The following is a 57404-nucleotide window of genomic DNA, read 5'->3' on the forward strand; positions in this document are numbered from 1 at the left end:
CGCCGACGTGCGCGGCAGCGCCTGCACGGTGCCGGGCGTGTGGGACTGCCTCGCACCGGAGACCGTCCCGGCCCTGCTCCGCCTGGCCAGGGATCCGTATGCCCGGGTGCGGGCCGCGGCGGCGGTGGCGCCGGCGGCGTCCCGGGACCGCTCGGTCCCGGCTTCGAGCACGACCACCGGGTCAGTGGGCTCTGGCGGTGGGCATGGCGGCAGGAGGACTCGGCGGCCGTCCCTCATCGGCCCATGGGGGCCGGCGCCGCCCAGGGCGACGTCTGATTCCCGCCGGGGCGGGGGCGCCGAGCCCGGCCCGTACGACGAGTGCGGCCCGGTGTTCATCCACGCCGAGGAGTGCGACGGGCCGGGCCCTGGCCCCGGCTACCCGGTCGAACTGCACGGTGCCCGCCGGGTACTGCGCGCCTACGGTGCCCGGGGGAACATCCTCGGCGGGAAGCTGATCGAGATCCCCAAGGAACGGGCCGCCGAGGTGGACCACGCGCTGCGCGAGGTCTTCGCCGATCCGGACGTGGCACTGGTGCACGTCCGCGCGGTGGAGTTCGGCTGCTTCATGGTCGAGGTCCGCCGCCGGTAGGCGAGGCGGAGCGCCGGGAGGTCGGGCGATGGGCACCGGGCGGGACCACCGGGACCGGATGTCCGTCGCGGCACTCGCGGCCGGTACCGACGACGGCAGCACGGGCGAACAGCCGGAATCATGCGCCTGCACCGCCGACAGTGCAGGCACATGGTTCCGGCGCCGCTGGGGACCGGGAGCACTCGGGCCTGCCGCAGCCGCGTCCACGATGCTGCGCAGATACTCCACGTTCCCAGCGGCACGCCCAGCCTGCCGCACGACACCGCCCCCCGGCGGACGTTGAATCGCAGGTCGGTACACGTATCTGTGCTCTCGGCCCCGGTCACCCTCCTGGCGTCGGCATACGTACCGGGGGCGGGGTGGGCATACGTACGACCGAGCCGGTGCCTTCCGCTCGGGGCGGTGCCGCGGGACGGGGTCTCGCTGAGGGCGTCGCTGCCGGTACCGGATCCGGTGCCTAGGCGTTCAGTGCCGACGCGATCTCGGTACGGGAAATGATGTCGAGCTTGGTGAGAATGCGCTCGACGTGTGTGTCCGCGGTCCGCTTGGAGATCACCAGGTGCTCGGCGACCTCCCGGTTGGACAGTCCTCGCGCGACCAGCGTGGCAACTTCGCGTTCCCGTGGGGTGAGCAGCTCGGTCGCCCCGGGCTCCGGCCGGCTGCGGGGCAGGCGCCGGGCAGCCGACGGCCTGTCGGCGTCCGCCCGCACCGCGTCCAGGATCTCGGTCCCGGAAAGCCGCGCTCCCGCATCGTGCCAGCGTTCGTACTCCGCGTCCCCCAGCGCTTCCCGCACGGCGTTCCGGGTCGCCTCCTGCTGTTCCAGCACGGACATCAGCATGGCCACCGGGTCACCGCTCAGCCGCCGCGCGCCTTCCGCGTACCCCAGCAACCAGGCGGCCCTGACGTAGCGTTCCTGCTGTGCGGCATGCCAGGCAAGGCCCAGGCAGCAGAGCGCGGCGACCAGCACGTCACCGATCTCGCTCATGGCGTCCAAGGCCTGCCGCAGCGCGTCGGCACCCTCCTCGTGGCGTCCGGCGAGCCAGCGGATGAGGCCCTGTGCCATGAGCGTGGAGCCGTAGAACTGACGGTCGCCCGTACCGTGCAGATGAGCCAGTCCCATCTCGCACAGCTCCAGGGCCCCGTCGGTGTCCCCGAGTACGGCACGCAGCAGGGCGCCTTCGTAATGGACCAGGCTGATGCCCAGTGAGTCGCCCACGGCGACGATCCGCCGACGCCCCTGCTCCAGGTCGGCCAGTCCCTCGTCGATCTCGCCGCACAGCGCCCGCATCGCTCCGATGTACGGCTCGGTGAACAGTGCCACGCGCTGTTCGTCGCAGTTCAGTGCGGCTTCCCGCGCTTGCTGGAAGAAGGTCGGCGCCTCGTCGAGATCGGCGGTCCAGGTGGCGATCACTCCGGTCATGAACAGGCCCCAGGCCCGTTCCTCGCAGTCCTCGGGCACCAGCTGGAGCCCCTTCTCGATCCAGTAGCGCCCCTCCGACAGCGTGCCGGTCGCCCTCCAGTGCGGGGCGAGCTGCACGGCGAGGCTCAGCCCTTCCGGCGCGCTGCCCGTGGCCGTGAACGCGTACTTCATCGCCGCCCGGATGTCGGCGATCTGGCTGCGCACCGCCTGGTGCAGTTCGGCCTGGGCAGGGGTGATCAGCTCGTCCCACAGACGCCGGGCCGTGTCGCGGTGGTGCGCGAAGTGCCGCCCGCGCACGGAGGCCGCGCTGCTGTCCTCGTCCAGGCGCTCGGCGCCGTATTCACGGATCGTGTCCAGCAGCCGGTAGCGCGCCCCGTCCTCGCCGACGCGCTGCACGACCGACTTGTCCACCAGGCCGAACAGTGCCTCCAGCACGGAGTCGGACGGGAGTCCGTCGCCTGCGCCCACCCGTTCCGCGGCCGACAGTTCGAAGGGGCCGGCGAAGACGGACAGGCGTGCCCACAGCAGGCGCTCCGCCGGGGTGCAGTGCTCGTAGGACCAGCCGATGGTCGTACGCAGCGTCTGATGCCGGGCGCAGGCGGCGCGCTGGCCGCCGGTGAAGACCTCGAACCGGCGGTCCAGCCTGGCCACCAGCTCCCCCAGCGGGGCGACCCGCAGGCGTACGGCGGCCAGTTCGAGGGCGAGCGGGATCCGGTCGAGCCGTTCCACGAGCGCCAGCGTCTGCGTCCGGTTGGATGCGGTGACGGTCCAGCCCGGCAGCACGCGGGCGGCTCTCTGCGTGAACAGCTCCAGGGCGTCGTCCACTCCGAGCGGGGCGATCGCCATCGTCTGTTCGTCGGCCACGTCGAGGGGCTGCCGACTGGTGGCCAGGACGCACACCTCGGGGGCCTCGCGCAGGAGGACGTCGCACAGTACGGCGCATGCGTCGACCATGTGCTCGCAGGTGTCGAGCACGATGAGCAGTTGTTGTTCCTTGACGTGGGCGACGACCGCGTCCAGTGGTTCCATCCCGGCGTGTTCCGGGACTCCCAGCACGGTGGCCAGCGTCGCGGGTACCAGTTCGGGGTCGGACAGGGCCGACAGTTCGGCCAGCCACACCCCGTCCGGGAACTGTTCCCGCAGGCCCTCCGTCGCGCGCAGGGCGGTGCGGCTCTTCCCGACGCCGCCGGGCCCCACCAGGGTGACGAGCCGCGCCTCGCGGAAGGCCTCCTGGATCAGCGCGATCTCCTCGGCACGTCCGACGAAACTGGTCCGCTCGGCGGGAGGTTGCCCGCTGCGCCGCTGCCCGAAGCCGAATCCCATGGGGCCCCCGTGATGCTCAGGTACCTCGCCTCTTCGCGAGATATCAGCACAGTGTAGATGCGTGACTCCGGAGCGTTGCCGGGGTACGGGGGATGTACGGATGCCGTGAGGGTGTGGGGTATCGGGTGTGCGGAGGTGCCGCGGGGAGGTGTGGACGCGGGGCGACCCGCGCCCGCCCCGCATCCGTACGAGGCGTCCGCGCAGAGCACCTCCGCGACCCGCCAGTGGGCATGGGAACGGCTGGACGAGCCGCTGGTCCTGGCCGACCTCGCCGCCCACGCCCGGATGAGCCGGCGCACCTTCGCGCGCCGCTTCCAGAACGAGGCGGGAATCAGCCCCGGTCGCTGGCTCGCCCAGCAGCGCATCGCCAGGGCACGGCACCTCCTGGAGACCACCGACCTGCCCGTAAACGAGGTCGCCGCACGGGCCGGCTTCGGCACCGACACATCGCTGCGCCAGCATCCGCACGCGGCCATCGGTGTTCCCCGCTCACCTACCGGCGGACGTTCCGCGGGACGGCCGACGCCGCCGGGTGAGCGCGGCAGGACCAGCACCTTGCTCCCCAGCGGCCGGTACGGCCACTGCACACCACACCCCCTCAGAGGGCGAAGCTCTCGGTATGGATGCGCTTCTGCGGTACCCCGGCCTGGACGAGCGCGGCGGTCGCCGCGACGGTCATGCCGTGTGGCCCGCACAGATAGACGTCGCGTCTGGCGAGGTCGGGGACCAGACCCCGCAGTGTCTGCGGGGCGAGTGGATTGAACGAGGCGTCGGACGGACCGAGCAGGTAGTGGAGCCCCGCCTGGCGGAACGCGGCGATGGCCTCCAGTTCCTCCCGCAGGACCAACTGGTCCTCGCTGCCGGCCCGGTAGAGCAGAGTGATGTCACCGGGCCCTCCCGGCAGTGTCTCGAAGAGAGCCCGCATCGGCGTGATCCCCACGCCGCCCGCGAGCAGCAGCACCTTCCGCCGCTTGCGTCGGTGCGCCGTCATGGCGCCGAAGGGCCCCGTGGCCAGCACGCGCGTGCCCGGCTTGAGTCGACGGATCCGCCGGGTGTGGTTCCCGACCGCCTTCACCGTGATTCTGAGTTTGTCGTCCCGCACGGGTGCGGAGACTGCTCGGCCACGCTGTTGGCCTCGGGTCCGTCGGCCGCGCCCGCGGCGGAGCCGCCCGCCGGGGTCGCGGCGTGGTGGCCCTGGTGCTGCACGGAGGACTTCGCGGCGCCCTCCGCGATCTTCTGGTCGGTCGGAGCGGACGCGGTGGGTGCCGGAGCATCGGAACCACCGGCCCCGCCTCCCTTGTCTCCCTCGCCGTTCCCGCCGCCCTTGCTGTCCTTGCTGTCCTTGCCGAAAACGACGTCCGAGCAGGTGTAGAACGCTTCTGGAGAGTCGGAGCGCTGCCAGATCGAGTAGATGAGGTGGCGTCCCGACCTCGCGGGCACCTTCCCCTGGAACACGTAGTCGCCGCTCTCCATCCGGGGGTCGGCGGTCTTCACGAAGGGCTGTGCCTCCAGGTCCGACCACTTGAGCGGCCGCGTCGGGTCGTACGAGTCCTTCGTGATGTACAACTCGAAGGAACCCTTGTGCGGAGCAGTGCCCTTGTAGCGGAAGGTGTGGCTGCCGGCGGTCATCCTCGTGGACGGCCAGTCGGCCCGCGGCAGGTCGAGGCCGCGGTACTTGTCGTTGGCCGCGCTGCACAGCTTGCCGTCGGGGATGATCTGCTTCGACTTCCCCGCCGCGTTCGCGATGTTGACCGCGTTCCAGTCGTAGAAGGCCTGCTTGCCGCTCGCCGCGACGGCGGCCTTGCACGCCGCGGACCGCGGCGACTCCACACCCTCCGCGTAGCAGGCCGCCACACGGCTGACCGGATCCGTCATCGACCCATGAGCCGACGCCGGAGCACTCGACGAAACGGCCATGACGAGCGATACGGCACCCGTGGCGGTACACACGGCGGCCTTGCGACGAACGGTCATGGAAAGAACTCCTCACCAATGATGATGTCCGGGGGAACAGGCCTACGGGGCGACCGTATTCGGCACGCCGTCTCCGTGGCCCGGCGATCAGCAACCTAACCCCGGACAACCCGCCGACCCTGCGGTGAGAACGCCGGCGGGCCATTCTTATGGATGCCTTAAGGAGTACCTCAGGTTGTGATCACCCAATACCGGAATGGTCTGGACCGGGTGCGACGAACATGGCCCGCACACCCGGCTTCACCGCCCCTTCCATCCGCGCTCGTAACGCTGTCGGGCGCGGCCGGTAACCATTGCGACTCGCCAGCCTTATCAGAGCCATAGGGGCGGGAGGCAGAGGGATTCTCGTACCTAGGATCCCCGTGTACTCGGACGGAGCGTCAGCTCCCGCACGAGCGCGTACGTCTGCCGCAGGCACCTTCCTCCGCGTCCACCGACCGACCACGCGGAGCGGCCTGCTTTCGAGGGGAATCCCATGCCTTCCTTCTTCAGGCGCGGCCTTGCCCGCCTGGCCGTCGTGTCCCTGGCCTCGGGACTCGTCGCAACGGGGGCGACAGTCCTCGCCGGCCCCGCCGCGGCCGACGGAGGTGATCAGAGCGCGGGAGGTGCGACCGCGCGGTACTGCGGCATGACCGACTTCGGGCGGGTGACCATCGAGGAGAAGGGCGGAAGCAGATGGCCCGTCGGAAGCGTGGGCCTGTTCGAGATGCGGACCGGGCAGGGCGGCACACTCTCGACCTACTGCATCGACCTGCGGACCGGGGCCAGGCGGGACTTCCACCACGAGGAAGTCGGCTGGGACCGGTCCTCCCTCCACAACAACACGGACGCCGGGAAGATCCTCTGGGTCCTGGGGCACTCCTGCCCGAAGGTCGCGGTGGCGGAGCCGGCCGAGAAGGCTGGTGCCAAGGAGCTCGACCAAAATGACGCCGCCGCGGCGACGCAGGCAGCGATCCGGCACTACTCGGACAAGGTCACGGCCACCCCGGCCCATGCCGATGCCAAGCTGCCGACCGCTTACCTCCTCAGCAGGGCGGAGGGCCTCCTGGAACCGAAGGCGTCCCTCGCCCTCGCGCCGCCGTCCGTCGCGGGCAGGTCCGACGGCCGGCTCGGTCCGGTCACCGTCAGCACGAACGCGTCGGCCGCCGCGCTGTCACTCGCCCCCGGCGCTCCGGACGGCGCCCGGATCCCCGACAGGGACGGCACACCCGTCTAGGACGCCAAGAACGGCGACCAGGTCTTCCTGGACGTCCCCGTCGGCGCCCCGGACGGCTCGACGGAACTGACCGCCCTGGCCACTACGGGTGTTCCGCTCGGCCGCGCGTTCATCAGCACGACGGACCCAGCCAGACGCTGATCCTGGCCGGATCCAGCAGCTCCGCCGTCTCCGCCAAGGCCTCCGCCTCCTGGGCCGGGAAGGGCCCCCTGCCCGCCGTCACCGAAGAGGACCGCCCGCGGGTGAGCCGCCCGCGCGGCCGACGCCCGGCCCCGGAGCAACGGGCTGCTCCGGGGCCGTACGCATGGTCCCGGCAGCGGGCCGGGGTCACCACGGCATCCCCGACGCGATCCGTCGGAGGAGCCGGTGTCATGGACCGGACATGGTGAAGAGCGCGCCGTCGGGGTCACGGACGATGTAGGCGTCCATCGCAGGGCCGTCGCACGCGGGGACACATGACGATTCACCGCCGCCTTGGACGGCGGCGGCCGCGGCCCGTGCGCTGTCCTCGACGCGGAAGTCGACGATCCACCGGGGCCGGATCCTGGGGTCAGCGGCGGTTTCGACGCCGCCCCCGCGCAGGGTGGCGACCGTACGCCCTTCCAGTTCGACGCGGACGTGGTTCTGCGCGTAGTCGACCGTGCAGCCGCCGGGCGGTTCGGCCCAGCCGAAGACCTCCGCGTAGAAGATGGCCGCCTCGAAGGCGTGCCGAGTCTGCAGGTCCAGCCGTGCGGGGGCGCTGCCCTGCCCCACCGACCAGGCCAGGGCCATGCCTTCCCAGAAGCCGAAGACGGCCCCGTCGCGGTCGGCGGCGATCGCCGCCCGGCCCTCGCCCAGCTTCACGGGGCCGACGGCGAGCGTGGCACCGCGCTCCCTGACCCGGTCCGCTGTCTCGTCCGCGTCGTCCACCGCGAAGTACGGGGTCCACACGGCGGAGAGGCTGGTGGCGGGAGAGCAGCTTCCGATCCCGGCGACGGGCCGGCCGTGCGCCATGGCCACGGAGAAGTTGCGGCCGAGGGTGCTGGCGACGAATTCCCAGCCCATGACGTCGCTGTAGAAGCCCTGGGCCGCGCGCAGATCGCGTGCCAGCAGGCTGACCCAGCAGGGAGCTCCGTCCACGGGCCTGATCCTTCCGAGGGCCGTCATCAGATGCTCCTTCGCGTCTCCCGCCGCCGCGGGCGGCCCACGGGCCGCCCTTCGATCCGCACGAACGATTCCTCCATGTCGCGGTCGGCCGCCACGAGTTCCGCGATCATCTGGCCGCCGTGGCCCGCGGCCGCCGGTTTCCCGGGCTCGATGTCTCGCGGTGCGGGTGCGTCCACCCGGCCCGCAGGCCGTCGGTCACCTCCGGTTCGTCGAGGCCGGCCCGTTCCATGAAGAGCAGCACATCGGGGTCGGAACGGGCCGCACCCACGATCTCGTCCCTGTCCCCGTCCGGTCTCCGTGACTGGTTGTCGCACGGTGTACACCGGTCGGTGACGGGCCTGTGTGACCGTCGGCAGGGCCGAGTTCGTGATCCAACCGTGTACCCCGGGCCGCTCCCCCGCACCTCAGCGCGCCGCCTCCCGCGCCCGATCCCGCGCCGGGACCGGCCGAGGCGCCCTCCACCAGCGACGGAGGGTCTTGAGGACGCCCGCAAGCGGGGCTGTCGCGGTCAGTTCGTGCCGGTGCGCGGCCGGTGCTCGGGCAGCCAGCCCTCGGCGTAGGAGACGGCGTCGGACAGGTCGAACAGCCGGGCCTCCGCACCACCCACCGTGCCCCGCACCACCGGCCGTTCCCGCTCGAAGGCCGCGCCCAGGTCGTCGAAGCGGTCCGAGGTGATCGAGGTGTCGCGCACCGTTGCCCATCGACGGCCCTGCGGAGTCATGACAGCGAAGGAGTTGTCCACCTGCGGCGAGGGAACCCGGTACTCGGCCAGATGGAACGCCGTGCAGGAGTCGAAGCCGGCGCCCAGCAGCAGAACCCGTGCGCCGCCCTCCTCCAGCCGGGCCAGCGGACTGTGCTCGCCGAGCCGGCAGTCGAGTGCGTGGCCGTCCACGATCGCGGCGGCGCGCGGGCCCACGGCCGCGAAGGAGGTCTGCGGGTGACAACTACGGGCGGCGCCCGGCCAGTTGCGAACGGTTTCCGGAATGACACCGACGCCGACAGCGGGAGTGGTCCGCGCGTCGAAGGCCGGGGTAGAGGTACGGATGTCCGCCCACCACGCCTCGGGCACGGGCGGGTTCTCCCAATACGCCGGATCCGAATTGACACTGGAGTGGGTCGGCACCACCAGGGTCCCTCCCTCGCCGAGAACGTCCAGCAGGGCCATGACGACCACGCCGGGGCCGCCGCAGACCCAGCCGAGCGAACTCAGCGACGAGTGCAGCAACAGGGTCTCACCGGGGCCAAGGCCCAGGGTACGGAAGTCGGAGGCGAGCGAATCGCGGGTACACATAGGGCCGGGAGCGAGCTTGGTAGACATGATCAGCCAGTCTCCAGGCACCGAGGCACCCGGGCCACCGAATTTCGCCGCACCCCCGGAACGGTCACGGTGCGGCTCGTGCCCGGTGGCGGCGTACCGCGTCGCGGTTGGCACACCGAGGGGAGCAGTAGCGCTGCCGCCCCGTGCGGGAGGTGTCGGCGAAGATCGTGGTGCACTCGGTCACGGCGCACCGCCGCAGCCGGTGCATGCCCCGTCCCGCCAGATGCAGTGCGGTACCGACGGAGATCAGCGCGGACAGCAGGGAGCCGAGGGACTGCCCGTCGTCGCGGTAGTGCAGGTGCCAGCCGTCTCCGGCGTGGTCGGTCAGTCTCGGGCACGCGGCGGCCGCCGCCAGCATCCGGTTGAGCAGCTCGGCGCGCTCGTGCTCGCCGTCGGCATCGACGGCCTTCTCCCACGCGTCCAGTACGTCCTGGGTGCGGTCGAGGTCCTGCGGCGTGACCGGGAGGTCCACCACCAGGCCGGCGGCACGGCACCGCTCAGCGAGCTCCTCGGCGCTCGCCGGGCGCCGATTGGCCAGGTCCGCGGCCAGGTCGACGACATCCTGGCCGTAAGGGTTGAGGTGCATAAGGTCATTACACCAGTCTGATCGGCATGACATCACGCACAGGAGACAACGTCGGTGTACGGCAGGCGGTGGAGGACGACATCGCGGAGCTCGTACGCCTGCGGGCGCTGCTGTTCGAGAACCTCGGCGGCGACTTCTTCAACCCCGCCTCGGGGGGCGACGACTGGCTGGACGAGCTGGCCGTGGTTCTGAAGGACCAGTTGGCCACCGAGGCCGTACACATCCTGGTCGTGGACGGTGAATCCGGCCTCGCCGCCTGTGGCATCGGCACGGTCGAACAACGGCTGCCCGGCCCCCATCTGCGCAATGGGCGGATCGGGCAGGTGATCGGAGTGGTGACCGATCCGGCGTACCGGCGGCTCGGTCACAGCCGCTCGGTCATGCGGGGCCTGCTCGACTGGTTCCGGGCGAGCGGCGTCGCCCGGGTCGACCTCTACGCCTCCTCCGGGGGTGAACCGCTCTACCGCGAGCTCGGCTTCACCGACCACCCCGATCCATCGCTGTACTGGCGCCCGTGACCCGGACTCTCCGGATTCGGCGGTACGGCCCCGGGCGGCGCTCTCAGAGTTCGCCCGGCGGGTGCAGTCGGGCGAACTCATCGGCGAGCATGCCCACCATCACGAGGTCGTGGTGGCGTCCGGCGAAGTACACATGGTCACGGAGGCGGCCCTCCTCGACGAATCCGAGTCGCCGGTGAAGCGCCAGCGACGCCTCGTTGTGCGCGAGGATCCGTGCCTGGCACTTGTGGAACCGCCGCTCGGCGAACATGAAGCGCAGCAACAGCAGTACGGCCTCCGACGCGTAGCCGTTGCGCCGGTGATCGGCGCCGATCGTGATGCCGTACTCGAACCAGCCCGACCGCGGGTCCGCGTGGGACGCGCCCACCGCCCCGACGGCTTCCCCCGTGTCGGCGGCTTCGATCACCAACCGGAAGCAGTCCCCTTCGGACTCTGCGGTGGCCTGTTCCTGTGCCCAGGCACGATGGCCCGCTGCGGAACGGGGCGGGTTGAGCAGGTCGCCCAACCGCTCCTCGTCCTCGGCGAATCGCATGAACGCGGTCCAGTCATCGGGTTCGATCCCGCGCAGACGTATCCGCTTTCCCCTCCAGAACGATGTCATCCCGGCATCGAATCACGCGGCGCGATACGGCGTCCAGGCTTTCCCGATGATCTCCAGGATGGCCCCTGAACAGGCACTTCGAGACGGAGCCACCGGCCCGCGGGGACTGCCGGTCAGCGCACCCGCAGTGCTTGTCGGCAGAGCTTGCGGGCACGGCTTGTGGGTAGGGTCACGCCCATGAGTGTCGAGGTGGAGGTCGTCCGCGGGGCGACCGACGAAGTGGTCGAAGTGGTCTCTCGCCTTCTGCCCCAGCTTTCGAGGACGGCGGGTACGCCCGACCGGGAGTCGGTGGCCCGGTTGTTGGGCAGCGACGCCACCACCCTGCTGCTGGCCAGGGTCGAGGGCCGCGCGGTCGGCATGCTGACCCTGATCATGTTTCCGCTGCCCTCGGGTGCGCGGGGCCGCATCGAGGATGTCGTGGTCGACGAGGCGGCCCGGGGTCACGGTGTGGGAGCGGCGTTGACGGAGGAGGCGCTGCGCCTGGCCGGGGCGGCCGGGGTCCGGACGGTCGATCTCACCTCGCGGCCGTCCCGTCGGGCGGCGAATCGGCTGTACGAGCGCCTGGGCTTCCAGGCCCGGGATTCCACGGTCTACCGGTTCGTGGTGCAGCCGTAGCCGACCCCCGTGAGTGGGTTGGCCGACGGGATGGACGCGGTGGGCCGGTCCTCGATCCCGACACCGCGATCGCGGGTGCCGCACGGCCGGTCGCCGGGCTCGTCCGGGGGCGGCGTGCGTCGGTCCCGGCCCCGGGAGAATCCAAGGTCTCCCTGGGCCGGGACCGCGACGAGCATGGGCGCTCCGATGTCCCGGGCGCGGCCGTGCAGGGGGGCGACGCGCTCGTCCTCGGTGTGCTCGGAGGCCGGGATCCCCCACTCCCCCGCCGGAGTGCGAGATCCATCATGCGGGCGGGGTGGCGCGGGCGACGTCGGTCGCTCTCGTCCGCCCCGTGCATGACGGCACCGGCGAGGCCTGGCTGCGTCTCGGTGGGATGTCCGCTTCGGAGCTCTGCACGGTGGGTGCCGTCATCCACCCGGTCCGGTGCGGCGACGAGGTGCACTGAGCCGACGCATCCCGGTCGGCTCAGCGCACGCTCGTGGTCCGGTCGCCGCCGCCGGATCCGCCGTACGGGGACCTGTCCCGCCGAGGTCACGCGCCGGCCAGCAGCGCCTCCAGCGCGACCGCCGTATCGGGGTGGCGACCGGTCAGTGCCACCCCCGCCGGGCCGGAATCCGCCGTCTCCCACGTCCCCTCGCAGCCCAGCAGGCTCGCCACCGCGTCGCACGTCGCCGGATGCGCGGCGAGCAGTGCGCATCCGCGGCCGCCTTCCGCGGGGCGTGCCGGACGCACGGCTTCCGGCTGGGCCCGCCACGGTGGCACCCACGTGTCCAGCGCCGCGAGCCGGCCGGGAAAGGTCCGTCCGGCCTCACGGATCAGCAGGGGGGCCAGCTCCGAACCGCCCGAGCGCAGCGTGGTGATCAGGGTCGGCAGCCACGGGAGGAGCACCGGGTCGGGCAGTCGGCCGAATGCGTTCGACACGGCCTCCACCACGAAGTCGGTGAGACCCGGGACGGGATCCAGCGCGTGCACGAAGCCGCTGAGGTAGCGCGGATAGGCGGGCACCACCAAGGGGTTGCCGAGCAGTTCGTCGCATCTGTTCCGGAGGTCCGCGCGGGAGAGACGCCCGAGATGCACCTGGGCCGCCCACAGCAGCGCCGTCTTCGACGGCTCCTCAGGATGCGACTGGACCACCGCCAGTTCCAGCTGGGTCCGGTCGCACCCGAGTGAGAGCGCGAGGCTTTCCATGCTGAACAGGAAGCCCAGCATGGCCGCCACTTGGCGGACGGTGGCGTCGTCGTCGGTGAAGGCCGTCGGCAGCAAGGTGCAGTAGTGGGCGTATCCGGTCTTGACGAAGGACTCGATCCAGGGCGGCAGCACCGCCTCACTGGTGCGGTAGTACGCCAGCAGCCTCCGCACGCGACGCAGTACCTCCGGTGCGCCGTCGACGCTGCGTTCGGCCGACAGCACCTCCAGGGCGTGCGTGCCCAGCTCGTCGGCGAGGCGGCGGCTGCGCAGGTACAGCGTCGCGTCCTCGACGGCCTCCAGGACGGATGCCGCGGTGGCCCGCCGGTCGTATGCCAGACGGCGGAGGCGCTGTTCCAGCACCTGCTCGATGCTGACGCCCTCGTAACCCAGCTCGATCAGCGCTCGCTGGTAGGTGCCGAGAGCGAGGTCCCACGACTCCTGGATCGACCGCTCCCCCAGCTTCCGTTCGCCCATGATCGGGCGGGCCGCCCCCTGTGGCATCAGGTAGCGCAGCATCCACAACACGTCGGAGCACCGCTCCAGCTCCGGCTGGGAGGCGATGTCCAGCAACGCCCGTCGCACCCCGGACTGCTGGAGCTTCAGGCCCAGGGGCGCGAGGCGGTCGTGCACGTCGCGGGCCAGCGGCGGCAGCGCGTCGTAGCCGACCTGGCCGACCCGGTCGCCGCCCATCATGATTTCCACGAGGCGCCGCACATCGCGCCGGCCGGGCACGGTGTCCTTCTCGATGCAGGTGACGGCCGCGTCCTGGAAGTCGTACGGCGTGGGCCTGGTCCGGTCGCGCATCCCGGCCAGCAGGATCGACGTCTCGAACACCGCGATGGCGTCGGCGGTGGAGGCGAGGTAGCCGTTGCGGCGGGCGGCGCGCACGATCTCCACCGACCAGCCGAGCAGTTCGGCCTCGTCCAGCCGGTCCAGGGCGGGGGTCTGCCGCAGAAAACCGGTCAGCTTGTCCGAAGGTGGGAGAGCCGGTACGGCCTCCGCCGCGGCCACGGCCTTCTTGGCCCTCGACTTCTTCGCACCCGCCTGTCCCACCAGCCGGAACGGCTCCACGCGGGTGCGTCTGAGGTTCTTCGCCCATACCGTGGCGGCGATCGACACCGAACCCGCGGCGAGGCCGAACTGTGCCTCGATCGCCGCATGGCTGGACGGAATCAGGCCGTGCTGCCACGTGGTGGCCGTGGGCGGGCTGACCTCGAAGGTGTCCGTGCCATGGACGCCGAACTCCGCGACGCGGCTCGCCGCGTGGAAGGCGCCGCAGACGTAGAGGCAGTCGGCGGGATCGGCGTCGGCCGCGGCCAGGTGTTCGCGCATCCTGGTCCACATGTAGCGTTCGCGGTCCTCGTCCACGCGGACCCGGTGGGGGTCGCCGGGTGCGAGTCGCCGGAAGAGGCTTCCGATCAGGAGCATGACCTGGCGATAGGTGTCGTGGTCGCTGTCGCCGAGCGGCAGCTCGACGTACTGGTGCCACCATTCCGACCAGTGCCGCACCTTTCCGTGGCGCAGCAGGTACTCCTCCAGTTCGGCGAAGCGCGGTCGCAGGTCGCCGATCTCCACACCGACCGCGTCGCCGTGCAGCGCGGCCTCCTCCTCCGCCGGAGGTGCCGCCGGGTCGGCCGGCTCGGCGGACTCCGTTCCGCGCGCGTCCCACTGGAAGACATGGTCCGAGGAGCGGTCGACGAGGACCAGCTCGACGCCCGGCGTGTCCAGTGCGTAGGCGATCGCCTGGTACTCGGCGGAGGCTTCGGTGATCGGTGCGACCACCGACAGCGGGGACCACTCGGCCGGGAAGCCGTCGACCTCGGTCGCGAAGGACTGGACCGCCACCGGGAGCTTGCAGTTGCGCAGTTCGGTCAGGAGCGGTGCCATGTCCTCGCACAGCTCCAGGTACACGACCTTGGGCTGCTTCTCCCGCAGGCGGCGGGCCATCGCGATCGCCGAGGCGGGCGAGTGATGGCAGACGGGGAAGATCTCGAGCGGCTCGCGGACCGCGCGGTCGACGTCGTCGACGATGCCGAGGAGGATGCCCTCCAGGGCGTCGGGCCCGTCGGCGAAGGTCGCGGCGGCCTCCTGCAGCTGGGCACGCAGCCCCTGGAAGGTGCCCTCGTGCGTGCCGCTCATGACAGGGTGGCGATCGCGTCGCGGCCGCCCTCCAGGAACTCCGGCCAGGATCCGCCCTCTTCCTTGCTGCGCGGCTCGACGACGCCGTGCAGGTACTTGTTGAGGATGGCCAGGTCCTCGGGCTCGCGCCGGGCGAGGGACCCGACGAGCGAGGAGGCCAGTGTCCGGGCGGTCAGGGCGCGCTCGCCGAAGAAGTTGCTGTGGAGCACCGCGTCCTCCAGTACACCGATCTGCTCCGCGGTGGACAGCGCGGACTCCAGCTTCTCGTCGTCGCTGCCGGCCGCGGCCGCCGAAGCACGCAGGTCGGCGAAGCTCTGCAGCAGTACGTCGAGGAGCGTCGGCGGCACCTCCAGTTCGATCTGGTGTCGGCGCAGCAGTTCCTCGGTGCGGAAGCGGACGATCTCCACCTCGCTCTTCTTGTTCGTCACCACCGGGATGCGGACGAAGTTGAAGCGGCGCTTGAGCGCCGAGGACAGATCGTTGACGCCCCGGTCGCGGCTGTTCGCGGTGGCGATGATCGAGAAGCCGGGCTTGGCGAAGACGATGCCCTCGCTGTCCAGTTCGGGAACCGAGATGTACTTCTCGGACAGGATCGAGATCAGGGCGTCCTGCACATCGCTGGTGGAGCGGGTGAGTTCCTCGAAGCGGCCGATGGCGCCGGATTCCATCGCGGTCATGATCGGCGAGGGGATCATCGACTCCCGCGACTGGCCCTTGGCGATGACCATCGACACGTTCCAGGAGTACTTGATGTGGTCCTCGGTGGTGCCGGCCGTGCCCTGCACCACCAGCGTGGAGTTGCGGCAGATCGCGGCGGACAGCAGCTCGGCCAGCCAGCTCTTGCCCGTGCCGGGGTCGCCTATGAGCAGCAGGCCTCGGTCGGAGGCGAGCGTGACGATGGACCGTTCGACGAAGCTGCGGTCGCCGTACCACTTCTGCGAGATCTCCCGGTCCAGGCCGTCCGACCGCTCGGAACCCAGGATGAACAGGCGGACCATCTTCGGGGACAGCCGCCAGGAGAAGGGCTTGGGGCCGTCGTCGATGGACTCCAGCCACTCCAGTTCCTCGGCGTACTTGATCTCGGCGGGGGCGCGCAACAGGTCGGACATGACAGGGCCTTTCTGAGCGTATGGGCGTGAGGCGTCCAGGGTCTTCCGTTCGGATCGGTGCGGCATGATCCGAAGGAGAGCCCTAGGCGAGGAAGGTCTTGAGCTCGTGGACGAGCTTGCGGATGTGGCCGGAGAGCACCGGCGTGCCGAGGTCCTTGAAGCGTTCGCGGAACCACGGGTTGACACTGCCGCGGCCGGAGCTGGTGACCGAGCCGACCGGGATGAACTTGGCTCCCGAGCGGTGAATGGCGACCATGCTCTCGAACAGCGGCTCGGTCTGCCATTCGTAGAAGTCGGAGATCCACACCACGACGGTGTTGCGGGGTTCGGCGATCTTCGGCTGGGCCAGTGCCATGGCCACCGTGCCGTCGGTGCCGCCACCGAGATTGGTCCGCAGCAGGGTCTCGAAGGGGTCGTGCACCCACGGCGTGAGGTCGAGGGCCTGTGTGTCGTACGCGATGAGGTGGACGTCCACCTTCGGCAGCCCGGCGAAGATCGAGGCCAGGATGGTGCAGTTCACCATCGAGTCGACCATCGAGCCCGACTGGTCCACGACGACGATCAGCCGCTGGGGTGTCGTCCTGCGGACCGTGTGCCGGTAGTAGAGGCGGTCCACGTACAGCCGCTCCTCCTCCGGACTCCAGTTGGTGAGGTTCTTCCAGATCGTGCGGTCGAGGTCGAGGTTGCGGAACACCCGCTTGGGCGGGACGGAGCGGTCCAGAGCACCGACCGTGGCCTTCTCGACCTGAGTGCGCAGCACTTCGGCGACCTCGTCGACGAAGCGGCGGATCAGGTCCTTGGCATTGGCCAGGGCCACGCCCGAGAGGTTGTTCTTGTCCCTGAGCAGTTGTTCGATCAGTGACATGCTCGGGGTCAGCTGTGCGGCGAGCCCGGGATCGGCCAGCACCTCGCGCAGCTGCATCCGTTTGACGAGGTCGGCCTCGATGGCGCCGAGTTCCGGGCCGATCGCCGGGATCAGTCGGCCGAGGTCGGGGGCGGTTCCGCGGCCGCCGGTGCCGGTAGGGCTGACGCCCGGCCCCGCGGAGCGGCCCCCGGCCCGGCCGCCGCGCAGCTCGCCGGGCCTGCAGCCGAGCGCGCGCTCCAGCCAGCCCGCGCCGGACTGCCAGCGCGCCAGCTGTCCGGCGGTGACCGTGCCCGAGCCGGAGGCGAAGACGTTGAGCAGCACCTTCGACACCAGCGCCGCCCGTCGTACCTCGGCGGCCCGGTCGCGTGCCTCGTCGCTGTCGGGGTCGGGTGCCATCAGACCGTCGAACTCGGCGGCCAGCGCGGGGTGGCGCTGCACGATCGAGTCCACGGAGGCCTGTGGGTCCAGCAGCGCGGAGGGCAGGCCGATGTCCTCGACGACGGCGAGGCTCGCGGATTCCAGGGTGCTTTGTTCCTCCGGGTCGAAGAGCCGGGCGAGGAGACGCCAGTACAACACCTGACGGCGGCTCTCCAAGGGGTCCGTCTCCGGGGTCCGGGGGGTCGTGTTCCCGGCGGTTCGCTCTGTCGTGTGCTCTGTCATTTCCGCAGCAGCCTTCCCGCACGCTCCCGCAGAACGGCCACGGCGTCGGTGGCGGCCTTCTCCGCCTTGACACCGGCCTTGTCGGTCGTGCCCCCGGCCCATCCCCCGGCGTGGATCGCGACGGCCTTCTTCCGTACGGTCGTCTCGACGGCCAGGGGCTGGACGCGGTACGTCCCGGCGTCCCAGCGGAGCAGTCCGATGCACGCGCCGGATGCCGCGACGGCCTCGGGGGTGAGCGGGCCGGCGGTCGGAATGCGGTCGGTGTCGACGGTCAGTGGGGCCCCGGCGAGGGTGAACGTCAGTGTGCCGTCGTCCTCCTGGGCGGCGTAGCCCTCCAGGAACACGGGGACGGCGATGCGCGCGGGGTGCCGGTCCAGGGGCGCGGTCGCGGCGTCGGTGGCGGTGGGCAGGGCGACTCGGGCGGTGGCGAAGGCGTCGGCGGGCTCTCCCCGGTGTGCGTGCTCGTCGCTCCAGACGAGGTCGCCCTCGGCGGTGACCGGCATGTCCGTGAGGTCCATGGAGCGGCCTTCACCGACGGCCGCCAGAAGCGACATGTGCGGGCGGAGCAGCTGCCAGAGGCCCGCTCCGACGACCGTGTCGGGCTTGGGCACCGCCACCCCGGCACGCACCAGTCGCGGCGTGGAGCCGTCCGCGGGCTCGAACACCGCGTGGACCTGGGCCTGTACTGCGGTCGCGTGTTCATGGACGTCGACGCCGAGGGGCAGGAGGCGGCCGGTGGCCGTACCGGTCACCGGCACATCGGCGGCACCGGGCAGCGTCAGCAGCAGTGCGCGTGACCACAGGTCGGCCCAGCGGCGGGCCGGGATCCGCTCCAGGGACGCACCGGGGCAGGAGGCGGCCAGCTCGGCGGCGAAGCCGTCGAGGAGCGTCGCCGACCGGCGCAGTGCGGGGTCCGGGAGCATCGCGGAGACGACGGGCGCGGCCCCGGAGACCATTTCGTGGTCGATGCCCTGCCACCCTGAGCGTGCCAGGTCGGACAGCCAGGAGCGGGCGGCTGCGAGGAGGTTGACCGGCTGCTGTCCGGTGGGCGGCGGGACGGTCTCCGCGCTGCGGGACCGGCCGGTCACCTCCTCGACGCGGGTCATCAGTGCGTCGTGGGCGGAGCCGAGGAGCGCGGTGCGGGCTGCGGCGAGGGCGATGAAGTGGTCCTCGCCCGCGGCTCCGCCCGCAGCCTTCTCGGCCGCTTCGGCGACCCTGGCGGCGAGCGGGGTGCCGGCGACCGCGTGGGCGAGTCCGGTCAGGCCGGCGGTCTGGGCGGGCTGCGGACGGAGCAGTCCGGCGACGAGCACCCGGTCGAAGGCGTCGACGGCCGTCAGGGCCTCGTCGAGCCCGGTGATGGTCTCCGCGAGCAGGTCGGCGCGCATCATGCCACCGCCCTGGTCGGCGGGAACCACTGCATCTCCGGCAACGGTGTGGTGGCCGGCGTGAGTTCGAGGTAGGCGAGGTGGCGCAGGAACCGGCTGAAGACGGGCGCGGCGGCCTTGGTGTCCCCCTGTTGTGGACGTGTACCGCTCATGTCGGTGGCGATGGTCTGCGCGCTCGGCTCCCCGTCCGCCGTCTCGACCCTCAGGTAGCGGGCGACGCGCTCGGCGCCGTACTGCAGCACCGCCTCGTTGACCAGGGCCCGGATGTGATTGCAGAACGACCCGCGGGCGCCGCCGCAGGGCCGGTTGTTATTGGTGCTGCAGGCGAACGTGTAGCTCCCGGCGGCCACCGAAGACACATAGACCCGCCCGATGTCAGAGCCGCTGGACACCACACCCTGCAGGCGTCCGTCGGCCAGCTCGACGAACGGGACCTTGGCCAGCTTGCGCGCTCGTGCGGGTGTTGTCACCCGTGCCGTGCTCGACCTCTCCCAGTCTGACAACGCACCACTCCCATGTTCACCAGGGCGACTTCCGCGCCACAACGGCAGGACACGGCCGAACATACCTACGACCACTGACAACGCCCGGTCGTGGACGTACGACGGTCCTGCGGCAGGCCGCACATGGAGGTGTGGAGTTCGGCGCCCGGACGGTATTCCCGGGGCACGACGCGCGGTGCGATCGCGCCGTGCCCCGGGCGGCCGTCAGAGGGCGCGGGCCGCTCCCCGGGCGGCCATGACCTCTCCGCCCGAGGGCAGCGGGTAGAACGGGATGGCGACGAGGTCGTACTGAGGGCACGGGGTCGTGAAGCACTGCTTCGGCGAGGGCACACAGAATTGTCCGGCAGGCGCCACGACGGCGGAACAGGGGCTCGCCTGTGGGACGGAGGAACGTTCGCCGGCGAGCGCCTGGCTCGCCATGGTGAGGGGCAGGGCTGTGAGGGCGACCGCCGTGGCGGTACGCAGCAGGTTCTGGATCACAAGCAGCAGGGATAGCCGCGCTCCGAGGCGGCGTCGCGCCGCCGGAGGGTCAACCACTCGTTCGGGTAGCGAAGTTCACCACCGGAACGCATTTCCTGTTTTACGAGAAGAGAGTGTGCCGCGGCCGGACCCGGGGGCCGTGATGAGCCCGGCGGTGATGCCGAGCACGGCGAATACGTTGCGCATGCGGTTCATTCAGAGGTGCCCTCGGGCGCTGAAGACCGTTCACGGCAACCGACGACGAGTAATCGCCCGTTCATCCTCAGTACCCACGCCGGGCCGCCCGGATCCGGCCATCCTGCCGACTCGTCAGCGGGTCACACGGCCGGGAGGCCGAGCCCTGCGGCGATCGCGCTGACCCGGGTGAAGACGGAGACCGGGTACTGGTCGTCGCAGTACTTGTTGCCCGTGGAGACCACGCCGATCACCTTTCCGCCGGCGACCAGCGGGCCCCCGGAATCACCGCGGCAGACGCTGTCGTGGGTCCCCTTGGCCGCTGTCCCGCAGACCTTCAGCGCGGCGGACTCGCCCGGCTCGGTGAAGGGCGCACACCCCTTGAGCGGCGCCAGGGTCAAGGTGGCCGACTTCAGCCGTCTCCCGAGGGTGTCGGTGGCGGTCATCCCCCAGCCCACGGTCTTCGCGGCCTTCCCGGTGGTGTAGAGAGCCGAGTCCTTCGGACCCGCGGGCTTGATCGGTGTGTACGGCATCGGCTTGGCGAGGGTGATCACCGCCGCGTCGTACGTGAGCGTGGCCACGGCGAACTTCGGGTGGACCTTGACCGAAGCCACGTGCCGGACCGTCCCCTTGGTACTGCTCAGGTCGGTGCGGCCGCCGATGACCAGCAGGTCGCGGGGCTCGGCGGCGTCCTTGACACAGTGTGCGGCGGTGAGCACCTTGGTGGGCGCCACCAGAGTGCCGCCGCAGAACTGCGCACCGTCCGGTGTCTCGATGAGCATCGCGTACGGATGGTCCACCACGGTGGTGTTCTGCCCGCCGTGGATGGCGGCGGCCGGTGTCGCGGTGGCCGCGAGCCCGGCCGCGGCGAGCACGGAAGCGGCCAGTGCGGCGGCCGCGGTACGCCTGTTGAACGAGAACATGTGATCCCCCCGGGGCACTTTGCGCGGCCGGTCACCGCGCGTCATGTGGAGGAGGATGTGGAGACGGGAGCGGGGGTTCCATGATCGTCGGATTCGGTCGCGCCGGTCCGTCGCGGTACGGCCGCCGTACCGCAGAACAGGGCTTGCCGCGCAGTTCCGTGAACTGCGCGGCAAGCCCTGTGGTTCGGCCCGGCGGGGCCTATTCGGCTGCCGCCTTCTCGGTCTCGGCCGCCGCCTCGGCAGAGGTCTCCGGGCGGCTGACCGAGCAGACCAGGGAGTTGTCCTGGACGTCGGCGACGATGGTGTCGCCCGGCTCCGCCTCGCCGCTCAGCAGCAGGGAGGCGATCCGGTTGTCGAGTTCGGTCTGGATCGTGCGGCGCAGCGGGCGGGCGCCGAACTCCGGCTGGTGGCCGTGGGCGACCAGGAGCTTCTTCGCCGCCTCGGTGACCTCCAGCTCCATGTCCTGGGCCCGTACACGGCGTCTGCTGCCGTCCAGCAGGAGGTCGACGATGTGGCCGAGGTCGTCCTTGTCGAGGCCGTGGAAGATGATCGTCTCGTCGACGCGGTTGAGGAACTCCGGAGGGAAGTGTCCCCGCAGGTCGCCCATGAGGTCGTCGCGGATCTCGGAGACATCGCCCTTGTGGGCGAGAATGCGGTGGGCGCCGATGTTGGACGTCATGATGACGACGGTGTGCCGGAAGTCCACCGTTCGCCCCTGCGCGTCGGTCAGGCGTCCGTCGTCGAGGACCTGCAGCAGTGTGTTGAAGACATCGGGGTGGGCCTTCTCCACCTCGTCGAAGAGGAGCACGCTGTACGGCTGGCGGCGTACCTTCTCCGTGAGCTGGCCGGCCTCCTCGTGGCCGACGTATCCGGGCGGTGCGCCGACTAGCCGCGAGACGGTGTGCTTCTCCTGGAACTCGCTCATGTCGAAGCGGGCCATGCGGTTCTCGTCGCCGAACAGCAACTCGGCCAGGGCCTTGGCGAGTTCGGTCTTGCCCACGCCGGTGGGCCCGAGGAAGAGGAAGGAACCGACGGGGCGGTTGGGGTCGCCCATTCCGGCCCGGTTGCGGCGCACCGCCTGCGCGATCGCGGTGACCGCCTCGTCCTGGCCGACCACCCGGGAGTGCAGGGCGTCCTCCAGCTTGAGGAGCTTCTCCTTCTCGCTGGCGGTGAGCTGCGTGACCGGGATGCCGGTGCGCCGGGAGACGACGTCGGCGATGTCGGCGGTGGTGACGTCCATGACGCCCTCACGGCGTTCCTCGATGCCCGCGAGTTCGGCCTCGGTCTCCGCGATCCGTGTCTTCAGTCCGGATGCCTTCTCGAAGTGCTCGGACGCGACCGCCTCGTCCTTCTCCCGCTTCAGCTTGGCGAGCCGGTCCTCGCGGGAGATGACTTCGGTGGACCTGCCGAGCGACCGCAGCCGGACCCTGGCGCCTGCCTGGTCCACGAGGTCGATGGCCTTGTCCGGCAGGAAGCGGTCGCTGATGTAGCGATCGGACAGCTCGGCGGCCGCCACCAGGGCGTCGTCGGCGAAGCGGACCTGGTGGTGGGCCTCGTAGGAGTCGCGCAGACCTTCCAGGATCTGGATGGTCTCCTCGACCGTCGGCTCGGGCACCATGACGGGCTGGAACCGGCGTTCCAGGGCGGCGTCCTTCTCGATGTGCTTGCGGTACTCGTCGATGGTCGTCGCTCCGACGACATGCAGCTCGCCGCGCGCCAGTGCGGGTTTGAGCATGTTGCCCGCGTCCATGGCGCCTTCGCCGGACGCCCCGGCACCGACCACCGTGTGCAGCTCGTCGATGAAGAGGATCGTCGAGTCGGCCGCGGCGCTGACCTCCTCGATGACGTTCTTGAGCCGTTCCTCGAACTGGCCGCGGTACTGGGAGCCCGCCACCAGGCCGGAGAGGTCCAGGGCGATCACCCGCTTGTCCTTCAGGGTGCGGGGGACGTCGCCGGCCACGATGCGCTGGGCGATGCCCTCCACGATGGCGGTCTTGCCGACACCGGGTTCACCGATCAGCACGGGGTTGTTCTTGGAGCGCCGTGAGAGGACCTCCACGGTCTGCTCGATCTCCTCGGCCCGGCCGACCACGGGGTCGAGTTTCCCGGCCTTGGCCTCCTCGGTCAGGTCGCGTCCGTACTGATCGAGTGTGGGGGTGTCGCTGGTGCCGCCCGCCGGGGTGCCGTCGGCCCGTGCCGCGTTCTCCGCCTCGCGCCGCAGCTTGCCGGTGTCCGTGCCGTACGCGGTGAGCAGCTTGGCCGCACCGGACTCCATGGTGTCCAGCAGCGCGCCGAGGATGTGCTCGGGCCCGATGTAGGAGACCCCGGCCGCCTGGGAACGCTCGTAGGCCTGGAGCAGTACGCGTTTGGCGGCGGGCGTCAGGCTCGGCTCCGCGGACGGGGTGGCGCTCTCCCCCGGCAGGGCTTCGGCGATCCGTTTGCCCAGCTCGTCGGGGTCCGCCCCGGCCTGTTGGAGCAGTGTGCGCGCCGGGTCCACCTGGGTGGCGGCCCAGAGCAGATGCTCGGTGTCCAGGTCCCGGCTGCCGTCGTCGGTCGCGCGCGTGGTCGCCCGGCCTATCAGCTCACGGGCCGATTCGGTCAGCAGCCGCCCGATGGGGACCCGCTGGACCTGTGGCGGTGAGGACGCCGGGGACATCCCGAAGAACCGGTTGAGCAGTTCGGAGAAAGGATCCGGGCCGCCGAAGGAGCCGAAGGAGGACATGCTCATGGTCACCGTCCAGTGAGTGCGGGTGGGGGCGCGCGAAGGGTGCCCGGCCGGGATCGCCCCGCTCCGGACACGGACGTGGGGTGCCCGGGGCTCACGGTTCGTCGAGCTCGTCCCGTGGCCCCCTATGGGCAGGTGATTTCACTAGACCAACGCCTACCCCGGCACGCAACGGCGCGGAGGCTCGCCCCTCGCCCCCCGATCTGCGCGCACCACGGCGTCACGGACGTCCTGGCCCGCTGACCGGCCCGCCGCGGATACGCCGATCGGGTGATGCGGGGGCCGGCCGCCCGTCGCGATCGGCGCGTGCGTACTGCTGTCGGCGGGCGTCACACGGCATGGGGAGCTAGGTCCGCGCCACAGGGGGTGGCGGTCTCGGCCGGTGGCCGGCTCGCCGACCGCCCGGATCCCGCCAAGACTTGGGCCATGAGCGACAAGGAGAGGTCGGAGGACCTCAAGGGCGGCCCCGGCCACATCGTGCTGCTGGCGGTCGTCTTCGCCGTGCCCGTTCTCAAGCTGGCCTGGACGCTGGGCGGCGGAGGCGAGGCGAGCGAGGCACTCGTCGCCATGGAGCCGTCCAACTGGCCCGATGTCCTGATCGGGATGCTTCTCAACAACGCGCTGCTCGCCTCGGTGCTCGCGGTCGTGGTCTCGCGCACGTCGTACGCGTACTTCGCCGCCAAGGGCGGAGCCCGGGTGCACGCGGACACCCCCATCACCCACCTACTGGTGCAGGCCGTCATCGTCCCGCTCACCTTCGCCCTGGTGGTCGGGGCCTTCCACGGGCTGTGGTGGGGCGTCGCGGTGGCCCTGGTCTCGTACGCGCTGCGTCTCGGCGTGATCGTCGAGTACCGCACCGGGCGTCGCGAGCGCAGCAGCGGCAGGCGTACCGGCACCTCGCCCTCCGGCTGGCTCGAACACGCCGCGGACACCGCGGGGGTGGCCGCCCTGCTGCTGGCCGGGGCGGTGCTCCCCGTGATCGCGCTGATCGGGGCGGTGGACGGCCGTTCCTGGACCAGCGTCGTCGAATGCGACGTCAACACCGGGCGGGGCGAGGAACGCGCCCGTCTCGTGGAGCTGGGGCGTCAGGGCAACGGTGTCGTCGGCTGGGACATCGAGGGGGACGAGGTCGTCAACGGCCTCAACTGCGGGGTCTCCGAGGACGACGCGGTACGCGTGCCGTTGTGGCGCTCCTGAACTGCCGGGTCCGTCCGCGACCCAGGAGTCCGTCCGCGCCTCAGTGGGTGACGGCCGCCAGCAGCGCCGGCAGTTCGCGCATGTCGTCGAAGACGGTGGTGCGTGGCCCTTCGAGCCGTGCGGCCGGTGTGAGCCCGCCGCAGTAGCCGAAGGCCCGCATCCCGGCGGCACGGGCCGCCTGGACTCCGTACGCACTGTCCTCGATCACCGCGCAGCGCCCGGGGTCCACACCCATGGAACGGGCGGCGTGGAGGAAGAGGTCGGGAGCGGGCTTGCCGGTCGCGACGTCCTCGGCGCTGAAGACGTTCCCAGCGAAGTGATCGGTCAGCGCGGTGATCTCCAGATTGCGTCTGATGCCGTCGTGATCGCCGTTCGACGCGACACAGACGGGGGCGGTGAGCCCGTTCAGAGCCTCCACTATGCCGTCGACGGCGGTCAGTTCGGCGTCGAAGGCCGTCCGGTACAGGTGCTCGTACTTCCGCTGCCAGCCCTTCTCCAGGCGTCGGCCGAGCCGTTGCTCCACGGCCGCCGTGTAGACCTCGTCGGACGAGCCCACGAACCGCTCGATGATCTCGGACTCGGTGAACGGGCATCCCAGTTCAGCCATGATCATCGCGTCCACTCTGACGCATATCCGCTCGCTGTCGACGAGAACGCCGTCGCAGTCGAAGATCACCAGTTCGACAGGGCTTCGAGTCATGGGCGGCAGCCTAGCCGCCGCGCCCACGACGGATCTCCCGCGTCCGCTTCGACGAATCACGCCGCGGGGAGACAAAATGCCTGTTGAGCGCCCCGAAAGGTCGGCGGTGGCATACATTTTCGGACATGCGGAAGGGATTCCGCCGCTTTCCGGCAGCCGCATGTTCACGCCTCCGCGCCGGGTGAACGCGACATATCCGTGGTGTGTACGCCGCCCTTCCGGGCATCTCCCGCTGGCGCACCGTCATGAATGGACTGGTTGCCGCCATCGGCTTCAGCGCGTTCTATTTCCGGATTTCTACCTGCTTGTCAGTGACATACGCCACGCTGGTCGCATACCGCCCAACACCGGCTTGGAGGCCAGTAGTGGACGCCCAGGATCTCGCGCAGCTCGAAGACAAAGAGTTCGAGCAGATGCTCACCTCGAACATCCACCCGCCCACGCGCGACGCCAGAACGTGGGCGGCAATCATCCACCCCGACAATCTGCCGCGAGCCCGGAAGATCCTCACCCATGTCCACGAACGGACCGCGAGCGTCCTGCGCCGCCGCAAGACCGAGCGCGAGGAGTTCCGCATCGAGTGCTTCGCCCGGGGCGAGGCCGGCAAGCGCGAATGGTTCGCCACCCGGGCCGATTTCGAGTCGCTGCGCCGCCGCACCGCGAACTTCCACCAGCGCGTGCAGCGGGCCATCACCGAACTGGGCCAGGAACAGCGGAATGTGAACCGGGCACAGAGCCACAACGCCGGGCAGCAGAGCCGCGAGACCCTTCGCGAGCTGGCTGTCGCCGTCCAGCGCCACCAGGCGGTGCACGCCCGCAACGGCGGCTGCGCCGAGCAGGTGGACCACGAGCTGTGGCAGCACCTCGACCGGCTGACCGTGCCGACCGGCCCCGGCCAGCACCCGACGACACTGCGCACGATGCTCAGCATCTACTGGACGGACACGCATCCGCTCGATGACGATTCCGGGCTACGGACCCGCACCGAGCAGGTCACCCGCAGCGCTCCCGCGGCCCATCCAGGTGTTCCGCAGGCCCGGCGCGCCGACAACTTGGCAGATCGCACCACGTGCGTACGCCCCTTGGATCCGCCCGGGTGAGCCGGCCGATTCCCCGGAGCATGCCACCGCGCCGGACGGTGCCGGGCGGAACGTCGGTCGTCCGTTCCGCCCGGCACCGGGAGACTGCCCGGGGCGCTGCGCCGGGAAGCTCCGGGTCAGGAAGCCTTGTACAGACCCAGTTTCGCCACGTGCGGGTTGGCGCGGGCGCCGAGGACGCGCAGCCGGACCTTGGCCGCGGTGACTGGCGCGCTCAGGTACTCGATGCGCTTGTACCCGATGGTGCCCGCCTGCACGGCGGTCTTCCATGCGGTGCCGTCCCAGATGTCCACGGCGAAGGACTCGACACGCTGCCCGCGGGTGATGTCCTCCTGGAGCACGACCCGGTCGAAGGTGACCGGCTGCGGGCACTCCAGGACCGTCTCCCCCGAGTGCGCGTCGTCCGCCGGACTCCACGCGGAGGTCAGCTCTTCGTCCGTCAGCGGGGAGCCGCCGGACGGCGCCAGCAGGTTGGTGCCGTAGGTGGCGCGTACGGTCTGTCCGAAGGACGCCAGCGCGGCGGTGTCCGGATCGCTGATCCGTCCGGCCCGGTTGGGCGGCACGTTCAGCAGCAGGACGGAATTGCGGCCGACCGAGGTGCGGTAGAGGTCGAGCAGTTTGGCGGGCGTCTTCACCTGACTGTCCTGGGAGCCGTGCCAGAACCAGCCCGGCCGGATGGAGACGTCCGACTCCGCCGGGTACCAGGCGAGGTAGTCCGGGTGGTGGGCGGCGAGGACGTCCCGGGAGGCGAGGTCACCGCCCTCGGGCGGCACCACCATGTCGTCGTCGCGGTTGCGGGACGCGGGGTCGCCCTTGAACGGGATGACGCTCCATTCGTCGTCGCGGCCCGAGGCCGTCTCGGTGCCGACCCAGCGGATGTCGGGGCCGTTGATCGCGACATTGGCCTGCGGGGCGATCTTCCCGATCAGGTCGTACCAGTCCGTGGTCTGGTAGGGCTGGTCGTACTGCCCGGCCCACGGGTTGGCGCCGTCGAGCCAGACCTCGTCGATCCGGCCGTACTGGGTGAGCAGCTCGTACAGCTGGTTCATGAAGTACGCGTTGTAGTCGTCGGCCTGGTAGGTGTACGTGGTGGCCGGGGTGCGGTCGTCGCCGTCGACGAGCGTCGGGACGGTGACCGTCTTCTTGGCGCTGTTGTTGCCGAAGCGGCCCTTGCCCCGGTGTCCCGCGGCCGGGATCTCCGCGCCGTCGGCGGGCGAGAGATAGACGCCGACGCCGAGTCCGGCGGATCGGGCGGCCTTGACGAAGGCGCCGAAGACGTCGCCCTTCGGATTGGCGCCGTCCTGCCACCAGGGGCTGTTCCTGACCGAGTGGTCGCTGTAGCGGGAGGGGTACAGCAGGAATCCGTCGTGGTGCTTGACCGTGAGGATGACCTGTTTGAAACCGCCCGCCTTGAGGGAGGCCATCCACTGGTCCGGGTCGAGCCCGGTGGGGTTGTACACCGACTCGGCCTCGGTTCCGTCGCCCCACTCCTTGTCGGTGAAGGTGTTCATGCCGTAGTGCACGAACGCCGTGAGCTCCTTCTGTTGCCAGGCGAGCTGCTTGGCGTCGGGCACCACATGGGCGGCCTTCTCCACGATCCGGTCCGGCCGGTCGCAGGCGGCGACGGTGATGACGGACGACGGGGTGACCGGCCCGGAGGTGCCCGGGTCGGTGTCGCAGCCCGGCGGCAGCGGCGGGGTTCCGCCGCCGCAGCCGGATCCGGGGACGGTGAGCTGGAAGTCGTCCGGGGTGACGGTGCCGGTGTAGGTGGCGACGGCGACGCCGTCCAGGCTCCCGTGCAGGCCCCGGTTCCTGGTGCCCGCGTCGTTGCCGAAGGCGAGGACGCCCTTGGCCGCGTCGGCGGCGGCGACCTGGTTCACCAGAGCCGTGCCGGCCTGGCAGCCGTTGATGTACGCGGTGAGCCGGGCGACGCCGGGTCCGGTGGTGCCGGTCGTGGAGTAGGCGAGTGCCACATGCGTGTACGCGTCGGACGGCAGGTCGGGGCCGTCCTGCTGCTGTTCGTACCAGGGCGCTTCGGGGCCGTACATGCCGAACTGGGTGACGTTCTGGGAGCCGGACCTGTAGCGGTAGTAGCCGCCGCCGGCAAGGCTCAGGACGGTGTCGAAGTCCAGCTCGGCGCCGGCGGTCCGCCGGACCAGGGCCTCGCTGAGGATGTTCTTGGTGAGGTACTTGCCGTCGGTGACCGCTTCACGCGGGCTGTAGGTGATGCCCTGCCCACCGCCGCCGAGGGTCACGGCGCCGCCGTCGAGCTGCTCGCTGCCGGTCATCCGGCCGAGTGTGCCGTCGACGTTCTCCCCGGTCGAGGGTGTGTATCCGGTGGCGGTGGTGAAGGAGCCGCCGAAGCCGACCTTCACCTTGGAGGTGAGCGCGGCCCTGGGGCCCGACTCGGTCAGCTCCAGGTCGTCGCAGGACGCCTGGCCGGGCTTCTCCCGGTAGCAGTAGACGGTCGCGGTGGTGTTGTTCGCACCGGTGGTGAACTGCAGCGCGGTACGGGTCCAGGCGGTGGCGGAGACCTGGTTGTCCTTGCTGCCGCCGTACCCCTTGGCACCCAGGGCCGTGGGGGTTCCGTCGCTGCGGACCCAGCCGCTGAGTTCGTACACGGTGGCGGGCTCTAGGCCGGAGACGGTCTGCTCGGCGGTGGCGAAGTTCCCCGCGGGGGCGTTCAGCCGGAGAGCGCCGGATCCGGTGCGGGCGTCGGTGGACGCCGTCGCGTTGCGGGTGGACCAGTCTGCCAGGCCCTTCTCGAAGCCCCCGTTGGCCAGGGCCGCCGGGGCGGCCCCGACCGGATCGGGGGCGGCGCCGGTCACGCCGCGGCCCTGGTAGGCGCCGGTGTTCGGCGGGGCGGGGACGCGGTTGCCGTACAGGTCCCTGGCCACGTCACCGGCCACGGCCGTGCCGGCCCCGAGCGCCGGTGATCCGGTGTGCAGCCGCAGGCCGTCGGGCAGCGCGCCGGTGCGGTCGGTGAGCCGGGGGTCGGCGGTGGAGCCGCCCGGATCGGCGGGGGCGTCACGGACGTTGACGAGGGTGTTGTGCGACAGGGTGACACCGTTGCCCTTCAGGCCGAAGGAGGCCGTTCCCGCCCCCTCCTTGACGACGATGTTGTTGGTGAAGGCGAGGCCGTGCTTCTTCGTCGTGTTCTCGTTGACGACGGTCTGGCTGACTCCGTCGCCCACGTACACCGTGTTGTTGTGGGCCCGTACGCCGTCGAAGGACCCCGAGCAGGTCTCGATGCCCCGGTAGTGGTCGTTGCGGCTGACGTTGTAGCGGATGACCGCGTCGCCGAGCTTGCCGGTGGCGGTGCAGACGAGGAAGAAGCCGCCCGCGTTGTCGTGGCTGACGTTGTACTGGAAGACGGTGCCGAAGGTGCCCTCGTCGACGTCGTACGCCATGCCGTCGCGGGTGGTCTCGCCGCCGGACACCTCGTTGTACTGGAAGACGGTGTTGTCCGCGTTCCAGGGCCACATGCCCGCGTTGTAGCCGGCCGAACGGCGCTGGAAGCCGTCGAGCCGGTTGCGCTCGACGAGGGCGCCGTCGGTGGCCGTCATGACGATGCCGTCGCCGCCCAGGTCCTTGAGGGTGTTGCCGCGGACCACGACCCGTGTGGACGGCAGGAACGGGGGGCCATCGGGGTCGTAATCGCCGTGCACGGGACGGTTGTTCCAGGTGGAGGCGAAATAGACGCCCTCACGGTCCACGCCGGTGACGGTGTTCCCGGCGACCACGACGTCATCGAACTTCGTCGGCTTCTCCGTGCCCGTGACGGAGAAGAGAATGCCCGCCGATCCCGTGGTGCCCTTGGTGTCGTCGCCGCGGATGTCGTGGATGTCGAGGCCGGTCAGACGGTAGTGGGTGCCGGTGCCGAAATCCTCCAGCTGGACACGCACACCGCGCTTGTTGCGTCCCGGCGCACCCGAGTTGGTGATCTCCAGGCCGCTCGCCTCGACCCACTGGGTGTTCTTCAGCAGGAGCGTCTCGGCGTTGCCGCCGCCATCGATCACGGGCTTGGCGCCGGTACCGTACGCCCCGATCACCAGGGGTTTGCCAGGCCGGCCCGATCCGTTCGGGGCAAGGGTGCCGGTGCAGCGGGTGCCGCGCCTGAGCAGGATCCGCGAACCGGTCTTGAGCGCGAGGCCGTTGACCCGGTCCAGGCTCTGCCAGGGGAAGGCGGACGATCCGGTCTGGACGGACGCGTCCGCCGAGCAGTCGACGTACTGGGTCTCGCGGTTGCTCGTGCGGTTGCTGTCGGCGGCGGCCGACGGCACGGCGGCTGCGAGCAGGGACAGGACGGTGGCGGCGACGGCCACGGGGATCGGACGGTTACGTATGCGCCATCGATGCATTCGTTTCGACTCCCTCTGTGCACGCTCTGTGCAGTGCTGAGAGCACTATGGTGCGAAGTGAGGTCGTCGCGAAAGACTTTGATCGGATGTATTGCCCTTCTTGCAACATCGAGCAGAAGAGAGCAAGGGAAATGAGCGGCGTACGCACTGCATTTGGCCACGGATTATCAGGGCACCGGCATCAAGGATCGGATGATTCCCCCGGCGATATCTCCGGGCGCCACACATCGGGCGGGGCGCCGTGCCGGTGAAGGTGCGCCGGGGCCCGCACGAGTGGGTGAGGGCTCCGGCGCATCGCCGGCCGGACCGGAGGGTCAGCCGACGTTCACATCGATGCAGGCGTAGAAGGCGTTGGCGGTGTCCGCGATGTTCCACACCGCGAGGACCTTCTGCCTGCCCGTCAGGCTGCCGAAGTCGACCTGGTGGGTGACGGTGGCGCCGGGCTGCGCGCCGTTGTCGTTGAACTCGGCGATCTTCCGGCCGCCGGCGAAGTACTGCCAGGTGCTCGTGGCGTGCCGGGCGGTCAGCACCCACTGGAAGGAGGTGCTCCGGCTGATCGGGGTGACCTGCCACCCCTTGGAGTCGTCGTCGAGTTCGGCGAACCGGCTGTTGCCGCCGCTGCAACTGGTCAGCCCCTTGGGGCCTTCCACGCTCTGCGGCTCGTACTTGATCTCTCCGCAGCTCACGGTCCCGGCGGCGCACTGGGCCTGGCGGCTCGGCGGCGACGAGATGTATCCGTGCGCACTGGCGGAGCCGACCGGCAGGGTGAGCACCAGTACGGGTGCGAGTAAGGCACCGATGACTGCGGCCGTCTTCCTTTTCGCGTGCATGCTTCTCCTTCACATGAGGCGTCGCCGCACACGAGCGGGCTATGGGGGCCCGGCAGTGGCAGACCGGCCTCTCCAGTGTGGGGGCCAAGAAGTGCGAAGGGCACGGCAGGAACCGCTGCCGCGTACGCCCGGGACTGTCGGACGTCCGGCAAGGGCACTGCACTTGGACTGGACCATACCGATCGACGCGTCCACGTCAAGACGTGCGTCACTGCCGGACGCCGGGCACACCCGCCGGACACCGGGCGAGGGGGATCGGGACCAACCGCGCCCGCACGCCCGGCCGCGCCGGGCCCCGCTCAGCGGGGCATCACCAGCCCGTCACACCGTCGACGCGCTCGCGCACCAGGTCGGCGTGGCCGGTGTGGCGCGCGTACTCCGTGATCATGTGCAGGTGGATCATCCGCAGTGAGTGCTCCTCACCGCCGTGGACGAAGGTGTCGTCCAGCGAGGCGGAGGCGACGATCTCGTCCGCGAGCCGGCACTCCTCGACGAGGCGGGCATAGTCCTCGGCCGCGCGGGCCGGGTCCAGGTCCTCGAAGTCCGCGTCCTTGCCCTTCTCCGGGTCGTACATCGGATCGAAGGCCTGGCCGGCGAACCGCTCCCGGAACCAGACGCGTTCGACCTTCGCCATATGGCGGATCAGCCCCAGAAGGGTGAGGTTCGACGGCGGTACCGTCTGTTCGGCGAGCTGCTCCCCGGTCAGGCCCGCGCACTTGTGCAGCAGGGAGTCGCGGAACCATGCGAGGTACCCCGTGAGCATCTCCCGCTCGCCGGCCACGCAGGATCCGGGTGCGCGCTTCACCTCAGGTGCTGTCCATGTCATGGCATGATCATGCCTCGCCCGTGGGGAACCGGACAGGGTTTTTCACGGGGGCGGCCCGCGCTCGGCCCCGGGCCGGTCGGGTACCTCGGCCCGAGGCAGGGGCACCCGGCCGGACTCACCCGGCGGGTTCGAGGAGGTGGCCGCGCAGCGCCTCCACCACGTCCTCCCCCACACCGAGGAATTCGGTGGCGTAGGCGTGGACGGAGCCGTGCGCCGCGGCGAGGTCGGCCAGGAAGAACCGCATGATGTCGGCGGGCGCCCTGCCGTATCCGGGCCAGACCGGTCCCTGCCCGGGATGGTCCGCACGCCAGTCGGCCAGGAGCCGCTCGGTGGCGAGCTCGGTGAGGGCGAAATCGGCGACGATGTCGTCCTCGGCCACGCCGAGCAGGGACAGGACGAGTGCGGCGAGCAGCCCGGTCCGGTCCTTGCCGGAGGCGCAGTGGAAGACGACCGGGCCGCTGTCCTCGGCGGCGATCACCTCCAGGGCGCGCCGGAGCTCCACGGCCCCGTCGTGCGCGACCTCGGCGTACCGGTCGGCCAGGAAGCGCCCGGTCTGCACCTCCGGGCCCAGCGCGGCCTGGTCGTAGGGCCGGTGCTCGATGCCGAGGTGGTGGTAGCGCAGTCCCGGGGCCTCGGGCACTCGCCCCTTGGCGGCGATCTCCCAGTCGTACCGCAGGTCTATGACCGTGCCGATACCCAGGGCCAGGAAGCGGTCCCAGTCCTCGCCGCGCAGTTTGCCCAGCGAGTCGGACCGGTAGAGCCGCCCCCGGCGGACCGGTCGGCCGCCCACAGCCGGATAGCCTCCGACATCACGGAAGTTGTGCAGTCGCTCGAACTCCATATGCCTGTTCACGACGGGGGACTCTAAGCCAAGCGGTGGTACGGGACCGCCCGGCCCGGCACGCCGTACGGACCATGAGTGGCGTCCTCGGCGGGGGCGGGGCCGAGAATGCAGGCGTGTCCACTCGCGCGCGCCCCGCCGCCCCCGGCCCCGCCCCCGGGCTCGATCCACGGGGCGAATGGTCCCTGCTGCTCCTGTCGGCCGCCTCCGGAGCGGCCGACGCGTTCGCCTTCATCTGCGTCGGCCAGGTCTTCGCCGGAGTGATGACCGGAAACCTCGTGCTGCTCGGGATCTCCGCCACCGGGGGCGGAGAACACGGAGTGGCGCTGCGGGTGATCACCTCGCTGATCGCCTACGGCATCGGTGTCGGCTGCGGTGCGTGGATGACCGAACGGCTGCGGTGGTCACTGCCGGTGATACTACTGGCCGAGGTGGCCCTGCTGACGGCGGGAGCCGCGCTGTGGGCCCTGGACCCGACCACCTCCGGCGGAGGCCGGCTGGGGCTGCTGGTGCTGATCGCCGCGGCCATGGGCATCCAGGGCCGTATCCGCGCGACGCCCACCAACTACTTCACCGGCACGCTCACGGCCCTCGTCGGCCGGGCGGCTCTGCGGTCGTGGGAGCAGAGGGACCGCTGGGTGGCCGGCAGGCTGCTCGCGGTCGTGGTGGGGGCGGCCGTGACCGCGCTGGCCGTACGCCTCTGGCCGGGCGCGGCGGCCGCGGTCGCCGCACTGCCGACGGCGGGCGCACTGTTCGTCGAGACCTGGCGCCGACGGCCGTCCGTGGGCTGACCTCGGCAGAGACCGGGGCGGAGGAAAGCCCCGGCCGGATCGGGGGAATCCAGCCGGGGCGGCCAAGGGGTGGGCGCGGTACGCGGCATCCACATATAGGTGAACGATAAACCACCACATCCCGTTCCCGGAAACGCACCCCCGGACTGTGATCCACGGCACGGAATGCGGGATTCCGGCAGACCCGCGGTCAGCGCTCCTCGCGGAAGGGCACATGCTGCCCCACCACGGGATCGAACTTGCGCAGCACGAGCCTGTCGGGGGTGTTCCGGCGACTCTTGCGGGTCACATAGCTCTGCCCGGTCCCGGCCGTCGACCGTAGCGTCACAACGGGGCGGGCCTCACTGCGGGCCATGGGCGCCTCCAGACTCTTGCACCGAACCCACTCCCCATGATGAGAATGGGTTTCGTTTTCGATCTACTGGTCCAACACGGCGGACCCCTGACTCATTCCCGCCGGTCACCGACGCCGCCCGCATATGCCGACGACCGGGCCGGGCGCGCGAGGCCGAAGCGGTGCACGCGGGCGCACAACCGTCCCCACACGCCGGTTGACTTGCGTCAACGTCCGCAGACAGCAAGGCTGTTCGACGGATCGGGGCTCTGCGCAGCCTGTGGCATATGCCAGGAGCAACAACGGATCGAGTGTTGCCAAATCCCTTACGGGCACCCGCAGGCTGTGCGACAGTCGTCTTCGGTCCACCCTTCAGACTTGGTTGTGCCGCGCCTGTATCGGAGTACGAGATGCCGCCCCCCCTGTCCGCGGACCGCGCCGCTCCGCAGCCGCCCGCGCGCGATGCCGTCGATGCGCTGATCCACCGGACCCGTCGGCTCCGGGGCGACGTGGACGCCGTGCGGCGGGACACGGTGCTGGTCGACGAGGAAGACCCGCAGCTGCGCTGGCAGCGGGCGCTGTGCGAACTGGCGGTCCATCATCTCGACGATCTCGGCGCGCACTTGGGACAGCTCAGGGAGGGCCTGCCGCCCCGGACCCCGGATCGCCCCGCGGCGGTCCCGGCGCAGAAGACGATGCACGACGCCCACGGGGAGAGCACCAGGGCGCAGTACGACGAACCGAAGCAGGGATCGCTGATCGGCCGCGTGGGCAGCGCGGAGTGGAATCTGCTCACCGACGAGGTCAGCTGGTCCGAGGAGCTGTTCCAGATCTTCGGCAGGTCTTCCGAAGCCGGCCCCCTCCCGCTGGACGAACTCCCTTCCTTGCTTCTTCCCGAGGACCAGCCCCTGCTCACCGCCCTGGTGACGGGCTGCCTGGTGGACGGAAAGCCGATAGACGGCGAGTTCCGCATCCTGCGGGCCGACGGCCGGACGCGCACACTCCACATGATGGGCGAGCCCGTCCTCGACTCGGACGGGTGCACCGCCTCCATGTGGGCCGTCCTGCGCGACGTCAGTCGGCTGCGGCGCGGCCAGCAGGCGGTGCGCCGGACCCATGACACACTGCGCCACCAGGAGCACAGGGCACAGACCGAGCACCGGCTGGCCGTCGAGTTCCAGGAGGCCGTGCTCCCCCCGTGGCGGGGCTCGTTACGGCTCCCCCCGGAGGGGCCAGGCTCGCTGGACATCGCGGCCCACTACCTCCCGTCCGAGTCGAGCTCGCTCATCGGCGGTGACTGGTACGACGCGCTGGCGACGCCGGACGGCAGGACCTTCCTCACGGTCGGCGATCTGACCGGTCACGGCATCCAGGCCACCTCGGCCATGGCGATGCTGCTGGGCGCACTGCGCGGAATGGCCATGGCCGGCATCGAGCCGGGCGCTCTGATGGGGCACCTCAATCAGTTACTCGAATCCTCCCTCCAACCTGCTCTGGGCAGCGCGATGTGCTGCCGTGTCGATCCGGCCACCGGCACCCTGGCCTGGGCACAGGCCGGACACCCCGCACCGCTGCTGTTCCGCGGCGGAGAGGGGTGGCCGCTGCCCGCCCCGGACGGGGTCCTGCTCGGCGCGGCCTCCGGGGTCGCGTACGAGCAGGACGAAGTGCGCTTACTGCCCGGCGATGTGCTGCTCCTGCACACGGACGGGCTGAACCGTCACAGCGACCGGGGTGCGGGCGCGGACACGCTGCTCGCTCTGGCACCACGGTTGGCACAGGCACGTACGGCACAGGAGTGCCTGCGGACCGTCGTCACGGAGTTCGGCGGCACCGAGCGCCTGGACGACGCCTGCGTACTGGTCGCCCGCATCGGGGCATAGCAGCACGGCGGCATGCGTACAGAACCAGTCGGCCCCGTGGAACGCCGGACATGGCGTGACTACGCAGGAGGGTCGGGCCCGCCTACGGATACGGTGTTCGGACGGCCGATGGCCGCTTCTCAGATCTGCGAGGACCGCCTGGGCTGCTTGATGATGGAGCTCTGCGGCAGGGAGAGTTTGATCTCCTCGCGCAGGTCCTCGATCTTCGCGTAGCCCGCGAACTGACCGGTGAGCCGGTACATTTCGCGCAGCCGGTCCCAGGTGCGGTGCGAGGAGGTCTCCCCCATCGTCACCAGGGCGAGTCGCGCGTAGCGGTCGGCCTGTTCCGGATCGTCGGCGATGAAGCATGCCGAGGCCAGCGAGATGTAGTCGAAGATCTTGGACCGCTGGCGTCCGCCGACCCTCAGCTCCAGCGCCTGCTTGGCATGGCGCTGGGCCACGACCGCCGCCGACGGCTCGTGTTCGGCGAGCGTACGGAACGCCAGGGCCTGCATGCCGTGCAGATCCGCCTCGTCGAACATCTGCATCCAGCTCGGGGGTGGTACATCGCTCTTGTCCGAGGTGAAGAGCTCCTCGGCCATACCGAGCGTGCGCCGCATCGCCTGGCCGCGGCCCATGGACGCCTGTGCCCAGGCCTCGATGGTGTACAGCATCGCCTGGGTACGTGGCAGAACCAGGTCCCCGGAGCCGGACTTGGCGAGCTTCATCAGGTCCAGGGCGTCGTCGGGACGGCCCAGGTGGACCATCTGACGGGCCGCCCTGGAGAGCGCCTCGCCCGCCCGGGGGCGGTCGCCGCCCTCGCGGGCCGCGTGCGCGGCGATGACGAAGTACTTCTGGGCGGTCGGTTCGAGGCCGATGTCGTGGGACATCCAGCCCGCGAGCACCGCGAGGTTGGCCGCCACGCCCCAGAGCCGGCGCTGGAGATGGTCGGGATGTCGGTAGGCGAGCATGCCGCCCACCTCGTTGAGCTGGCCCACCACGGCCTTGCGCTGCAGTCCGCCGCCCCGCGAGGCGTCCCAGGCGCGGAACACCTCGACGGACCGTTCGAGCGCCTCGATCTCGTCGGACCCGATGGGCGCGGCCTCGTACCGGTCGAAACCGGCCGGGTCCGCGTGCAGCGGGTCGTCGATCCGTGGTGCGTCGGCCGCCAGTACGGGGTCGGAGTGCAGCCAGTCGTGCATGGGGCCGGTGATGGTCGATCCTGCGGCGAGCGCGGCGCCCGCGCTCACCAAGCCGCGTCGGTTGAGCATGAGGTCCATTCCCGTGAATTCGGTGAGGACCGCTGCCGTCCGCTCGGGCGCCCACGGCAGTCCGTCGGGATTGTCCTGCGTCCCGGCCTCCCGCCGCTTCCCCACACGCCCGCGTCGGCCGAACCCGAGGTCCTCGATGGTCACGACACGACCGAGTCGCTCGGTGAACAGGGCAGCCAGCACCTTGGGCACGGGATCGCGGGGGGACTCCCCCATGTCGATCCAACGCCTCACCCGCGAGGTGTCGGTGGCCAGTTGCGGATGGCCCATGGCCGCCGCCTGTCTGTTCACCATTCTCGCGAGTTCGCCCTTGGACCAGCCGGCGAGGCCGAACAGGTCGGACAGGCGGGTGTTGGGTTCTCCGGTCACGTCAAGCCCCCAGGTTCTCGGCTGTGTTGACAGTAACCCCCTGTCAGACGCCCTGCGACAATTCGCCAGGGTTCGCCAGGGTGCGCCACATGGTCTGCCACCCGCCGCCCGGTGTCAGGTAGGAAAGCGCCACCCCGCCCGGCAGCCCTAGGTACTCCCCAGGGTGCCGATCGGCCGCCGGCCGGGGCGGTGCACGCAACTTGTCGGCGCGCGAAGGGATCTGTCTCGCCCATGTACACAGCATCGTCCTCCGTGACCGCCCCGCCCCGGCCGCTCCGTCCCCTCGGGGCCGGCGGCGGACCGTACCTCGCTCCGCATGCCGCTCCACCGGCGCCCGGCGCGGTCCGGCCGCGGCGGCCGGCGGGTCTGGTGGGCCCGCCGCTCAGCGGCCGGCTGGACCTGTCCGGCACGCAGGGCGCCCAGCTGAGAATGGCGATCGCCTCGGTGCACCGGATCTGCCCCGAGTTCAACCCGGTTCAGGTGCTGCGCCGCAGCGGCCGTTCGGTGCTGCTCGTCGGCTCCACCGGCCGTGCGACCGCAGTCGCCAAGTGCTTACTGGACCACTCCCCCGCATGGATGGAGCGGTTCCGTCACGAAATAGCCGCATATCGTGCGTTCGTCCGGCACCGCCCGCCGGTGCGCGTGCCGCGGCTGATCGCGGCCGATCCGGAGAACTGCACCCTGGTGATCGAGCGGATGCCCGGCCGGGTGGCCGCGTTGACCAGACATCCGTCGGAGGCTCCGCCCCGAGCCGATGTGCGGGCGGCGCTGGGCGCGATCAGCCGGGTCAACGCCTGGCGGCCGGCCCCGGGGCTCTTCGACGCCCCGCTCGACTACGCCTCACGGGTCGCCCGCTATCACGAGCTGGGGCTGTTCACCGACCGGGATCTGGGCGATCTGCAGAAGCTGCTGCACGGTCTGGCGCACGCGGGCGGCCGTCAGGGCATGGGGCAGTTCTGCCACGGTGACGCGCTGCTCTCCAACATCCTGCTGTCGCCCACGGGCCCGGTGCTGGTGGACTGGGAGCACGCGGGCTGGTACCTGCCCGGTTACGACCTGGCGACGCTCTGGACGGTACTCGGTGACGCACCCGCGGCGCGGCGTCAGATCAGCCAGCTGGCGCAGGCCGCCGGACCGGCCGCGAGGGACGCCTTCCTGGTGAACCTGATGCTGGTGCTGACCCGCGAGATCCGTACGTACGAGACGGCCGTGCAGCGGGCCATGCGTGACTCGTCGGGCTCGGGCGCCGGGCAGGACCGCCCGGGTGCGCTGTCGTCGAGCGAGGAGCAGCGGCTGTTGCTGCGCCGGCTGCACGACGACTGTGCGATGGCCCGCAGGGCCGTGCGTGCCGCGGTCGGCACGCGCTGACCCTGCCCGGGGGGACGCGCGCTGCGGGACCGGTGCCGACACACCGGGCCCGCAGCGCGCCGATGTGCGGTCCGGCGCGTCCGGAGGAGCACGCACCGGTACTGCGGGGCCCGGCTCCCGTCGTAGGCGGTCTCAGCGCGTGCGCACGATGTCCACGTCGGACGCCTTCACGAAGGCGATCCGGTGGCCGATCTGCACCGTCACGTACTTCTCCTTGCCGCGGAAGTACGCGTGGTCGAGCGGGTACGAGGCGTCGATCGTCGGCGCGTAGAAGAAGCCGGTCGGCGCCTCGCCGCCGCCGGGGTAGGACTGACCGGCCTTGATCGTGTACGGGAGCGGCGAGCCCACCCGCTTGTCCGTGAAGTCCGCGGGGTACTCGGACGCCTCCGGGTACGCGACCCCGTACACCGGCACGTCCGTGCGGCCGGCCTTCGGCCTGACGACATAGCCGGAGGTGGGCGTGGTGTTCCGGCTGTGGGCCGGGGTCTCGAACCAGGCCTTCTGGCCGTACCACCAGATCGCCGTCCAGCCGGGGGCGTGGTCCGCGACGACGGCCTGCTGGGTGGCGCTGATCTTGCTGCCCCAGTCGGCGACGCAGTTCGTGCCGGGCGAGCCGTCGGTGTGCAGGCCGGGGTCGGAGAAGAGGGGCGCGTCGGTGGACGGCGCGGTGTGCAGCGGGACGGCGCTGGAGCCCTGGACCGGCAGGTCGACGCCCTTCTCGCAGTCCCGGAACGCCTGCCGGTTCTTCTTGAAGTCCGGACTGACGGTGATCAGCTTGCTGCTCCTGGGAGCGCTGGGCACGGTGGGCTTGCCGAGCAGCGCCATGAAGCGGTTCCAGTCCCAGTACGTGCCCGGGTCCCAGTGCATGTTCTTGGTCCCGGACGCGCTGGTGGGCGGCACTCCGTCGTGGCCGATGATGTGCTGGCGGTCGAGCGGTATGTCGTACTTGGCCGCGAGGTAGCGCACCAGCGCGGCGGTCGAACGGTACATCTCGGGGGTGTACCACTTGGCACCCTCGACGGCGATGCCCTCCTGCTCGATGCCGATGGACTGGCTGTTGAGATACCAGTTGCCCGCCTGCCAGGCGACGTCCTTGCCCTTGACCATCTGGGTGACGTGGCCGTCGGCCGAACGCACCACGTAATGGGCGGAGGTCTGCTTCAGCGGGTTCTGGAAGATCTTCAGGGTGGTGTCGAAGTCTTCCTCGGTGTCGTGCAGGACGATGAATCTGATCTTGTTGGTGTGCGGCCGGTCCGCGGTGTCGTAGTTCCCGTACGTCTCCTTGTCGGCCGGGTCACCCGTCTGCTGGTAGGCAGCCGGGACCCAGTCGCAGCCGAGACTGCGCGGGCACTCCGGCCGTACCCCGTCCGCACCGGCCTGCGCCGTGGGGCTGAGCAGCGCCATGCTCAGTGCACCGACACCTGTCAACGCGAGTGCGAGTCCGGTCCTCTGCTTGGACGTCATGACAACCCTTCTTGGAGCCGTGCGTGTTGGAGCCGTGCGTGATCCGATTCCGCTGTTCCGCTGTGCGCGCACACTCTCCGACCTGAGATGACAGCACGTCAAGGGATCCGTGCAGGTCGCGGGCCGAGCCAGTGGACCAGACCACTGGCAGGGCTGCTGACCTGCGACGGAAAGATTCAACCGGTCGTCGACGACGGCTCGTTGCCCAGGGTTCGGGGCCGGTCTGGCGGCCTCCTCCCCCCACTGGAGCACCGCCAATGAATACACCTTTTATCTGACTAATCCAGGATGTGCGTACTCCGAACGGCCGAAGGGTAGTGCTCGCGCCGACACGATCATGTCCGTGCGGCACGCGCGCGGCGATCCAGGAAAGGCCGGACGCACATGGCTCAGCCCTTCACCCTGCCGGACTTCTACGTTCCGTATCCGGCACGGCTCAACCCCCACGTCGAGGAGGCACGCGTACACACCAAGCAGTGGGCGCGCAGCATAGGGATGGTGGAGGGTTCGGGCATCTGGGAGGAGAAGGACATCGACTCCCACGACTACGCGCTGCTGTGCGCATACACCCACCCCGACTGCTCGGCCGAGGCCCTCTCGCTGGTCACCGACTGGTACGTGTGGGTCTTCTTCTTCGACGACCACTTCCTGGAGCTCTTCAAGCGCACCCCCGACCGCGAGGGCGGCAAGCGCTACCTGGACCGGCTGCCCGCCTTCATGCCGATGGACCGCGGGGCCCCGATGCCGGAGCCGACCAATCCGGTCGAGGCGGGGCTGGCCGACCTGTGGGCGCGTACGGTGCCGAGCATGTCCGACGCCTGGCGGGCCAGGTTCGCCGTGGCGACGGAGAACCTGCTCAACGAGTCGCTGTGGGAGCTCGCCAACATCAACGAGGGGCGCATCGCGAACCCCGTCGAGTACATCGAGATGCGCCGCAAGGTGGGCGGCGCCCCCTGGTCGGCCGGGCTCGTGGAGTACGCGGCGAACGCCGAGGTCCCCGAGGCGGTGGCGCACGAACGCGCGCTGCGGGTACTGCGGGACGCCTTCTCCGACGCCGTGCATCTGCGCAACGACCTCTTCTCGTACCAGCGGGAGGTCGAGGACGAGGGCGAGAACAGCAACGGTGTGCTCGTGCTGGAGCACTTCCTCGGCTGCACCACCCAGGAGGCCGCCGACGCGGTGAACGATCTGCTGACGTCCCGGCTCCAGCAGTTCGAGAACACCGCGCTCACCGAACTCGGGCCGCTCTGTGCGGAGAAGGGGCTCGATCCTGCCCGGACCTCGGCGGTGCTCGCGTACGTCAAGGGCTTGCAGGACTGGCAGTCCGGCGGTCATGAGTGGCACATGCGCTCCAGCCGCTACATGAACGACGGCGCGGTCGAGGCGGCCACGACCGGCTTCGGCATGGCCGCGGCGTCGATCCGGTTCACCCGGCGCTCGGAGTCGGCCCGGCTGCGCGGCCTCACCCATGTGCCCTACCAGCGCGTCGGCCCGTCGCTGCTGCCCGACTTCGAGCTGCCCTTCGGCACGACGCTCAGCCCGCATCTGGCCGGGGCCCGGGTGCGGATCGTCGACTGGTCGCGCCGCATGGGCATCCTGGAGGCGCAGCCGGGGGTGCCCGGTTCGCACATCTGGGACGAGGAGCGGCTCCTCGCGACCGATCTGCCGCTGTGCGCGGCGGGGTTGCACCCGGACGCGACCCCGGAGGAGCTGGACCTCTCCTCACAGTGGCTGACCTGGGGGACGTACGGCGACGACTGGTTCCCGGTGGTGCACGGGCGGGCCCGTGACCTGGCGGGGGCCAAGCTCGCCAATGAGCGTCTGTCGCTGTTCATGCCCCTGGACGGGGGCGCGACGCCCGAACCGGTCAACGCTCTGGAGCGGGGGCTCGCCGATCTCTGGGCGCGGACCTCGGCGCCGATGGACACGAGCGGCCGGCACGCGTTCCGCAAGGCGGTCGAGGACATGACGGCGAGCTGGGTGTGGGAACTCGCGAACCAGGTGCAGAACCGTATCCCCGACCCGGTGGACTACGTCGAGATGCGCCGCATGACCTTCGGTTCCGACCTCACGATGAGCCTGTGCAGGCTGGGTCACGGCAGGAAGGTTCCGCCGGAGATCTACCACAGCGGGCCACTGCGCTCCCTGGAGAACGCGGCGGCGGACTACGCGTGTCTGCTCAACGACCTGTTCTCGTACCAGAAGGAGATCGAGTTCGAGGGCGAGGTGCACAACGGCGTCCTGGTCGTGCAGAACTTCTTCGGGGTGGACTATCCGACCGGGGTGGCGATCGTCCATGACCTGATGAAGTCGCGGCTGCGGCAGTTCCTCCATGTCGCCGAGCAGGAACTCCCGGTGCTCTACGACGACTTCGGGCTGGACGCGGAGGCGAGGGAGGTCCTGGCCGGGTACGTGCGGGAGCTCAAGCACTGGCTCGCGGGCATCCTGATCTGGCACCGGGACTGCCGGCGTTACCGCGAACAGGACCTGCGGCGGGGCACCGGAACCCCGTGGCACATCAGCGGTCCCACGGGGCTCGGCGTCTCGGCGGCGCGGGTGACCGCGCTGTTCGCTCAGCCTTCGGCGGTCAGCGTGTAGCGGCTGCCGGCGCGTGCCTTGAAGACCTTCTCGCCGCTCGTGAAGAGCGTGCTGCGGACGGTCACTTCACGGTTTCGGCTCGCCGTGATCACCACACGGCGGGCCTGCCCCGCGGCCCATTCGACGTCGACGGTGAAGCCTCCCCGGGCGCGCAGTCCGCGTACCGATCCGTCCGGCCAGCTCGACGGGAGGGCGGGGAGGATGTCGACAGTGTCGTGCTGGCTCTGCAGCAGCATCTCGGCGATGCCCGAGGTGGCGCCGAAGTTGCCGTCGATCTGGAAGGGCGGGTGGGTGTCCCAGAGGTTGGGCAGGGTGGAGCCCTTCAGCTGCTCGGCGAGCATCCGGTGGGCGTGGTCGCCGTCGCGCAGCCGAGCCCAGAAATTGATCTTCCACGCCTTGGACCAGCCGGTGCCGCCGTCGCCGCGTGCGCGGAGGGAGACCTTGGCCGCTTCGGCCCACTGACCGCCGGGTTCGATCTGCCGCCCGGGGTGCAGGGCGAAGAGGTGCGAGACATGGCGGTGGTCGTCGGCCGGATCGTCGCGGTCGGCCTTCCACTCCTGGAGCTGGCCCCAGGAGCCGACCCGCAGGCCGGGGTCGAGCCGGTCGAGGGCGTTCTCCAGGCGGCCGCGGAAGGCGGGTGCGTCGCCGAGGGTGCGGGCGGCCTCCAGGGTGTTGGTGAGGAGGTCGTGCACGATCTGCTGGGACATCGCGGCGCCGACGGTGAAGTCGCCGTGCTCGGGAGAGTAGCTGGGGGTGACCACGAGCAGTCCGTCGCGCGGGTCGGTGCGCAGATTGGCCAGCCAGAATTCGGCCGCCTCCTTCATCGCCGGGTAGGCGGTGGAGCGCAGGTAGTCGGTGGAGCCGCCGAACCGGTAGTGCTCGTACATCTGCTGGGTCAGCCAGGCAGCGGCCTCCGGGAACCAGAAGGCGGTGGACCAGTCGTGGACGCCGGTGAAGCCGTACGGGTTGGTCTCGTTGTGCACCACCCAGCCGGCGGTCCCGAACATCTCCTTCGCCGTCTGCCGGCCGGGGGCGCGCATCGCTTCGATGTAGCGGTCGTACGGTGCGGTGGTCTCGGCGAGGTTGGTGACCTCGGCGGGCCAGTAGTTCATCTGGAGGTTGATGTTGCTGTGGTAGTCGGCGGACCAGGGCGGGGTGGTGGAGTTGTTCCAGACGCCCTGGAGGTTGGCGGGCAGCGACCCGGCGCGCGAGGAGGCGATCAGCAAGTAGCGGCCGTACTGGAAGAACAGCGCTTCCAGCGCCCGGTCGGCGGGGCTCGCGCCTCCGGTGTACCGGGCGAGCAGCTGGTCGGTGGGCAGGTCGGGCAGTTGCTGGCCGATGTCGAGGGCGACCCGGTCGAAGAGGGCGCGGTGGTCGCGTACGTGGGTGTCGCGGACCTTCTCGTAGGAGGTCCGGGCGGCGGAGTCCACGGCGGCGGTGACCGCCCGGTGCGGGTCTTCGCCGCGGTAGGAGGGGTGGGCGTCGGCGTAGTCGGTGCCCGCGGCGAGGACGAACCAGGCGCTGTCGGCTCCGGTGACGGTGAGGGTCCCGTCCGCTCCCGCGGTGACGGTGCCGCCGCTGGTCAGGACGCGGATCTGGGCCTCGAAGCGCAGGCCGTTGTCCGCCAGCGCGCCGCGTACGGTGAGCCGGCCGCGGTCGGCGGTGACAGTGCAGTCGCTGCGGGGCGAGGTGTGGCGCAGGGTGAAGGAGACCCGCCCCGGACGATCGGCGGCGAGGCGCCCGGCGATGACCCGGCCCGGATGCGAGGCGAAGAACTCCCGTGTGTGGCGGGCGCCTTGGTGGATGTAGGTGACGGCGGCGAGGGCGTTGCGCAGATCGAGGGTGCGGCGGTAGGAAGCGTCGGGGGCGGCCGGCGCGTCCGGCAGCTCCAGCCGCAGATCGCCGAAGACCTGGTAGGCGCCGTAGCCGCGCCGCGCCTGTCCGAGTTCGGCGGCGACGGCGTCCGGGCCGAGGCTGCCCTGGCTGTCGAGCCGTTGCTGTACACCGGCGAGGGCGCCGGGCCGGGGAGCGGTCCAGTTCCCGAAGTCGTAGCCCTGGACGGAGCCGGGGCCGCCGGTCCAGAGCGTCTTCTCGTTGAAGGTGAGCTGCTCGGAGGCGAGCGTCCCGTACACGCTCGCGCCGAGGGCGCCGCCGCCGATGGGCAAGGACTCGCTTTCCCAGTTCGCGGCGGGGGCGTCGTACCGCAGCGTCAGCTCAGCCTGTTGCTTCGGGTGGGTGGCGCCCGCTGATTCATCGGAGGTACCGGTGGCTGCTGCCGTACCGGAGAGGGCGGGAATTCCCAGTGCCAGGGCACCGGTTGCGCCGATCGCTGTCTTCACTGTGGTGCGTCGCGTGATCCCGGAAGTCATGCGGCCGACGGTAGAGGTCCGACGACTGGCCGGACAAGGAACATGACAAAGCGGCCTCTTGGACGGAGGCCGCAAGCGCTTGGACAGATGTCGGGACCTGGGCCCCGCAGCCGCCCGAAACGCGCGGACGGCCTGCGGGAAGGACCGTTTCAGCCCTGCTGGAACAGCTCGGCGGGCAGGGGCTTCAGCAGGGTGTACAGATCGTCGGTGATCGGCCGGTCCCAGCTGGCGATGGTGACGAGCACGCCGTCGCTGCGGTCGAACTGGACACAGGAGATCCGGCTCTCGGAGAGCTTGACCCGGCGGACGATCAGCAGGTTGTCACCCTGCATCACGGGCATGTCCTCCGTGCCGGTGACCTCGACCGGCTCGTCGTTCTCCAGCGCGAGCAGCAGCTGGGCGACCTCGAAGGGGACCTGGCCCTCCTCGGTCTCGCGGGCGGGCGAGCCCTCCGGGAGGTTGCCGATGATCATCGCGGGGCCGCGGCCGCCGAACAGGTCGTAGCGCAGGAAGACGCCCTGACAGCTTCCGTCGGGCGCGGGCAGCAGACCGGCGCCGAGGTTTCCGGGCCAGTCCCCCGGGTCCATGGCCAGGACGTCGAAGTCGGGGCCCGCGGGTGTGGCGGCGCTACGGCGGCGGAGGAAGGACATGCAGCCATGTTACGTGTCCGGGCTCACGTTGCGGAGCCGGGTCCGCGCAGGCCGGGGCGCCGACGGGTGCCCGGACCGGACCCGGGCGGCTCCGCGCGCCCGGCTCAGGCGGATCCGCGCCCCGGCTCCCGGGAGGATTCCGCGGCCAGCGCTTCCAGCACGCCGAGGGCCTCCTCGCCCCGGTCGTACGGGACGAACAGGTGGTCGTGGTGGAAGCCTGCCACCACATTGCAGCTCAGCCCCGCGTCGGTGAGCGCCAGGGCCACGGCGGCGGTCAGCCCGACCGCGTCCAGCGCGGAGTGGACACGGAGGGTGATCCAGGCGGCCGCGTAGGCGTGGTCCAGCCCGGCCGAGACCGCCTCCGCCTCCGCCTCCGGGAGGACCAGCGTCAGCCCCTCGGACTCGGCGACCGTGACGACGGGCGCCACACCGGTGGGCACGGCGTCGCCGGGCACGGTCGTGAAGACATAGCGGCCGGGGTTCAGCTCCGGTCGCATTCCGCCCAGCAGGGTCCTGAGATCGCGTTCACCGTTCACGACGACCACGCTACCCACGGTGTGCGGTGACGCGCCCGGCACGGGGACGTCACCGTGCGGTGCTCAGGTGAGGTCGAACTCGCCGTCGCGGGCGTTCACCACGAAAGCACGCCACTCGGCCGGGGTGAAGATGAGCGACGGGCTGCCGGGCTTGCCGGCCTGGCGCATCGCGATGAACCCCTCGACGAAGGCGATCTGGACGTCTCCCGCGCCCCGGCTGCCCGACCGCCACTGCGCGTCGCTCAGATCGAGGTCCGGCTTGTCCCAGCCCGAGAAGGGCTGTTGGGCCGTGGTGCGCTCCGCCACGTCGGCTCCTCCCACTTGTCGTCCCGGGCCAAAGCGTAGCCACCCCCGGCGGTCCCGGACAGGGCGCGGAAGGGGCTTGCGGAGGTCCGGGACGACCGGGTGTCAGCGGGTGGGGGGCTCGGCTCCGACCAGCCACATGGAGAAGAACTGCGCCCCGCCGCCGTACGCGTGGCCGAGGGCCTTCCGGGCGCCCGGCACCTGGTGTTCGCCCGCCTGTCCCCGTACCTGCAGAGCGGCTTCGGCGAAACGGATCATGCCGGAGGCGCCGATGGGATTGGTGGAGAGCACCCCGCCCGAGGGATTCACCGGCAGATCGCCGTCGAGTTCGGTGACGCCGGACTCGGTGAGCTTCCATCCCTCGCCCTCGTCGGCGAAGCCGAGGTTCTCCAGCCACATCGGCTCGTACCAGGAGAACGGTACGTACATCTCCACGGCGTCGATCTCGCGGCGCGGGTCGCCGATGCCCGCCTGCCGGTACACATCGGCGGCGCAGTCGCGGCCCGCCCGGGGCGAGACGAAGTCCTTGCCGGCGAAGAGGGTCGGCTCGCTGCGCATCGCTCCGCCGTGCACCCAGGCGGGCGGATGCGGCGAACGGGCGGCTCCGGCGCGGTCGGTGAGGATCATCGCGCAGGCCCCGTCGGAGGACGGGCAGGTCTCCGAGTAGCGGATCGGGTCCCAGAGCATCGGGGCCGAGCGGACCTTCTCCAGGGTGATGTCCGGGTCGTGGATGTGCGCGTACGGATTCTTCAGCGCGTTGCGGCGGTCCTTGTACGCGACGAGGGAGCCGACCGTGTCGGGCGCACCGGTGCGGCGCATGTACGCCCGCACGTGCGGGGCGAAGAAGCCGCCGGCTCCGGCCAGCAGCGGCTGCTGGAACGGGATGGGCAGCGAGAGCCCCCACATGGCGTTGGACTCGGACTGCTTCTCGAAGGCGAGCGTGAGGACGGTGCGGTGCACCCGCGCGGAGACCAGGTTGGCGGCGACGAGCGCGGTGGAGCCGCCGACGGAGCCCGCGGTGTGCACCCGGAGCATCGGTTTACCGACCGCGCCGAGGGCGTCGGCGAGATAGAGCTCCGGCATCATCAGGCCCTCGAAGAAGTCGGGTGCCTTGCCGATGACGACGGCGTCGATGTCCGCCCAGGTCAGTGCCGCGTCCTCCAGGGCGCGGACGGCGGCCTCGCGGACGAGTCCGGCGATGGAGACGTCCCGGCGCGCGGACACGTGCTTCGTCTGGCCGATGCCGACAACGGCCACGGGCTCCTCAGACATGAGCGCTCTCCCCTTCGAGGACGGCGACCAGGTTCTGCTGCAGGCAGGGCCCGGAGGTGGCGTGGGCGAGTGCCCGGTCGGACTCGCCGCGGTGGATGCGGGCGGCGGCCTCGCCGAGGCGGATCAGTCCGGCGGCCATGACGGGGTTGGCGGCCAGCGCGCCGCCGGACGGGTTGACGTTCACGCTGTCGTCGAGTCCGAGCGCCTTGCGCAGCACCACCTCCTGGGAGGTGAACGGGGCATGCAACTCGGCCGTGTCCACAGGGCGTCGGAAGAGGCCGGCCCGGGTCGCGGCGAGCCGGGTGGACGGTGACTCGGTCAGCTCCCGGACGCCGAGGCCGTGGGCCTCGATGCGGTGGTCGATGCCGCGGATCCAGGCGGGGCGGGGGCACAGGGCCCGTGCGGTGTCGCCCGCGGCGAGGATCACGGCGGCCGCGCCGTCACCGACCGGCGGGCAGTCGCCGGTACGCAGCGGCCGCACGACGTAGTCGCCGGCCGGGACCGGTCCCCCGACCTGGGCGTGCGGGTTGTCCGCCGCGGCGGTGCGGCTGCGGTGGGCGATCTCCGCGAGGGCGGCCTCGTCCGTGTCGCCCGCGTCGATCAGCGCCTGGGCCTGGAGGGCTGCGAGCGCCACGGAGTCCGGCCAGAGCGGGCCGAGGTAGTACGGGTCGAGCTGGCGGGTGAGGACGTCGCGCACCGTGCCGGGCGAGGACTTCCCGTAGGAGTAGACGAGCGCGGTGTCCGCCTGTCCCGTCTGGATCTTCACCCAGGCCTCGTACAGCGCCCAGGCACCGTCCATCTCCACATGGGACTCGGAGATCGGTGGGTAGGCGCCGACGCCGTCGAGGGCCATGGTGAAGGAGAAGGCGCGGCCCGCGAGATAGTCGCTGGAGCCGGAGCAGGTGAAGCCGATGTCGCTGGTCCTGAGCCCGGTCGCGTCCAGGACCCGGTGGAGGACGGGCATCAGCATCTCGACTTCGGAGAGTTCGTCGGTGTGCCGCAGATGGTCCGTCTGCGCGAAGGCGACGATCGCCACGTCTCGCATCTAGAGCAGCTCCTTGTACGCGTCGTAGTCGGCGTCGGGCTCGCCGGTCGGCCGGTAGTGGTCGGGGTGCCGCCCGCCCTCGGTCCAGACGGGTTCGACGCGCAGCCCCATGCGCACCTGGTCGTAGGGGATGCCGCCGATCCGTGCGTGCAGGGCGAGGTCCGCGCCGTCCAGGGCGATGTGCGCGTAGACGTAGGGGACGTCCATGTCGAGATTCTTCGCCTTGATGTTGACGATGCAGAACGTGGTCACGGTGCCGCGCGGGCCGACCTCGACCCGTTCGGTGGTGGCGACTCCGCAGGTGGGGCAGGCGCCGCGGGGCGGTACGTACACCTTGTGGCAGGACGGGCATCGCTCGCCGACGATGCGCTGCCGGGAGAGTGCGTCGAGGTACGCGCTCTGGGCGCGGCCGGGGGTGTACCGGTAGTCGAGCCGGGCGGGGGTGACGATGCCGGTGACGGGGTCGGTGAACACGCCGTCGTGCGGGGCGGGCCGGCCGGTCTCCTCGCCGTCGTACGGTTCGAAGCAGGCGATGTCCGTGATCGCGCCGGTCCGCTCGGCGGCCCAGCGGATCCGGACCCGCATGCCGGTGCGCACGGTCTCGGGGCCGGGTGCGGCGAGGGCGTGCAGGAGGGCGGTGTCGGCGCCGTCGAGCCGGACCAGGACCCAGGCGAAGGGGGTGGCGAGGGGCTGGGCGGGGCGCGGGGCGGGGTTCCAGGCCCAGGTGGTGACGGTGCCGGTGGCGGCGACCTCGGTCAGCTCACGGATCTCCTCCGCGGTGACGGGGTCGTACTCGACGGGCGGGACCAGGACCTTTCCCCCGGCGGTACGGACACCGAGGACGGTGCGTTCGCGCAGTCCGGTGAGGAAGGCGCTCTGGACGGGTCCGAGGGAGCGGGTGAAGGGGAATTCGACCACCAGCGGGGCGCTGAGGGCTTCGGGCACGGTTGCCTCCTCGGCTCAGGCGCGTCGGTAGACGGCCGGGCGCTGCTCGGCGAAGGCGCGGGCGCCTTCCTTGGCGTCGTCGGTCGCGAAGATCGGCCAGCCGCGTTTCAGTTCGGCGGCCAGCCCCTCGGTCTCGGTCATCTCGGCGGTCTCGTAGACGGAGGCCTTGACGGCTTCGACGGCGAGCGGTCCGCAGGTGTTGATCCGCTCGGCGACGGAGAGGGCCTCCTCCAGTGCGGTGCCGTCGGGGACGACCCGGCCGATCAGTCCGATGGCGGCCGCTTCCCCGGCGCTGTACGGGCGTCCGGTGAGGAGCATTTCGAGCGCGTGCGTCCGGGCGATCTGGCGCGGCAGCCGGACCGTCGAGCCGCCGATGGGGAAGAGTCCGCGCCGCACCTCGAAGAGCCCGAAGGTGGCGCCCGCACCGGCGATCCGGATGTCGGTGCCCTGGAGGATCTCGGTGCCGCCCGCCACGCAGTGGCCCTCCACGGCGGCGATGACCGGTTTGCGGGGGCGGTGGTGGCGCAGCATCGCCTTCCAGTGCAGATCGGGGTCGGCGGTCATCCGGTCCCGGTACTGCTCGCCCTCCATCCCTTTGCCCGCCAGGGCCTTGAGGTCCATTCCGGCGCAGAAGCAGCCGCCCGCGCCGGTCAGTACGACCGAGCGGATCGTGTCGTCCTCGTCCGCCGCCAGCCAGCCGTCGTACAACCCGACCAGCATCGGCAGCGACAGGGCGTTCTTCGCCTCCGGCCTGTTCAGGGTGAGCACCAGTGTGGCGCCCTCGCGCCGCACGGCGAGGTGTTCCGTACCAGCCATTGTCCGCCTCCCATCCAAAGACCTAGAACAGGTTGCAGTAGGTGGGGGCCCAGTTCAATAGTTTTCTGACAGCTAGTCAGATTTACTGGGCGGCACCTCTTCCCAGTTGCGCCTCCCGGCGCTCTAATGACCGCCGAACCAGTCAGTTTCCGGGGTCAGGAGGAACGGTGGAGTACAACCTTGCCGACCTGTTCGAGTCGGTCGTCGACGCGGTCCCGGAACGCGAGGCGCTCGTCTACCTCGACCATCCCGGTACGGGCGCGGAGCGCCGGCTGACCTACGCCGAGCTGGACGCGGCGGCCAACCGCCTCGCCCACCATCTGATCGAGGCGGGCATCGCCCCGGGCGAGCATCTGGGGCTGCACCTCTACAACGGGGTCGAGTACCTCCAGACCGTGCTGGCCTGCCTCAAAGCCCGCATCGTCCCGGTCAATGTGAACTACCGCTACGTGGAAGAGGAGTTGGTCTACCTCTACCGCGACGCGGATCTGGCCGCACTGGTCTTCGACGCCGAGTTCGACGAGCGGGTCGCGGCCGCCGCGCCGCAGGCCCCGGGCCTGCGGCATCTGGTGCGGGTGGGCGTGCCGGAAGCGGGGGCCGGGGGCCCGGACGCCGTCGCGTTCACCGATGCCGAGGCGGCCGGCAGCGCGGAGCGCGGCTTCCCGCCGCGGTCGGCCGACGACCAGTTCATCATCTACACCGGCGGCACCACCGGAATGCCCAAGGGCGTGATGTGGCGCCAGGAGGACCTCTTCTTCTCCGGCCTGGGCGGCGGCGCACCGACCGGCGAACCGGTGAAGTCCCCGCAGGAACTGGCCGAACGGGTCGCCGCGGGCGGTGACGGAATCACCTTCTTCCCCACTCCCCCGCTGATGCACGGCACCTCGACGCTCACCGCCTTCATCGGTTTCAACTTCGGGCAGCGGGTCGTGCTCCACCGCAAGTTCGTGCCCCAGGAGGTGCTCCGCACGATCGAGAAGGAGAAGGTCACCAGTGTGTCGCTGGTGGGCGACGCGATGCTGCGCCCGCTGATCGACGCGCTGAACGGCCCGCTGAAGGGCACCGACTGCTCGTCGATGTTCTCCGTGTCCAGCTCGGGCGCGATCATGTCGGACTCGGTGCGCGCGGAGTTCCAGGCCCTGGTGCCGACGGTGATGCTGCTGAACAACTTCGGCTCCTCGGAGTCCGGGTTCAACGGCACGGCGACGGCCGACTCGGGCCCGGAGAACGGGTTCCGACTCCAGGTCAACTCCCGTACGGCGGTGGTCGACCCGGCCACGTACGAGCCGGTGGCCCCGGGCGAGCCGGGGCGGATCGCCCAGCGCGGGCACGTTCCGCTGGGCTACTACAACGACCCGGACAAGACCGCGGAGACCTTCTTCCGCAGGGGCGACGAGCGATGGGTCCTGCTCGGTGACATGGCGACGGTGGACGAGGCCGGCATCGTCACGGTCCTCGGCCGCGGCTCGCAGTGCATCAACACCGGGGGCGAGAAGGTGTACCCCGAGGAGGTCGAGCAGGCGCTGAAGGCGCATCCGGACGTGTACGACGTGCTGGTCGCCGCGGTGCCCGACGAACGGTGGGGCAACCGTGTCGCGGCGGTGGTACAGCTGCGCGAAGGGGCACCCGAGCCCTCGCTCGACGATCTCCAGACCCATTGCAGGACCCGTCTGGCGGGCTACAAGATCCCCCGCCGGCTGGTGATCACCGGCCGGATCCAGCGCTCACCGAGCGGCAAGGCCGACTACCGGTGGGCCCGCTCGGTCGTCGAACCCCGGTGCGAATCCAGGGAATGACCGCACAGCGCCCGCGCGGCCGGAGCGGGGCCGGCCGCCGGGCGGCGGAGCCCGCGCAAGAGCGCTCGGCAGTAGGCAGCGCGTGCCGCGGCCCCGCGACGCCGCGACACCTACCGCCGAACGCTCTAAGCCATTCGGGCACGCCCCGAACCCATCCGCTCACCCTGTGTGGCAACCGGGGGAGATCGCCCATAGCTTCGGCTCATGAGGAAACGAAACATCAAGATCCTGGTCCCCGTCGCGGCCCTGTCGGCCGCGGGACTCGGCATGTCCATCCCCTCCGCCTCCGCCTCCGCCGCGAGCGCCCATGTGGTCCACCCGGGTCAGTCGATCCAGCGGGCGGTGGACGCCGCCCGGCCGGGTGACACCGTCGTCGTGCTGCCCGGCACGTACCGGGAGAGCGTCCTGGTCACCACGCCCGGCCTGACCCTGCGCGGCTCCGGCAGCCGTACCGTCGTCCAGCCGGCCGAGCCGGGCGCACGGGTCACCGACGCCTGCGCGAAGGCCGGCAACGGAATCTGCGTCCTGGGCCGGGCGGGCCACACCGTGGACGGTGTGCGCATCGAATCGCTGACCGTCTCCGGGTTCAAGAAGAACGGTGTCTGGGCCTCCTGGACCGACCGGCTGACCGTCCGGCGGGTCACCTCCGAGCACAACGGTGTCTGGGGCATCGCCCAGGAGCGCTCCACCCGTGGCGCGTTCGCGGGCAACACCGCCCGTGCCAACGGCGACGCGGGCATCTTCGTCGCCAACACCGTCGACGAGGAGGGCGGCGCCACCGACACCCTGGGCACCGAGCTCCGGGACAACACGCTCACGGACAACCGGATCGGTTTCACCGCCCGGCGTGTGCGCAACCTGTCGGTCCACGACAACAGCTTCACCGGCAACTGCAACGGTGTGTTCGTCGTGGGCGACGAGGGGAGGCCACAGGCCGGGGCGATGAGGATCGAGTCCAACGAGATCAGCGGCAACAACAAGTTCTGCCCCGCGACCGAACGGCTGCCGGCCATCCAGGGTTCCGGCATCGTGCTCACCGGCGCCGCGGACACCGAGGTCCGCTCGAACACGATCCGCGACAACTCCGGCGCCACCCCGATGTCCGGCGGTGTCGTCCTGTTCAAGAGCTTCGTGGGCACGAAGAACACCGGCAACACCATCAGCGGCAATGTCGCGCTCGGCAACAAGCCGGCCGACCTCGCCAATGGGGACACCGGCAAGGGCAACACCTTCACCGACAACGTCTGCACCCAGTCCGCACCGGCCGGGATGTGCTGACCGGTGCACCCCCGCACGAGGAGAAGCGAAACAGCATGACCACTGTGAGCCCCACCCCCGCCCCCACTCCCGCCTCCACCCCCGTCCACGCCGCCCTCCCGCACCCCGTCACTCCTCCTCAGCCCGCCATGCAGCTGCGTGAGCTCGTCTTCGGCGCGGCCAGGGCCGCCGCCGTGCGCGCCGCCGCCCGCCTGGGCGTCGCCGACGCGCTGGGCGAGACGCCCGCGACGGCACAGGAACTGGCGGCCGTGGTGCGGGTCGAGCCGGCACCGCTGCGTCGGCTGCTGCGCGCCCTGTCCTGCTACGGGATCTTCACCGAGACCCCGGACGGGGAGTTCGCCCACACGGAGATGTCGCGCCTGCTGCGCGAGGACGACCCCAACAGCCTGCGCGACATCTCGCTCTGGTGCACCGAGCCCTGGACCTGGGACGTCTGGCCGCACCTCGACGACGCGGTCCGCACCGGCCGGAGCGTCTTCGCCGACGTGCACGGCAAGGGGTTCTTCGAGTACCTCCACCAGGACGCCCACGAGTCCGCGCAGATCTTCAACCGGGCGATGACCACCTCCAGCGTGCAGTCCGCGCTGGACGTCGCCGAACTCCTCGACCTCACCGGGGTGTCCTCGGTCGCCGACATCGGCGGCGGCCAGGGGCACGTGCTGGCGAGCCTGCTGGAGAAGCACCCGTCCCTCCGCGGCACCCTGATGGACCTGCCGGGCGTGGTGGCCCGTGCCGACGCCCGGCTGCGGGACGAGGGCGCGCTCGTCGAGCGGACCCGGATCGTCGCCGGGGACTGCCGTGAGGCCATCCCCGTCCAGGCCGACCTCTACATCATCAAGAACATCCTGGAGTGGGACGACGACAGCACCCGCCGGACGCTGCGCAACATCGTCGCGGCGGGCCGCCCGGGAGCCAGGGTCGTCATCATCGAGAACCTCGTCGACGACACCCCCTCGATGCGGTTCACCACCGCGATGGACCTGCTGCTGCTCCTCAACGTCGGCGGCGCCAAGCACACCAGGGAGAGCCTGGTCACCCGGATCTCGGACGCCGGCCTGCTGATCGGCGAGGTCGTCGCGGTCAACGCCTACCTCCACGCGTTCGAGTGCGTGGTCCCGGACTGACCTCCCCGCCCCGGCAGCACGGACATCGCCCCGGGCCCGGCCTTGCGGCCGGGCCCGGGGCGATCGTCGTTCTCAGGCGGGGGTGCCGCGCTCCCACCGGTAGAACTCGTGGGCCATGGCGTCCTTGGGACCGCGCCAGGTCTGCGGGTCGTACGCGCTGACGTAGGCGGTGAGCTTGTCGCTGATGTCCTTGAACTCGGGGTGCTCGGTCACCTTCGCGATCTCGGGGCCCGGCGGCTGCTCCGACTCGATCAGGTGCAGGTACACGTCGCCGAACTGGAAGAGCTTGCGCCTGGTGACGCCGACGAGGTGCGGCAGTTCGCCGCTGTCGGAGGCTGCGAACAGCTCGGCGATGTCGGGCGCCGAACCCGGTGCCATCCGGGCGACGATCAGAGCGTGGTGCATCGGGGGATGCCTTTCTGGTTCCCGGCCCGGCCACCCGGCCGGGCGGCCGGGTGGCGAGCCGTCGGCGGACGGCGGGTCAGTTGGCCCCGACCGAGGCGGTGCGGCGCTCCCGGTCGCGCTGCTCGATCTTGTCCCGGATCAGCTCCATCTGGACCTTGGAGTTGCGGTTGATGTTGTCGGTCATCCAGGCGTCGTCGACGGGGGCGTCGGGACGCATCGCGAAGTCCTGGGCCCACCGCATCATGGTGCCGCCGGGAACCTCCGAGTACTCCCACCGGATGTTCATGTGCTGGAACGGACCGGGCTCGACACGGCGGGCGCGGACGGTGCGCGTGGCACGGTCCACGGTCCGCTCCGAGACCCAGCTCCACACCTTGTCGTTCTCGTCGGGGTGCATCGTCAGACGGAAGGTCGTGCTGTCGCCGTCCCGCTCGATGATCTCGACCGCGGCGTACTCGCTGAACAGCCGCGGCCAGTTCTCCAGATCGTTCGTCACGTCCCAGACCAGCTCCAGGGGGGCGGCGATGGTGATCTCGTTCTCGGTGTGTCCGGACACGTCAGGCTCCTGTCATGAGGCTGTTGTTGACGAGGTCGAGGAATTCCTGCGGGGTCTTGCAACGGTCCGCGTCGGCCGGCAGCGCCCGGCCGTGCCGGTTCTCCAGTACGCCCACGATGCCGAGGAGGCCCAGCGAGTCGAGGCCGTACTCGTCGAAGGCGGACCCGGGACGCTGCTCCATGTCGCGCGGGTCCACGGTGACTCCGGCGCCCTTCTTCATCAGGACGGCGAGCTCCGTGTAGGTCAGTCGGTCGGTCATGGGTACTTCTCCTTCTCACGTTCGGGGGTCGTCGGAGCACCGCAGCACCATCGCCGCGTTCGAGCCCATCAGCCCGCGGCTGAGCACCAGCGCCGTCCGCAGTTCGGCGGGGCGGGCGCTGCCGGTCACCACGTCGAGGTCGTGGCACACCTCGTAGACGTTCGGGGTGGGCGGTATGAGCGCGTTCTCCATGGAGAGCACCGCGGCGGCCACGTCCAGCACCGGTGCGCCGCAGTAGGCGCGCCCGATACCGGTCTTGGGCGCCGTCACCGGGACCCGCTTGCCGTACGCGCCGAGGGCGTCGGCGATCGCCAGCGCCTCGGCACGGTCGGCCGCCGGAACGCCGAGGGCGTCCGCGAAGACGACGTCGATCTCGTCCGGTGCGCAGTCGGCCTCCCGCAGGGCACCGATGATCGCCTGGGCGAGACCCTCCCGGGACTCCTCCCACCGGGCCGCCCCGGTGAACGTGGCCGCGTGCCCGGCGAGTTCGGCCCGTACCCTGGCGCCGCGCCGACGGGCCGACTGCTCCTCCTCGACCACCAGCATGGCGCCGCCCTCGGCCGGCACGAAGCCGCAGGCCTCCGAGGTGAACGGCCGGTAGGCGCGGGTGGGGTCCTCGACGGTGCTCAGGTCCTCGTAGCCGAGCTGGCAGACGACCGAGTAGGGCGCCAGCGGGGCCTCGGCCGC

Annotated in this window: 49 protein-coding genes and 1 pseudogene (2 of these 50 cut by a window edge); 14 read left to right on the forward strand and 36 right to left on the reverse strand. The window is 70.8% G+C overall.

Annotated features, from left to right (window positions below):
- On the forward strand, positions 1–589 hold the 3' portion of the coding sequence (locus GA0115234_RS44065; RefSeq protein WP_107405856.1) for a DUF1203 domain-containing protein. The gene continues 83 nt to the left of window position 1, outside the view; the window shows 589 of its 672 coding nt (coding positions 84–672); the start codon falls outside the window, past its left edge; it ends in the stop codon at positions 587–589.
- A gap of 457 nt (positions 590–1046) precedes the next feature.
- Here GA0115234_RS44065 and GA0115234_RS40365 read toward each other — a convergent pair whose 3' ends face one another.
- Positions 1047–3332 carry an ATP-binding protein gene (locus GA0115234_RS40365; protein WP_093551770.1) on the reverse strand — a complete coding sequence of 762 codons (2286 nt, stop codon included), beginning with the start codon at positions 3330–3332 and terminating at the stop codon, positions 1047–1049.
- Positions 3333–3521: 189 nt separating this feature from the next.
- Between GA0115234_RS40365 and GA0115234_RS40370 the strand changes: the two are divergent.
- A pseudogene (locus GA0115234_RS40370) lies at positions 3522–3868 on the forward strand (helix-turn-helix domain-containing protein); the annotation flags it as partial.
- Between the two features lie 62 nt (positions 3869–3930).
- On the opposite strand, the gene GA0115234_RS40375 reads toward GA0115234_RS40370, so the two are convergent.
- Together GA0115234_RS40375 and GA0115234_RS40380 are read right to left on the reverse strand one after the other, a co-directional pair.
- Positions 3931–4323: a hypothetical protein gene (locus GA0115234_RS40375; RefSeq protein ID WP_343335974.1), complete on the reverse strand. Its 393-nt coding sequence runs from the start codon at positions 4321–4323 to the stop codon at positions 3931–3933.
- Positions 4324–4403: 80 nt separating this feature from the next.
- Positions 4404–5306, reverse strand: a complete 903-nt coding sequence (locus GA0115234_RS40380) for a lytic polysaccharide monooxygenase auxiliary activity family 9 protein (protein ID WP_093551772.1) — start codon at positions 5304–5306, stop codon at positions 4404–4406.
- 475 nt (positions 5307–5781) lie between these two features.
- Between GA0115234_RS40380 and GA0115234_RS40385 the strand changes: the two genes are divergently transcribed.
- Positions 5782–6522: a Cys-Gln thioester bond-forming surface protein gene (locus tag GA0115234_RS40385; protein ID WP_093551774.1), complete on the forward strand. Its 741-nt coding sequence runs from the start codon at positions 5782–5784 to the stop codon at positions 6520–6522.
- A gap of 369 nt (positions 6523–6891) precedes the next feature.
- Here the strand turns inward: GA0115234_RS40385 and GA0115234_RS40390 are convergent, their stop codons facing one another.
- The 4 genes from GA0115234_RS40390 to GA0115234_RS40400 all read right to left on the reverse strand — a co-directional run bounded on the left by GA0115234_RS40390 (position 6892) and on the right by GA0115234_RS40400 (position 9572).
- Positions 6892–7668, reverse strand: a complete 777-nt coding sequence (locus tag GA0115234_RS40390; RefSeq protein ID WP_093551776.1) for a VOC family protein — start codon at positions 7666–7668, stop codon at positions 6892–6894.
- 106 nt (positions 7669–7774) lie between these two features.
- Positions 7775–7936: a hypothetical protein gene (locus GA0115234_RS42720; protein WP_161275755.1), complete on the reverse strand. Its 162-nt coding sequence runs from the start codon at positions 7934–7936 to the stop codon at positions 7775–7777.
- A 240-nt stretch (positions 7937–8176) separates the two neighbouring features.
- Positions 8177–8986 (reverse strand): aminoglycoside N(3)-acetyltransferase, encoded by an 810-nt coding sequence (locus GA0115234_RS40395; RefSeq protein WP_093551778.1) that lies wholly within the window; start codon positions 8984–8986, stop codon positions 8177–8179.
- Positions 8987–9050: 64 nt separating this feature from the next.
- Positions 9051–9572 (reverse strand): CGNR zinc finger domain-containing protein, encoded by a 522-nt coding sequence (locus GA0115234_RS40400; RefSeq protein ID WP_093551780.1) that lies wholly within the window; start codon positions 9570–9572, stop codon positions 9051–9053.
- Positions 9573–9598: 26 nt separating this feature from the next.
- On the opposite strand from GA0115234_RS40400, the gene GA0115234_RS40405 reads away from it, so the two are divergent.
- Positions 9599–10090, forward strand: a complete 492-nt coding sequence (locus GA0115234_RS40405) for a GNAT family N-acetyltransferase (protein ID WP_093551782.1) — start codon at positions 9599–9601, stop codon at positions 10088–10090.
- 43 nt (positions 10091–10133) lie between these two features.
- Here the strand turns inward: GA0115234_RS40405 and GA0115234_RS40410 are convergent, their stop codons facing one another.
- Entirely contained in the window at positions 10134–10691 is a 558-nt protein-coding gene (locus GA0115234_RS40410; protein WP_093551784.1) for a GNAT family N-acetyltransferase, read from the reverse strand.
- Between the two features lie 159 nt (positions 10692–10850).
- Here GA0115234_RS40410 and GA0115234_RS40415 point away from each other — a divergent pair, with 159 nt between their 5' ends.
- Positions 10851–11306 carry a GNAT family N-acetyltransferase gene (locus GA0115234_RS40415; protein ID WP_343335975.1) on the forward strand — a complete coding sequence of 152 codons (456 nt, stop codon included), beginning with the start codon at positions 10851–10853 and terminating at the stop codon, positions 11304–11306.
- Positions 11307–11837: 531 nt separating this feature from the next.
- Here GA0115234_RS40415 and GA0115234_RS40425 read toward each other — a convergent pair.
- The 8 genes from GA0115234_RS40425 to GA0115234_RS40460 all read right to left on the reverse strand — a co-directional run bounded on the left by GA0115234_RS40425 (position 11838) and on the right by GA0115234_RS40460 (position 23460).
- Positions 11838–14633 (reverse strand): DUF5682 family protein, encoded by a 2796-nt coding sequence (locus tag GA0115234_RS40425; RefSeq protein WP_093551790.1) that lies wholly within the window; start codon positions 14631–14633, stop codon positions 11838–11840.
- Positions 14630–15742, reverse strand: coding sequence for an ATP-binding protein (locus tag GA0115234_RS40430; RefSeq protein WP_093551792.1), 1113 nt, complete (start codon positions 15740–15742; stop codon positions 14630–14632). Before GA0115234_RS40430 ends, GA0115234_RS40425 begins: the two co-directional genes overlap by 4 nt.
- An 82-nt stretch (positions 15743–15824) precedes the next feature.
- Positions 15825–17267, reverse strand: coding sequence for a vWA domain-containing protein (locus GA0115234_RS40435; RefSeq protein WP_093551793.1), 1443 nt, complete (start codon positions 17265–17267; stop codon positions 15825–15827).
- Entirely contained in the window at positions 17264–18682 is a 1419-nt protein-coding gene (locus tag GA0115234_RS40440; RefSeq protein ID WP_093551795.1) for a hypothetical protein, read from the reverse strand. Before GA0115234_RS40440 ends, GA0115234_RS40435 begins: the two co-directional genes overlap by 4 nt.
- On the reverse strand, positions 18652–19155 hold the full coding sequence (locus GA0115234_RS40445; protein WP_093551797.1) for a hypothetical protein: 504 nt from the start codon (positions 19153–19155) through the stop codon (positions 18652–18654). The genes GA0115234_RS40440 and GA0115234_RS40445 overlap by 31 nt, the downstream gene beginning before the upstream one ends.
- A 204-nt stretch (positions 19156–19359) precedes the next feature.
- Positions 19360–19635: a hypothetical protein gene (locus GA0115234_RS40450; protein ID WP_093551799.1), complete on the reverse strand. Its 276-nt coding sequence runs from the start codon at positions 19633–19635 to the stop codon at positions 19360–19362.
- A 317-nt stretch (positions 19636–19952) separates the two neighbouring features.
- Positions 19953–20732: a S1 family peptidase gene (locus GA0115234_RS40455; RefSeq protein ID WP_093551801.1), complete on the reverse strand. Its 780-nt coding sequence runs from the start codon at positions 20730–20732 to the stop codon at positions 19953–19955.
- 199 nt (positions 20733–20931) lie between these two features.
- Positions 20932–23460, reverse strand: coding sequence for an ATP-dependent Clp protease ATP-binding subunit (locus GA0115234_RS40460; RefSeq protein ID WP_093551803.1), 2529 nt, complete (start codon positions 23458–23460; stop codon positions 20932–20934).
- 423 nt (positions 23461–23883) lie between these two features.
- Here GA0115234_RS40460 and GA0115234_RS40465 point away from each other — a divergent pair, with 423 nt between their 5' ends.
- Positions 23884–24654 (forward strand): hypothetical protein, encoded by a 771-nt coding sequence (locus GA0115234_RS40465; RefSeq protein ID WP_093552023.1) that lies wholly within the window; start codon positions 23884–23886, stop codon positions 24652–24654.
- 40 nt (positions 24655–24694) lie between these two features.
- Here the strand turns inward: GA0115234_RS40465 and GA0115234_RS40470 are convergent, their stop codons facing one another.
- Positions 24695–25354, reverse strand: a complete 660-nt coding sequence (locus tag GA0115234_RS40470) for an HAD family hydrolase (protein WP_176729410.1) — start codon at positions 25352–25354, stop codon at positions 24695–24697.
- Positions 25355–25719: 365 nt separating this feature from the next.
- Here GA0115234_RS40470 and GA0115234_RS40475 point away from each other — a divergent pair, with 365 nt between their 5' ends.
- Positions 25720–26454: a hypothetical protein gene (locus GA0115234_RS40475; protein WP_093551806.1), complete on the forward strand. Its 735-nt coding sequence runs from the start codon at positions 25720–25722 to the stop codon at positions 26452–26454.
- Positions 26455–26570: 116 nt separating this feature from the next.
- Here GA0115234_RS40475 and GA0115234_RS40480 read toward each other — a convergent pair whose 3' ends face one another.
- From GA0115234_RS40480 to GA0115234_RS40495, 4 genes are all read right to left on the reverse strand, one after another.
- Positions 26571–30776: an alpha-L-fucosidase gene (locus GA0115234_RS40480; RefSeq protein WP_161275756.1), complete on the reverse strand. Its 4206-nt coding sequence runs from the start codon at positions 30774–30776 to the stop codon at positions 26571–26573.
- A 350-nt stretch (positions 30777–31126) separates the two neighbouring features.
- Positions 31127–31642 (reverse strand): lytic polysaccharide monooxygenase auxiliary activity family 9 protein, encoded by a 516-nt coding sequence (locus GA0115234_RS40485; RefSeq protein WP_093551810.1) that lies wholly within the window; start codon positions 31640–31642, stop codon positions 31127–31129.
- 310 nt (positions 31643–31952) lie between these two features.
- On the reverse strand, positions 31953–32468 hold the full coding sequence (locus GA0115234_RS40490) for a DinB family protein (protein ID WP_093551812.1): 516 nt from the start codon (positions 32466–32468) through the stop codon (positions 31953–31955).
- 115 nt (positions 32469–32583) lie between these two features.
- Positions 32584–33321, reverse strand: coding sequence for a tyrosine-protein phosphatase (locus GA0115234_RS40495; RefSeq protein WP_093551814.1), 738 nt, complete (start codon positions 33319–33321; stop codon positions 32584–32586).
- 104 nt (positions 33322–33425) lie between these two features.
- On the opposite strand from GA0115234_RS40495, the gene GA0115234_RS40500 reads away from it, so the two are divergent.
- Complete coding sequence (locus tag GA0115234_RS40500) at positions 33426–34100, forward strand: YoaK family protein (protein ID WP_256088938.1); 675 nt, start codon at positions 33426–33428, stop codon at positions 34098–34100.
- A 190-nt stretch (positions 34101–34290) separates the two neighbouring features.
- On the opposite strand, the gene rpmG is transcribed toward GA0115234_RS40500, so the two are convergent.
- Positions 34291–34455 (reverse strand): 50S ribosomal protein L33, encoded by a 165-nt coding sequence (gene rpmG / locus GA0115234_RS40505; protein ID WP_093551816.1) that lies wholly within the window; start codon positions 34453–34455, stop codon positions 34291–34293.
- Between the two features lie 389 nt (positions 34456–34844).
- On the opposite strand from rpmG, the gene GA0115234_RS40510 reads away from it, so the two are divergent.
- Positions 34845–36314: a PP2C family protein-serine/threonine phosphatase gene (locus tag GA0115234_RS40510; protein ID WP_093551818.1), complete on the forward strand. Its 1470-nt coding sequence runs from the start codon at positions 34845–34847 to the stop codon at positions 36312–36314.
- A gap of 119 nt (positions 36315–36433) precedes the next feature.
- Here the strand turns inward: GA0115234_RS40510 and GA0115234_RS40515 are convergent, their stop codons facing one another.
- Positions 36434–37933 (reverse strand): DNA-binding protein NsdB, encoded by a 1500-nt coding sequence (locus GA0115234_RS40515; protein WP_093551820.1) that lies wholly within the window; start codon positions 37931–37933, stop codon positions 36434–36436.
- 231 nt (positions 37934–38164) lie between these two features.
- Here GA0115234_RS40515 and GA0115234_RS40520 point away from each other — a divergent pair, with 231 nt between their 5' ends.
- Positions 38165–39301: an aminoglycoside phosphotransferase family protein gene (locus GA0115234_RS40520; protein ID WP_093551822.1), complete on the forward strand. Its 1137-nt coding sequence runs from the start codon at positions 38165–38167 to the stop codon at positions 39299–39301.
- A gap of 132 nt (positions 39302–39433) precedes the next feature.
- Here GA0115234_RS40520 and GA0115234_RS40525 read toward each other — a convergent pair whose 3' ends face one another.
- Entirely contained in the window at positions 39434–40765 is a 1332-nt protein-coding gene (locus GA0115234_RS40525) for an N-acetylmuramoyl-L-alanine amidase (RefSeq protein WP_093551823.1), read from the reverse strand.
- Between the two features lie 384 nt (positions 40766–41149).
- Here GA0115234_RS40525 and GA0115234_RS40530 point away from each other — a divergent pair, with 384 nt between their 5' ends.
- Complete coding sequence (locus GA0115234_RS40530) at positions 41150–43363, forward strand: terpene synthase family protein (protein WP_093551825.1); 2214 nt, start codon at positions 41150–41152, stop codon at positions 43361–43363.
- Here GA0115234_RS40530 and GA0115234_RS40535 read toward each other — a convergent pair.
- The 8 genes from GA0115234_RS40535 to GA0115234_RS40570 form a co-directional block, all read right to left on the reverse strand.
- On the reverse strand, positions 43339–45732 hold the full coding sequence (locus GA0115234_RS40535) for a glycoside hydrolase family 95 protein (RefSeq protein WP_093551827.1): 2394 nt from the start codon (positions 45730–45732) through the stop codon (positions 43339–43341). The genes GA0115234_RS40530 and GA0115234_RS40535 overlap by 25 nt on opposite strands.
- 149 nt (positions 45733–45881) lie before the next feature.
- Complete coding sequence (locus GA0115234_RS40540) at positions 45882–46382, reverse strand: hypothetical protein (RefSeq protein WP_018550733.1); 501 nt, start codon at positions 46380–46382, stop codon at positions 45882–45884.
- A gap of 104 nt (positions 46383–46486) precedes the next feature.
- Positions 46487–46918 carry an ACT domain-containing protein gene (locus GA0115234_RS40545; protein WP_093552025.1) on the reverse strand — a complete coding sequence of 144 codons (432 nt, stop codon included), beginning with the start codon at positions 46916–46918 and terminating at the stop codon, positions 46487–46489.
- Between the two features lie 63 nt (positions 46919–46981).
- On the reverse strand, positions 46982–47224 hold the full coding sequence (locus GA0115234_RS40550) for a DUF397 domain-containing protein (protein WP_093551829.1): 243 nt from the start codon (positions 47222–47224) through the stop codon (positions 46982–46984).
- 102 nt (positions 47225–47326) lie between these two features.
- Positions 47327–48493, reverse strand: a complete 1167-nt coding sequence (locus GA0115234_RS40555; RefSeq protein ID WP_093551831.1) for a thiolase domain-containing protein — start codon at positions 48491–48493, stop codon at positions 47327–47329.
- Positions 48486–49538 carry a thiolase domain-containing protein gene (locus GA0115234_RS40560; RefSeq protein ID WP_093551833.1) on the reverse strand — a complete coding sequence of 351 codons (1053 nt, stop codon included), beginning with the start codon at positions 49536–49538 and terminating at the stop codon, positions 48486–48488. The genes GA0115234_RS40555 and GA0115234_RS40560 overlap by 8 nt, the downstream gene beginning before the upstream one ends.
- On the reverse strand, positions 49539–50483 hold the full coding sequence (locus GA0115234_RS40565) for a Zn-ribbon domain-containing OB-fold protein (protein ID WP_093551835.1): 945 nt from the start codon (positions 50481–50483) through the stop codon (positions 49539–49541).
- A 15-nt stretch (positions 50484–50498) separates the two neighbouring features.
- A complete protein-coding gene (locus GA0115234_RS40570) occupies positions 50499–51299 on the reverse strand; it encodes a crotonase/enoyl-CoA hydratase family protein (protein ID WP_093551837.1) in 801 nt (266 codons plus the stop codon).
- 167 nt (positions 51300–51466) lie between these two features.
- Here GA0115234_RS40570 and GA0115234_RS40575 point away from each other — a divergent pair, with 167 nt between their 5' ends.
- The 3 genes from GA0115234_RS40575 (at position 51467) to GA0115234_RS40585 (ending at position 55497) form a co-directional block, all read left to right on the forward strand.
- Positions 51467–53095, forward strand: coding sequence for an acyl-CoA synthetase (locus tag GA0115234_RS40575; protein ID WP_093551839.1), 1629 nt, complete (start codon positions 51467–51469; stop codon positions 53093–53095).
- A 204-nt stretch (positions 53096–53299) separates the two neighbouring features.
- Entirely contained in the window at positions 53300–54373 is a 1074-nt protein-coding gene (locus GA0115234_RS40580) for a right-handed parallel beta-helix repeat-containing protein (RefSeq protein WP_093551841.1), read from the forward strand.
- 35 nt (positions 54374–54408) lie between these two features.
- Entirely contained in the window at positions 54409–55497 is a 1089-nt protein-coding gene (locus tag GA0115234_RS40585; protein WP_093551843.1) for a methyltransferase, read from the forward strand.
- Positions 55498–55569: 72 nt separating this feature from the next.
- Here the strand turns inward: GA0115234_RS40585 and GA0115234_RS40590 are convergent, their stop codons facing one another.
- The 4 genes from GA0115234_RS40590 to GA0115234_RS40605 form a co-directional block, all read right to left on the reverse strand.
- Positions 55570–55902 (reverse strand): TcmI family type II polyketide cyclase, encoded by a 333-nt coding sequence (locus tag GA0115234_RS40590; protein WP_093551845.1) that lies wholly within the window; start codon positions 55900–55902, stop codon positions 55570–55572.
- A gap of 76 nt (positions 55903–55978) precedes the next feature.
- Complete coding sequence (locus GA0115234_RS40595; protein WP_093551847.1) at positions 55979–56458, reverse strand: SRPBCC family protein; 480 nt, start codon at positions 56456–56458, stop codon at positions 55979–55981.
- Position 56459: 1 nt separating this feature from the next.
- Positions 56460–56717 (reverse strand): acyl carrier protein, encoded by a 258-nt coding sequence (locus tag GA0115234_RS40600; protein WP_072484754.1) that lies wholly within the window; start codon positions 56715–56717, stop codon positions 56460–56462.
- A 15-nt stretch (positions 56718–56732) separates the two neighbouring features.
- Positions 56733–57404: the 3' portion of a ketosynthase chain-length factor gene (locus GA0115234_RS40605; protein ID WP_093551851.1), read on the reverse strand. The gene runs 579 nt beyond the window's last position; only the last 672 of its 1251 coding nucleotides appear in the window; its start codon lies off the right edge, out of view; the stop codon is at positions 56733–56735.

The sequence above is a fragment of the Streptomyces sp. DvalAA-43 genome (genome assembly GCF_900091725.1).
In the GTDB taxonomy this organism is placed as follows: domain Bacteria; phylum Actinomycetota; class Actinomycetes; order Streptomycetales; family Streptomycetaceae; genus Streptomyces; species Streptomyces pulveraceus.

Bases quoted from the DNA above. Each gene is read 5' to 3' on its own strand.
- GA0115234_RS40530 (WP_093551825.1), top strand. From the start codon at position 41,150: ATGGCTCAGCCCTTCACCCTGCCGGACTTCTACGTTCCGTATCCGGCA.
- GA0115234_RS40460 (WP_093551803.1), bottom strand. From the start codon at position 23,460: ATGAGCATGTCCTCCTTCGGCTCCTTCGGCGGCCCGGATCCTTTCTCC.
- GA0115234_RS40465 (WP_093552023.1), top strand. From the start codon at position 23,884: ATGAGCGACAAGGAGAGGTCGGAGGACCTCAAGGGCGGCCCCGGCCAC.
- GA0115234_RS40520 (WP_093551822.1), top strand. From the start codon at position 38,165: ATGTACACAGCATCGTCCTCCGTGACCGCCCCGCCCCGGCCGCTCCGT.
- GA0115234_RS40540 (WP_018550733.1), bottom strand. From the start codon at position 46,382: ATGTCCTTCCTCCGCCGCCGTAGCGCCGCCACACCCGCGGGCCCCGAC.
- GA0115234_RS40485 (WP_093551810.1), bottom strand. From the start codon at position 31,642: ATGCACGCGAAAAGGAAGACGGCCGCAGTCATCGGTGCCTTACTCGCA.
- GA0115234_RS40580 (WP_093551841.1), top strand. From the start codon at position 53,300: ATGAGGAAACGAAACATCAAGATCCTGGTCCCCGTCGCGGCCCTGTCG.
- GA0115234_RS40570 (WP_093551837.1), bottom strand. From the start codon at position 51,299: ATGGCTGGTACGGAACACCTCGCCGTGCGGCGCGAGGGCGCCACACTG.
- GA0115234_RS40380 (WP_093551772.1), bottom strand. From the start codon at position 5,306: ATGACCGTTCGTCGCAAGGCCGCCGTGTGTACCGCCACGGGTGCCGTA.
- GA0115234_RS40430 (WP_093551792.1), bottom strand. From the start codon at position 15,742: ATGTCCGACCTGTTGCGCGCCCCCGCCGAGATCAAGTACGCCGAGGAA.
- GA0115234_RS40600 (WP_072484754.1), bottom strand. From the start codon at position 56,717: ATGACCGACCGACTGACCTACACGGAGCTCGCCGTCCTGATGAAGAAG.
- GA0115234_RS40560 (WP_093551833.1), bottom strand. From the start codon at position 49,538: ATGCGAGACGTGGCGATCGTCGCCTTCGCGCAGACGGACCATCTGCGG.
- GA0115234_RS40555 (WP_093551831.1), bottom strand. From the start codon at position 48,493: ATGTCTGAGGAGCCCGTGGCCGTTGTCGGCATCGGCCAGACGAAGCAC.
- GA0115234_RS40590 (WP_093551845.1), bottom strand. From the start codon at position 55,902: ATGCACCACGCTCTGATCGTCGCCCGGATGGCACCGGGTTCGGCGCCC.
- GA0115234_RS40365 (WP_093551770.1), bottom strand. From the start codon at position 3,332: ATGGGATTCGGCTTCGGGCAGCGGCGCAGCGGGCAACCTCCCGCCGAG.
- GA0115234_RS40425 (WP_093551790.1), bottom strand. From the start codon at position 14,633: ATGAGCGGCACGCACGAGGGCACCTTCCAGGGGCTGCGTGCCCAGCTG.
- GA0115234_RS40510 (WP_093551818.1), top strand. From the start codon at position 34,845: ATGCCGCCCCCCCTGTCCGCGGACCGCGCCGCTCCGCAGCCGCCCGCG.
- GA0115234_RS40535 (WP_093551827.1), bottom strand. From the start codon at position 45,732: ATGACTTCCGGGATCACGCGACGCACCACAGTGAAGACAGCGATCGGC.
- GA0115234_RS40470 (WP_176729410.1), bottom strand. From the start codon at position 25,354: ATGACTCGAAGCCCTGTCGAACTGGTGATCTTCGACTGCGACGGCGTT.
- GA0115234_RS40410 (WP_093551784.1), bottom strand. From the start codon at position 10,691: ATGACATCGTTCTGGAGGGGAAAGCGGATACGTCTGCGCGGGATCGAA.
- GA0115234_RS40455 (WP_093551801.1), bottom strand. From the start codon at position 20,732: ATGTTCTCGTTCAACAGGCGTACCGCGGCCGCCGCACTGGCCGCTTCC.
- GA0115234_RS40375 (WP_343335974.1), bottom strand. From the start codon at position 4,323: ATGACGGCGCACCGACGCAAGCGGCGGAAGGTGCTGCTGCTCGCGGGC.
- rpmG (WP_093551816.1), bottom strand. From the start codon at position 34,455: ATGGCCCGCAGTGAGGCCCGCCCCGTTGTGACGCTACGGTCGACGGCC.
- GA0115234_RS40405 (WP_093551782.1), top strand. From the start codon at position 9,599: ATGACATCACGCACAGGAGACAACGTCGGTGTACGGCAGGCGGTGGAG.
- GA0115234_RS40435 (WP_093551793.1), bottom strand. From the start codon at position 17,267: ATGACAGAGCACACGACAGAGCGAACCGCCGGGAACACGACCCCCCGG.
- GA0115234_RS40400 (WP_093551780.1), bottom strand. From the start codon at position 9,572: ATGCACCTCAACCCTTACGGCCAGGATGTCGTCGACCTGGCCGCGGAC.
- GA0115234_RS40390 (WP_093551776.1), bottom strand. From the start codon at position 7,668: ATGACGGCCCTCGGAAGGATCAGGCCCGTGGACGGAGCTCCCTGCTGG.
- GA0115234_RS40585 (WP_093551843.1), top strand. From the start codon at position 54,409: ATGACCACTGTGAGCCCCACCCCCGCCCCCACTCCCGCCTCCACCCCC.
- GA0115234_RS40525 (WP_093551823.1), bottom strand. From the start codon at position 40,765: ATGACGTCCAAGCAGAGGACCGGACTCGCACTCGCGTTGACAGGTGTC.
- GA0115234_RS40490 (WP_093551812.1), bottom strand. From the start codon at position 32,468: ATGACATGGACAGCACCTGAGGTGAAGCGCGCACCCGGATCCTGCGTG.
- GA0115234_RS40395 (WP_093551778.1), bottom strand. From the start codon at position 8,986: ATGTCTACCAAGCTCGCTCCCGGCCCTATGTGTACCCGCGATTCGCTC.
- GA0115234_RS40385 (WP_093551774.1), top strand. From the start codon at position 5,782: ATGCCTTCCTTCTTCAGGCGCGGCCTTGCCCGCCTGGCCGTCGTGTCC.